The sequence below is a fragment of the Streptomyces luteoverticillatus genome (genome assembly GCF_003970715.1).
Lineage (GTDB): Bacteria > Actinomycetota > Actinomycetes > Streptomycetales > Streptomycetaceae > Streptomyces > Streptomyces abikoensis.
Map to the genome: position 1 here is coordinate 4363183 of NZ_CP034587.1, position 56291 is coordinate 4419473.

Here is a 56291-nt window from a genome sequence, read left to right on the forward strand (position 1 = left end):
GCTTGTGGGCGGCGAGCGCGCTTTCCTCGCGCCGGATCTCCGCGAGCCGCGCCTCCGCCGTCGTCCGCACCCGCTGGACGTCCAGCAGCTCCCGGCGGACCCGGGAGATCGCGGCGGCCTGCCCCTGGCCCGCGCGGTCGGCGAGCGAGGCGTTCTCCAGGAAGCGCTCCGGGCGGGTGGACAGCAGCAGCCGCATGCTGGTGGGCATCGACCCGCCCCGGTACTGGGCGGCGGCGAAGGAGCCGAGGGCGTTGCGGGCGGCGTTGAGGCGCTCGGTCTTGCGGGCGGCCTCGTCCTGGAGCCCGGCGAGCACCGAGCGGGCGCTGTCCGAGCGCTCCTTCACCCCGTTGTACTGCTCGGTGGCGACCTCGGCCTGCTGGTAGTAGCGGGCCACCTGGGCCCTGGCCTGCGCGGGGGTGGGCGCGGGGGCGGCGTGGCCGGTGCCCTCGAGCGCGGTGGCGGTGGCCGCGCCCGCCAGGGCGAGCGTGGCCGCGGTACGGGCGGTGCCGCCGGCGAGAGGGTGCTGCTTGGGCTTTCGGTGCGTGGCCACGGCGGCCGTCACTTCCTTCCGTCCGGCGGGGGGACGGGCGGCGGCCCGCACGAGGGGGGGTGAGGGCGGGCCACCGCCGTCTGGAGCAGGACGCTAAACCTCGGGATCACCGCGAAACGGCCATGACCGCTATTGCCCTGAATCGGCTGTTTGGCGATCGCACCTGGCGGGCCGCCCCTGCCGACTCGGAAGGACGGTGCCGTGGAGTGACCGAGGTGGTGTCCCTGCCCCACCTGGGCGCGGAGTGGTGCTATGGCCCCGGTTAGGGTCGGTGCCCATGGACGTTCTCATTCACGCCGTCGTCGGCCTCCACATCATCGGCATCGCCTCCCTGCTCGGCGGGTTCCTCACCCAGATGAAGGCCATGGGCAAGGGCGAGGCCCGCATGGTGCCGGCGATGCTGCACGGCGCGCTGACGATGCTGGTCACGGGTGTCGCGCTGGTCGGCATCCACCAGAGCCAGGGCGACACGATCAACACCGTGAAGATCGGCGTGAAGCTCGCCCTGCTCGTCGTGATCCTGGGCCTGGTCTATGTGAAGCGGGACGAGGAGAACGTACCGGCGCCCATGTTCGGCACCGTGGGCGCGTTGACGGCGACCAACGTCTTCATCGCGGTGCTGTGGGTCTGAGCCGTACCGACCCGGGCCCCGGAACTGTGGGCCCGGCCACTGTCGGGCGGATCCCGGCTCGGCTGTCGGTGGGGCGGCCTAAACTCGGGAGGCGATGAGCAGCCTCTTTGACGACAGCTTCCTGGCGGACCTGGCCCCTGCCGAGGAGGAGCCCCCTCCGCCTCCGGAGGACACGGTTCCCGAGCCCCTGCCGGACGACCTCTTCGGGGGTGCCTTCGACGCGCCCGTACCCAGGGAGGCGTTCTACCGCGACGGCGCCGCCCGCCCCGTCGTGGACCCCGCCGCGCTGCTGGAGGGCATGAACGACCAGCAGCGCGAGGCCGTCGTGCACACGGGCTCCCCGCTGCTGATCGTCGCGGGCGCCGGCTCCGGCAAGACCCGGGTGCTCACCCACCGCATCGCGCACCTCCTGGGCGCCCGCCATGTGCACCCGGGGCAGATCCTCGCGATCACCTTCACCAACAAGGCCGCAGGCGAGATGAAGGAGCGCGTCGAGCAGCTCGTCGGCCCCCGCGCCAACGCCATGTGGGTGATGACCTTCCACAGCGCGTGCGTGCGGATCCTGCGCCGCGAGAGCAAGAAGCTCGGCTTCACGTCCTCCTTCTCGATCTACGACGCGTCCGACTCCAAGCGCCTCATGGCGCTCGTCTGCCGGGACCTCGACCTCGACCCGAAGAAGTTCCCGCCGAAGTCCTTCAGCGCGAAGATCTCCAACCTCAAGAACGAGCTCATCGACGAGGAGGCCTTCGCGGCGAAGGCCGCGGACGGCTTCGAGAAGACGCTCGCCGAGGCGTACACGATGTACCAGGCGCGGCTGCGCGAGGCCAACGCCCTGGACTTCGACGACATCATCATGACCACCGTCCACCTCCTCCAGGCGTTCCCGGACGTGGCCGAGCACTACCGCCGCCGCTTCCGGCACGTCCTGGTCGACGAGTACCAGGACACCAACCACGCCCAGTACACGCTGGTGCGCGAGCTCGTGGGCACGCCCGAGACGGCGGGCGAGGAGGGCGTCGGCGAGCTCTGCGTCGTCGGTGACGCCGACCAGTCGATCTACGCCTTCCGCGGCGCCACCATCCGCAACATCCTCCAGTTCGAGGAGGACTACCCGGACGCCACCACGATCCTGCTGGAGCAGAACTACCGCTCTACGCAGACGATCCTCAGCGCGGCCAACGCGGTCATCGAGCGCAACCAGAACCGCCGCCCCAAGAACCTGTGGACGCAGGCCGGCGCGGGCAGCACCATCACCGGCTACGTCGCCGACACCGAGCACGACGAGGCGCAGTTCGTCGCCGACGAGATCGACCGGCTGACGGACGCGGGCGACGCCAAGGCGGGCGACGTCGCCGTCTTCTACCGCACCAACGCGCAGTCCCGTGTCTTCGAAGAGATCTTCATCCGCGTCGGCCTGCCCTACAAGGTCGTCGGCGGAGTGCGCTTCTACGAGCGCAAGGAGGTCCGTGACGTCCTGGCGTACCTGCGGGTGCTGGCCAACCCCGAGGACACCGTCCCGCTGCGGCGCATCCTCAACGTGCCCAAGCGCGGCATCGGCGAGCGCGCCGAGGCCATGATCGAGGCGCTGGCGCTCCGCGAGAAGGTCAGCTTCGCGCAGGCGCTGCGGCGCGTCGACGAGGCGTACGGCATGGCCGCCCGCTCGGCGAACGCGGTCAAGCGCTTCAACGTCCTGCTGGAGGAGCTCCGCACGGTCGTCGAGTCCGGGGCGGGCCCCGCGACCGTCCTGGAGGCGGTCCTGGAGCGCACGGGCTACCTCGCCGAGCTCCAGGCGTCCACGGATCCCCAGGACGAGACCCGCGTGGAGAACCTCCAGGAGCTCGCCGCCGTCGCCCTCGAGTTCGAGCAGGAGCGCACGGAGGACGAGCCGGGCACGCTCGCCGAGTTCCTGGAGAAGGTCGCGCTCGTCGCCGACTCCGACCAGATCCCCGACGAGGACACGGAGGGCACCGGCGTCATCACGCTGATGACCCTCCACACCGCGAAGGGCCTGGAGTTCCCGGTCGTCTTCCTCACCGGCATGGAGGACGGCGTCTTCCCGCACCTGCGGGCCCTCGGCCAGGTCAAGGAGCTGGAGGAGGAGCGGCGGCTCGCCTACGTGGGCATCACGCGCGCCCGCGAGCGGCTGTACCTGACGCGGGCGAGCATGCGCAGCGCCTGGGGCCAGCCCGCGTACAACCCGCCGTCGCGGTTCCTGGAGGAGATCCCGGAGCAGCACCTGACGTGGCGCCGCACCGGGCCCGCGACGCCGTCGGCGTCCTCGCTGGGCGCGGGTTCCGGCTCCCGGACGGGTTCCGGCATCTCGTCCGGCTTCGGCTCGTCCGGCTTCGGCTCGGCGCGCGGCGGCAAGGCGGCGTCGAGCGGGTTCGCGACGCGCCGGGCCAAGGAGCGCGAGGTCGTGGCGCTGGCCATCGGTGACCGGGTCACGCACGACTCGTTCGGGCTGGGCACGGTCGTGGCGGTCAAGGGCAGCGGCGACAACGCGGAGGCGTCGATCGACTTCGGTGGGGAGAAGCCGAAGAGGCTTTTGCTCCGGTACGCACCCGTCGAGAAGCTTTAGCGTTCCGGGCGACTGCGCGCCGGTTGGGGCTGAGCGCGCCCACGCGGCGGTAGCCGCATATCGACACAGCCCCGCGCCCCTTCGGGGGCGCGGGCCCCTTACGTCGGGTCCAGGTCGTGGCTGCGGAGCCAGGGGAGGGGGTCTATGGCCGAGCCGCCGGGGTGTACCTCGAAGTGGAGGTGCGGGCCGGTGGAGTTGCCGGAGTTGCCGGAGTAGGCGATGACGTCCCCGGCCTTGACCGGTCCCGAGCGGAGCTTGTAGCTGCTGAGGTGGCAGTACCAGGTCTCGGTGCCGTCCGACGACGTCACCTTGGCCATGTTGCCGTAGGCCACGTTGTACTGGGTGCTGACCGTGCCGTCGGTGGCGGCCATGACGGGCGTGCCGTAGCCGACGGGGAAGTCGATGCCGGTGTGCACCGACATCCAGTTGACGCCCGCCTGGCCGTAGTAGGCGCTGAGCCCGTGCTGGGAGACGGGCAGGGCGAACTTGGGGCGCTCGCGCTCCTTGCGGGCGGCCTCCTCGGCCTGGCGTTTGCGGTCCTCCTCCTGGCGGACCTTGAGGTCGATCCGCTCCTGGGTGCGGCTGGCGCGGGTGGCGAAGTCGTCGGCGCCCTGGCTGAGGCCGGCGAGCTGGGTGTCCAGCTTGCTGTTGGCGGCGGAGAGCTTGACGGAGTTGTCCGGGGCGGAGGCCGCGGTGGTCTGCTGGGTGTCCTTCTGCCCGCCGCCGGTCATGACGGACGCGGCGGCGATCCCGGCCACGCCCATGACGGCGACCGAGGGGACGGCGACGGTGAGCAGGGCCTTGCGGCGGGGGCGGTAACCGGCGCGGGCGGGGGCGCCCTTGCGGCGGCTGCCCCGGGACTGCTGCGGGACCTCGGACCGGCTCCGGGCCCGGGACGGTACCGGCGCGGGGGCGTCGTCCCCGGTGCCGCCGGCGTTGCCGATGCCCTCGGTCTCCTCGGGCGGCGGGATCACCATCGCGCGGGTCTCGGCGTCGGCGACTCCACCGGCATCGGCGACACCGGCGGCCTCGGAGAGGCCGGGGATGCCGGAGACGTCGACCATGACGGTGGGGGTGTGCCCCACCTCGGGGGTCGCGTGCGCGCTCGCGTCCCAGGTCTGGGTCGCCTGGGCGCTCAGGTCCCACTGGCCGGAATCCCACTGCCCGGAGGTGTCCCAGGACTGGGCGGGCTGGGTGAAGTATTGATTCTGCCCAGTGGCCTGGCCGGTGTTCTGCCCGGTGGTGTCCCACTGGTCCCACTGGCCGGAGTGGTGCTGGCCCGTGTCATAGGTCCCGGCGGCCGAACCGGCGGCGCTCCAGGCGCCGGTGTCCCACTGCCCGGTCGAGTGGGCCGAGGGGTGGGCGGACGCGGCGGCCGTGCCGGTGAGGTCCCACTGGCCGGATCCGCCGGAGGTGTCCCACTGCTGCGCGGCGTACTGGCCCGTCTGGCCGGTGCCGTCGTGGCCGAGGTCGTAGCCGCTGAAGTCCCAGGTCTGGGTGTGGCCGCTGGTGCCCCACTGGTTGGTGGTGCCGGCGTCCCAGTGGCCGGAGGCGTGATCGCCGTATCCGGCGTAACCCTGCTGGGCGTAAGGCTGCTCGTACGCCGCGTACTGCCCGTGCCCATAGAGGGCATCGGGAGCGGGAACGGACTGACCCGGGCCCGCCGACGGGTGACGGTCGTTCACCACCACATCCATTTCGCCTTGGCAGCAGGAGAATTAGCGGCGACTGTACCCGGCGGTATGCGACGACGACAATCTTCCCCACGTTTCGGTCACCGAAGCGCTGGGCATTTAGCCGCCTTTTGGTGGACTGAGCCATGATGAGTCGACTTGACGTTCGATATGCGTTCGAAGTTTTTGCGGAACTCAGGCGACCGAGGCGGCCCCCGCCGCGCCCGCCGACGGCTCTTCCGTGGTCAGCGCCTGCCTGATCCCCGCGGCCACCTCCCCGTGCACGGGCAGGGCCAGATGGCCCACACCGCATACCCGGACGTTGCGCGCGTGGAGGTCGGGGTGATCGATACGGGCGGTTTCGACGGGAACCATGATCTGATCCAGGTCGCTCCAGAAACCGATGAATTGCGTTGTGCAATGGGGAACGGGCCCGGCGAGTTCGGTGATGACGTCCGAATCGGGCCGCATCTGCCGCACCAAAGGATGGGCCGTCATGAGGGGGGCCACCCGGGTGCCGCCGTGCGGGGTGCCGAGGGTGACGAGCGTACGGACGCGGGCGTCGCCGCCCAGCCGCTGGATGTAGTAGCGCGCGATCAGCCCGCCCAGGCTGTGCCCCACCATGTCGACGCGGTCCCGGCCCGTGCTGAGGCAGACCTCTTCCACATGTCGGCCGAGCATCGCCGCCGCCTTGCGGATGTCGCACGTCAGGAGCGAGTAGTTGAGGGACCGTACCTCGTCCCAGCCGTGCCGGCGCAGCGAGCGGCGCAGCAGGACGAACACCGAGCGGTTGTCGATGAAGCCGTGGAGGAGCAGGACGGGCGGGCGCGCCGCCACCGGGCCGGCGGGCGCGCCGGGCGGTTCGGGTGGTTCGGGCCGTTCCGCCGTGCCGGCGAGGGAGGGGCCGGCGGGGGAGGGGCCGGCGGCCGGGGGGAGGAGGGGCGGCGGGCGGCGCTCCTGGGTGATCCCGGTGGGGTAGAGCAGCACATGCGTGGTGAGGATCGCCAGCTCCAGCAGTGTGGACCGGACGAGCGCGGCCGACGGGCGCGGGCGCGCCGCGGCGAAGGAGCGTAAGAGGGTACAGAGAAAGGGCAAGGCCCCCATGGCCGACCGACCTCCCGAACAGCACACAGCGAGCGACCCTCTCCCCCGTGTGCCCTCATGGGCAGCTGTGCGCGTGGCGGGCCACCCTTCTGTGCCGTGCGGCTGTCGGCACAGAGGGGCGGCCGCCTCGTCGCGGCTCCCCTCGCGGCCGTCCCGTGGTCCGGTGTCTCGTGGCCCGGCGCGTCTCGCGGTCGAAGCGGGCGATGTGGCCCGTGAGACGGGGGTTCCGGGAACGGTGCGTAGCGAACGTGGTGTCCCACGTGTGATTTCCCCCTCGGCCTCCACCGCGAAACGGCCGGGTGCGGGATGCTGGACGCGACGTTCGTTCACGTCTCCGGGCCCTCGGGCGCCGGAGGGACCTCGCGGCCGGCCGACGGCACGTACACGCACGTACAGGGAGGCAGTGATGGGAGTGACCGGTCCGATCCGCGTGGTGGTGGCCAAGCCGGGGCTCGACGGACACGACCGCGGCGCCAAGGTCATCGCGCGGGCGCTGCGCGACGCCGGCATGGAGGTCATCTACACCGGGCTCCATCAGACGCCCGAGCAGATCGTCGACACGGCGATCCAGGAGGACGCGGACGCGATCGGCCTCTCCATCCTCTCCGGCGCGCACAACACCCTCTTCGCCAAGGTGATGGAGCTGCTGAAGGAGCGTGACGCGGAGGACATCCAGGTCTTCGGCGGCGGCATCATCCCCGAGGCCGACATCGCCCCGCTCAAGGAGTTGGGCGTCGCGGAGATCTTCACCCCGGGGGCGACGACGACCTCGATCGTGGAGTGGGTCAACGCCAACGTCCGGCGCCAGGCCGTCTGAGGGCCCCTTGAGGCCCCTTTGAGGGCTCCTTTCGCCTTTGGTCAGCTTCCGTCCGCCAGCTCCCTTCGCATGGTGGCGCGGAGGCGCAGCGTGCCGATGAGGCGCTGGTACGCCTCCGCCCAGTAGCCCGCCGCGCCATGGCCGGCGTCGCCGTCCCCCGGCCCGGCCGGGAGGACGGTGAGCGCCTCCAGCAGGTCGGCCCGGTCCGGGTCCAGACAGCGTTCGGCCATGCCCATCACCCCGCTGAAGCTCCAGGGGTAGCCGCCCGCCTCCCGCGCGGTGTCCAGCGCGTCCACCACCGCCCGGCCCAGGGGCTCCGCCCAGGGCACCGCGCACACGCCGAGCAGCCGGAACGCCTCCGACAGGCCGTGCGCGGCGATGAACTCCGCCACCCACCCGGCCCGCTCGGCGGGCGGCAGCGCGGACAGCAGCTTCGCCGGGTCCAGCCACGAGGCGCCCGTGGGCTCGGGCGGGGACGCCGCCGGGCCCAGCAGCGCCCGTGACCACTCGGCGTCCTCCTGCCGGACGGCGGCCCGGCACCAGGCCGCGTGGAGGTCGGGCCGCCAGCCGTCCGCCACCGGCAGGGCGACGGCCTCGGCGGCGCCCGTCACGCCGAGGCGCTCGCACCAGATCCCCAGCGGGGCGGCCTCCACGAGTTGGCCCAGCCACCACGAGCGTTCGCCCCGGCCCGCCGGGGGCTTGGCCACGACGCCGTCGCGGCGCATCCCGGCGTCGCACTCGTGCGGCGCCTCCACGACCACGGTGGGCCGCCCGGCGGTGCGGTCCAGGGCGACGCAGGCTTTCGCCCGTTCCGCCATCCGGGCCGCGAGCGCGGACGCGGGGAGCGCCGACAGCAGCTCGGCGGCCGTGGCCCGGACGGTGCGGCCCCGGTCCGTCAGGGCCCCTTCCAGGAACGGCTCGTCGGCGAGGGAGAGCCCGTCGCGCAGCGAGTCCAGGAACATCAGCCGGTCCTCGGCCCGCTCCCGGTCCCAGGTCGTGGCCAGCAGTTCCCGGGCGGCGGCGGGGTCACGGCGCCGCAGCGACGTCAGCAGGGCCACGCGCTCGGCGAACAGGCCCTCCTGCCAGAGCTGCTCCACGCCTTCCCCGGTATCCGCGGTATCCGTCGCGGCCGGTGCCGCGCGCGACGCGGGGGCGTCGCGCAGCGCGTATCTCCACTGCGGGTTGAGCCGCGCCAGCCACAGGGCGCGGGGGCCGCCCAGGGCCAGCGCCCCGGGCCGCAGGTCGCTGCGCGCCCGCGCGGCGTCGAGCAGCCCGGGCAGCAGGCCCGCCGGGGCGCGGTAGCCGTGGTCGTTGGCGGCCGCCAGCCACTGGGGCAGCAGCTCGGTGAGGTCCGGGCCGCCGCCGCGGCGCCCGGAGCCGCCGGGGCCCGCCGCCCGCTCGGCGAGCAGCAGCGCCAGCCGCCGCCGGGCGGCTTCCGGCAGGGGTGGCCGGACGTCCTCCGGGGCCGCCTCGGGCAGCGGTCGCGGTGCGCCCGGCAGGAGCGCGGCCCGGCGCTGCACGGTCCGCAGCGCGGCCTCGTCGAGCAGCGCGCCGGGGGAGGCGGGGCGGCGGTCCGTGCCGAGGAGGGCGGTGGTGACGAGGTCGTCCCAGGTGGTGCTCATCGACATCGCACGTCCTTCCTCCATGGGGCTGCTTTCCGTCACAGCACTGTCTTCCGTCACAGGGCCACCGGCTCCGGTGCCCAGGCCAGCAGGGGTGTGAAGCCCCGGTGCCCGCATTCGCCGAACACCCGCACCGGGCGCCCGCCCGATATCGCCGTCAGCCGCCACAGGGCCGATTCGTCGCCGCCGGGCGTCACCGGGAGGGCCGACCGGCCGTCCGCGTCCGCCAGTTGCCAGTCGCCGCCGCCCTGGCCGGGTACCGGGACCACCCCCGAGAGGACCACCGGCCAGCCCTCCAGCCACGGGTCGTCGCACAGCGCCTCGCCGTACGCCCGGAGCGCCTCCTCCGGGTCGCCGCCCGGCGGCGGGTCGGCGACCGGCGCGGGGGCCGCGTGCCGGGTGCCCAGGGCCGCGCGCAGCGGCCGGGCGGACGGGTGGAAGGCGAGCTCCGCGTCCAGGGCGAGACCGACGGGGAGTGACAGCTCGGGCGCGCGGCCCGCCGCGCCGTAGGAGAGGAGCAGGGCCATCCGGCCTGTCTCCCGGCCGCGCAGCCAGACGCGGCGCGTGACCAGCCGGCCGTCGTCGGCGTCGCGCTGGGCCAGGACGAGCCAGCGGTCGCGCACGAGCGGGGTGGAGGCCAGCAGCGTCGCCGTGTCCGGCGTGACGCCCACGCGCGCCCGCACCGTCGCCGCCAGGGGTTCCGGCAGTTCCGCCAGCCGGAGGAACCCCTGGCCGAGGGTGTGGAGGAGCGCGCACTCCTCCAGGAGCCGGGAGGTCTCCCGGGCCCCGGAGCCGGAGCCTGCCACGGACGCCAACTCCCGTACCCGCGCCGCCAGTCCCGGCGCCTGGGCGTCGACCATGCGGGCCGCCGTCTCCTCCCACCGCCCGTACGAGGCGGCGTCGGCCGACGCCAGGCCGCTCCGCAGCAGGTCGGCGAGGCGCCGCTCCAGTTCCGAGGCGCCCGCCGCGATCCGTCGCGCGCGGCGCTCCGCCCGGCGGCGCGCGGCCTCCGGGTCGGCCGGCCCCCGGGACGGGCCGGAAGCGGCCGCCGCCCCGGACCCGGCGGCCTCCCGCTCCCGCCGCTCGCCCAGCCACTGGGCCGCCCAGTCCGGCGGCGCCCCCTCCGGGACGGCCTCCGGGCCCTTCGACCACGACAACAGCAGCCCCAGCGCGTGCTTGCACGGGAACTTGCGGCTCGGGCAGGAGCAGTGGAAACCCGGCCCCGCAAGATCCACGACCGTCCGGTACGGTCTGCCGCCGCTACCCGCGCACTCCCCCCATACCGCGCCCGTGCCGGCGCCCGTGTGCGCCCCCGCGCCCGACCACGGGCCGGGCACCGCGAGCTTCGCGCCCGCCGTGCGTGATGCGGCGTCAGGTGCCAGCTCCAGCACGCGTTCCGCCGTCCAGCGTTCCCCCTGCGGATTCATGTCACCGACGGTAGGGGACCCCACTGACAATCGCCCTCGGCGCCAACGAAACCGCAGGTCAGGGCGATTGTCAGTGGGGTGGTGCAGGGTGGTTCACGCCACCCGGAACCGCACGACGAGGGGGACTTGTGACCGTGCCCGGAATCCAGACCGACGCCCTGCGCCCGCACGCCGAGGACGCTTTCGCCCACGAGCTGAAGGCCCTCGCGGCGGCCGACGACCGTCCCAGGCCCGAGCGTTGGCGGCTCTCGCCGTGGGCCGTCGCCATGTACCTGCTCGGCGGCACGCTGCCCGACGGCACCGTGATCACACCCAAGTACGTGGGCCCGCGCAGGATCGTGGAGGTCGCCGTCACCACGCTCGCCACCGACCGGGCCCTGCTGCTGCTCGGCGTGCCCGGCACCGCGAAGACCTGGGTGTCGGAGCACCTCGCCGCCGCCGTCAGCGGCGACTCCACCCTGCTCGTCCAGGGCGCCGCCGGCACCCCGGAGGAGGCCATCCGCTACGGGTGGAACTACGCCCGGCTGCTCGCCGAAGGCCCCAGCCGCGACGCGCTCGTGCCCAGCCCCGTCATGCGGGCCATGGCCGAGGGCATGACCGCGCGCGTCGAGGAGCTCACCCGCATCCCCGTCGATGTCCAGGACACCCTCATCACCGTCCTGTCCGAGAAGACGCTCCCCATCCCCGAACTGGGCCAGGAGGTCCAGGCCGTGCGCGGGTTCAACCTCATCGCCACGGCCAACGACCGCGACCGCGGCGTGAACGAGCTCTCCAGCGCGCTGCGCCGCCGGTTCAACACGGTCGTCCTGCCGCTGCCCGCCACCGCCGAGGACGAGGTCGGCATCGTCGCCCGCCGCGTCGACCAGATCGGCCGCTCCCTGGACCTGCCCGCCGCGCCCGACGGCATCGACGAGATCCGCCGCGTCGTCACCGTCTTCCGCGAGTTGCGCGACGGCGTCACGGCCGACGGCCGCACCAGACTCAAGTCGCCCTCGGGGACGCTCTCGACGGCCGAGGCGATCTCCGTCGTCACGGGCGGGCTCGCGCTCGCCGCCCACTTCGGAGACGGCGTACTGCGCGCCGGGGACGTGGCCGCCGGCATCCTCGGCGCGGTCGTCCGCGACCCCGCCGCCGACCGGGTGATCTGGCACGAATACCTGGAGACCGTCGTCCGCGAACGGGACGGCTGGAAGGACTTCTACCGCGCCTGTCGCGAGGTGGCAGCGTGACCGGGACCGCCGCCCCGGAGCCGGTGCTGCTCGGCGTCCGCCACCACGGCCCGGGCTCCGCCCGCGCCGTACGCGCGGCCCTCGACCGCTGCCGCCCCACCGCCGTCCTGATCGAGGGCCCACCCGAGGCGGACGCCCTCGTCCCCCTGGCCGCCGAACAGGACATGCGCCCGCCGGTGGCCCTCCTCGCCCACGTCGCCGGGGAACCGGGCCGCGCCGCGTTCTGGCCTTTCGCCGAATTCTCCCCGGAGTGGATCGCCCTGCGCTGGGCCCTCGCCCACGGAGTACCGGTCCGCTTCATCGACCTGCCGGCGGCGCATACGCTCGCGCTGGGCGCGGGGGTGGGGCCGGGCGCGGCCCGGAGCGCGACGCGAGCCCTGAGGGCGTGGGTCCGCGTACCGACCCGCTCGCCGTGCTCGCCGGAGCCGGCGGGTATGACGATCCCGAGGCGTGGTGGGAGGACGTCGTCGAACATCGGCGCGGCGAGGGCGACGCGCTCGCGCCGTTCGAGGTCGTCGCCGAGGCCATGGGTGAACTGCGGTCCGCACTCGGCGAAGAAGAGGACCTCGAGCACGACGCAGTCCGGGAAGCCCACATGCGGCTCAAGCTCCGGGAGGCGCGGCGGGAGTTCGGGGGCGCCGTCGCGGTCGTGTGCGGCGCCTGGCACGTGCCCGCCCTCGCCGAGCGGCGGACCGTGGCCGCCGACCGGCAGGCGCTCAAGGGCCTCCCCAAGGCCAAGGTCGAGATCGGCTGGGTCCCCTGGACCCACCGGCGCCTCTCCCGCCACAGCGGCTACGGCGCCGGCATCACCTCACCCGGCTGGTACGGGCATCTCTTCCGGGTCCCCGACCGGCCGGTCGAGCGCTGGATGACCGACGTCGCCCGGCTGCTGCGCGCCGAAGGCCACCCCGTCTCCTCCGCGCACGTCATCGAGGCCGTCCGGCTCGCCGAGACCCTCGCCGCGATGCGCGGCCGCCCGCTCGCCGGGCTCGCCGAGACCGTCGACGCGATCCGCGCCGTGATGTGCGACGGCTCCGACGTGCCGCTCGCCCTCGTCCGGGACCGGCTGGTCGTCGGCGACGTGCTGGGCGAGGTCCCCGACGCCGCGCCCGCCTCGCCCCTCCAGCGCGACCTCGACCGGCAGCGGCGCGCGCTGCGGCTCAAACCCGAAGCGGCCGCGCGCGACTGCGAGTTCGACCTGCGCAAGGACACGGACGCGGCCCGCAGCCGCCTGCTGCACCGGCTGCGGCTGCTCGGCGTCGACTGGGGCGAGCCCCTGCCCTCGCGCGGCGGTCTCGGCACCTTCCGGGAGAGCTGGCGGCTGTGCTGGGAGCCCGAACTGTCCGTACGGATCGCCGAAGCCGGCGTGTGGGGCACGACGGTGGAGGGCGCGGCGACCGCCAAGGCGGAGTCCCTGGCGCGCGACGCCACCGCCCTCGCGGAGATCACCTCCCTTGCCGAACGGTGCCTGCTCGCGGGCCTGCCCGACGCCCTCCCCGTCGTCATGCGCGCCCTCGCCGACCGCGCCGCCCTCGACTCGGACGCCGGCCACCTCGCCCAGGCCCTGCCCGCCCTCGTCCGCTCCGTGCGCTACGGCGACGTACGCCGCACGGACACGGCCGCCCTCGCCGAAGTGGCCGCCGGGCTCGCCGAGCGCGTCTTCGTCGGCCTGCCCGCCGCCTGCGCGGGCCTCGACGCGGACGCGGCGGCGGAGATGCGCGCCCATGTGGACGGCGTGCACCAAGCCGTCGCCCTGCTGGCCGGGACCGCCGACGAGCCGTCGACCGTCGCTCCCGGGCTCCGGGACCGCTGGGCCGCCGTCCTGAAGGTGCTCGCCGAGCGGGACGCCCTTCCGGGCGGGATACGCGGCCGGGCCACGCGGCTGCTGCTCGACGACGGACGCCTGCCGCACGATCGGGCGGCCCGGCTGATGGGTCTCGTCCTCTCGGCCGGCACGCCGCCCGCCGAGGCCGCCGCCTGGATCGAGGGCTTCCTCGGCACCGACGGCTCCGGCGGCATGCTGCTCGTCCACGACGAGCGCCTCCTCGCCCTAGTCGACGGCTGGCTCACCGCCGTCCCGCCGGACGCCTTCACCGGCGTACTGCCGCTGCTGCGCCGCACCTTCTCGGCGTTCGAACCAGGCGTACGGCGGACGCTCGGCGACCACATACGGCAGGGCGGCCGGGGCCCAGGTCCGGCCCAGTCCCTTCACGCCACGGCCCCGGGCTTCGGCCCGGCCCTGGATCCGCGACGCGCCGCGGCCGTCCTGCCGACGATGCGGCTGCTGCTGGGAGGAGAACCCGTATGACCACCGAAACCATCGAAACCACGGCTGACGCGGAGCGGCTGCGTCGCTGGCGGCTCGTGCTCGGCGCGGACACCGGCGGGGCCCTCGCCGGCGCCGACGCCGCCATGGACCGGACCCTGGAAGCGCTCTACGGCGGCGGGGGCGGCGCGGCCGGCGAGGCCGACGGCCCGCGCCGGGGCGGGCTCGGTGCGTCCGCGCCGCGGGTCGCCCGCTGGCTGGGGGACATCCGGACGTACTTTCCGGCGTCCGTCGTTCAGGTGATGCAGCGGGACGCCGTCGACCGCCTCGGGCTGTCCGCACTGCTGCTCGAGCCGGAGATGCTGGAGGCCGTCGAGGCCGACGTCCATCTCGTCGGCACCCTGCTCTCCCTCAACAAGGCGATGCCCGAGGCCACCAAGGAGACCGCGCGGGCCGTCGTCCGCAAGGTCGTCGCGGACCTGGAGTCCCGCCTCTCCGGCAGGACCCGCGCCACGCTCGCCGGCGCCCTCGACCGCTCCGCGCGGACCGCCCGCCCCCGCCACCGCGACATCGACTGGGACCGCACCATCCGGGCGAACCTCAAGAACTATCTGCCCGCCCACCGCACGGTCGTCCCCGAGCGCCTGATCGGCCACGGCCGGGCCGCGCAGGCGGTGAAGAAGGAGGTGATCCTCTGCATCGACCAGTCGGGGTCGATGGCCGCCTCCGTCGTCTACGCGTCCGTCTTCGGCGCGGTCCTCGCCTCCATGCGCGCCCTCGACACGCGCCTCGTCGTCTTCGACACGGCCGTCGTCGACCTCACCGACCAGCTGGCCGACCCGGTGGACGTGCTCTTCGGCACCCAGCTCGGCGGCGGCACGGACATCAACCGCGCGCTCGCCTACTGTCAGTCACGGATCACCCGCCCGGCCGAGACGGTCGTCGTCCTCATCAGTGATCTCTACGAGGGCGGCATCCGCGACGAGATGCTCAAGAGGGTCGCCGCGATGCGGGCGTCGGGCGTCCGGTTCGTCACCCTGCTGGCCCTGTCCGACGAGGGCGCCCCCGCCTACGATCGCGACCACGCGGCGGCCCTGGCCGCGCTCGGCGCGCCCGCCTTCGCCTGTACGCCGGACCTCTTCCCGGAGGTCATGGCCGCCGCCCTGGAGAAGCGCCCGCTGCCGATACCCGCCCCGGCCGTCTGAGCGGCCTGAAGGGGCCCGGCTACGCCGAACGCGGCCGAACGCGTGCGGGCGTCGTCGCGATCTGTGAGCGTAATCACGGCCGGAGTGTGATCTGCGATTTAGGGACCTCCCTCCCTCGGGGATAACCTGCGAGACGGACATGCCGCGTCAACGGTGAACGTGTGCCGCCCTCGCCCGTGCTATCCCGGGGCGCAAACCCCCGGACCTTTGCGGAGATCGCGCCCTCACGCCGCCCTGCGGCACGCCCGCGCAGACAACGAACCGCGATATCCATGGAAAAGGGACGGACGCGCGTGGACCTGTTCGAGTACCAGGCGAGGGACCTCTTCGCCAAGCACGGTGTACCGGTGCTGGCCGGTGAAGTCATCGACACGCCTGAGGCGGCGCGCGAGGCCACTGAGCGTCTGGGCGGCCGTTCGGTCGTCAAGGCTCAGGTGAAGGTCGGTGGCCGCGGCAAGGCCGGCGGTGTGAAGCTGGCCGCCACCCCGGACGAGGCCGTCGCCCGCGCGACGGACATCCTCGGCATGGACATCAAGGGCCACACGGTCCACAAGGTCATGATCGCCGAGACCGCTCCGGAGATCGCCGAGGAGTACTACGTCTCGTACCTCCTCGACCGCACCAACCGCACCTTCCTCGCCATGGCGTCGGTCGCCGGTGGCATGGACATCGAGCAGGTCGCGGCGGAGACGCCCGAGAAGCTCGCCAAGGTGCCGGTCGACGCCAACGACGGCGTCTCCATCGAGAAGGCCCGCGAGATCGTCGCCCAGGCGAAGTTCCCGGCCGAGGTCGCCGAGCAGGTCGCCGAGGTCCTCGTGACCCTGTGGAAGACCTTCGTCGCCGAGGACGCGCTCCTCGTCGAGGTCAACCCGCTCGCCAAGGTCGCCGACGGCCGCGTCATCGCGCTCGACGGCAAGGTCTCCCTGGACGCCAACGCCGAGTTCCGTCAGCCCTCGCACGAGGAGCTCGAGGACAAGGCCGCGGCCGACCCGCTCGAGGCGGCCGCCAAGGCCAAGGGCCTGAACTACGTCAAGCTCGAGGGCCAGGTCGGCATCATCGGCAACGGCGCGGGTCTCGTCATGAGCACCCTGGACGTCGTCGCCTACGCCGGTGAGAACCACGGTGGCGTCAAGCCCGCCAACTTCCTCGACATCGGTGGCGGTGCCTCCGCCGAGGTCATGGCCAACGGCCTCGAGATCATCCTGGGCGACCCGGACGTCAAGTCCGTCTTCGTCAACGTCTTCGGTGGCATCACCGCGTGTGACGCGGTCGCCAACGGCATCGTCCAGGCCCTGGCGCTCCTCGAGTCCAAGGGCGAGAAGGTCGAGAAGCCGCTGGTCGTGCGCCTCGACGGCAACAACGCCGAGCTGGGTCGCAAGATCCTGACCGACGCCAACCACCCGCTGGTGCAGCAGGTGGACACCATGGACGGCGCCGCCGAGCGCGCCGCCGAGCTGGCTGCGAAGTAAGGAACGAGGTCACTAGAACACCATGGCTATCTTCCTCACCAAGGACAGCAAGGTCATCGTCCAGGGCATGACCGGCTCCGAGGGCCAGAAGCACACCAAGCGCATGCTGGCTTCCGGCACCAACATCGTCGGTGGCGTGAACCCGCGCAAGGCCGGCACGACCGTCGACTTCGACGGCACCGAGGTCCCCGTCTTCGGCTCCGTCAAGGACGCCATGGAGAAGACCGGCGCCGACGTCACGGTCATCTTCGTCCCGGAGAAGTTCACCAAGGACGCGGTCGTCGAGGCCATCGAGGCCGAGATCGAGCTCGCCGTCGTGATCACCGAGGGCGTCGCGGTCCACGACACCGCCTCGTTCTGGGCGCTCGCCCAGGCCAAGGGCAACAAGACCCGCATCATCGGCCCCAACTGCCCGGGTCTGATCAGCCCCGGCCAGTCCAACGCGGGCATCATCCCGGCCGACATCACCAAGCCCGGCCGCATCGGTCTCGTGTCCAAGTCCGGCACGCTGACCTACCAGATGATGTACGAGCTGCGCGACCTCGGCTTCAGCTCCTGCGTCGGCATCGGTGGCGACCCGATCATCGGCACCACCCACATCGACGCCCTGAAGGCCTTCCAGGACGACCCCGAGACCGACCTGATCGTCATGATCGGCGAGATCGGCGGCGACGCGGAGGAGCGGGCGGCCGACTTCATCAAGGAGCACGTCACCAAGCCGGTCGTCGGCTACGTGGCCGGCTTCACCGCGCCCGAGGGCAAGACGATGGGCCACGCCGGCGCCATCGTGTCCGGTTCGTCCGGCACCGCCCAGGCGAAGAAGGAGGCCCTCGAGGCCGCGGGCGTGAAGGTCGGCAAGACCCCGTCCGAGACGGCTCGCCTCGCGCGCGCCGCGCTGGCCGGCTGACGCCGCCACGGTTCCACGGCGTGGGCCCGCACCCCGGCAGGGGGTGCGGGCCCACGCCCGTATGCGGGCGGGCCCTGCGCCGCGATTGCCGTACCTGGTTGGACTAAAAGGTTCATAACCGTATTCGTTGCCATACAAGCGACACGACGGTTAAATGCCAGCTACCCGCCCGAAAGGCGCGTTCTTGGCAGCATGGCCCTGTGAGTGAATACGCCGGTCACGGCCCGTCGCCGACGACGGAGCACCGGCCCGCCGAGGCGGGCCCCGTGCTCTGGGCACCGGCGCTCCCCGGATCGGCGAGCACGGCGTTCATCGGCGGGGTGCTCGCCGCCGGGCTGGGCCTCGGCACCTTCGCCATGGCCGTCCTGGCGATGTGGATCACCTCCCCGTACCCCGACAGCGGCCCCGCCGGCGCGCTGCGCGTCGCCGCCGACCTGTGGCTGCTCGCGCACGGCGCCGGCCTCGTACGGACCGAGACGCTGGCCGGGCCGCCCGCGCCCATCGCGCTGACCCCGCTGCTGTGCGCGCTCGTGCCCTGCACCCTGCTCTACCGCGCCGCCTGCCACGCCCTCGAGCCCCCCGAGGACGCGCCCCCGGACACCCCCGGCCCCGCGCCCCGCCCCGCGTTCACCGCCATGCTCGGCGGCTACCTCCTGGTGGCCCTGGCGGCCGTCGTCTACGCCTGGTCCAGCCCGGTGCGGCCCGCGCCGCTGAGCACGCTGCTCCAGCTGCCGCTCGTCGCCGCGGCGTTCATCGCCGCCGGGGTGTGGACGGCGGACGGGCGGCCGGGCTTCCCGGCGCCGCCCTTCGTCCGGCGGGTGCTGCCCACGCGGCTGCGGAGGTGGTTCACCCGGGACCGGCTGAACGCGATCGTCCGCACCGGGGCGACGGCGGTGGCCGTCCTCCTCGGCGGCGGCCTGCTGCTGGTGGGCGTCTCACTCGCCATCCACGCCGGGACGGCCCAGGACGCCGCCATTCAGCTCGCACCGCGCTGGTCCGGCCGGGTGGCGCTGGCGCTGCTGAGCGTGGCACTGCTGCCCAACGCGATGGTCTGGGCGGTGGCGTACGGGCTCGGGCCCGGCTTCACGGTGGGCGCGGGCAGCCTGGTCGCCCCGCTGAGCGCCGCGCCGGACCGCCCCGTCCTCCCGCGCTTCCCGCTGCTCGCGGCGCTGCCCGAGCCCGGCGCGGCGAGCCCGCTCGTCCTGGCGGGCGCGGCGGCGCTCGCGGCCGGCGCGGGCATCGCGATCGCGCACACCGCCGTGCCGAGGCGGCGCCCCCCGGGCGTGGGCTATGGGGAGGCCGCCGCGACAGCGGTACTGGGCGCGCTGCTGTGCGGAGTGTTGATGACGGTGCTGGCTTACGCGTCGTCGGGCGCGATCGGCAACGAGGCGCTCGCCGGCTTCGGCCCGCCGTGCTGGCGCACCGGGGGCGCGGCGGCGGCCTGGACGGCGGCCATCGGCCTGCCGGGGGCGCTGGTGGTGCGGTGGCGGCGGGGGGTTGTACGGGCTGCGCCGGGGGCGCGGGACGGGCGGGCGGAGGGCGGGGAGGCAGTGCTGACGGGGTGGCGGCGGGTCGGGTATGCGTTGGGGTTGGCGGTGGCGGTGGAGGCGGCTCCTGAGGCCGCTGCGCCGGTTGCCGAACCGGAGGCGGGGCCGGAGCCGGTGCCGGAAGCGGCGTCCGGTCCCGAGCCGGACCTCGGGCCGGGCCTCGACCCCGAGCCCAAGGTCTCGCGGTCGTTGTGGGCGGCGATGGTGGGGTGGTTCGGCTTCCGGGTGCCCGGGAGCGCGCGGCCCGCGCCCGAGCCGGAGGCGATCGTGTACGAGCCGGAGACGTTGCCGCTGACGCCGACGCGGCATCTGCGGGACGACGACGCCGAGGCGGAGGAGCCGCGTGAGCGTGAGCGGGGGCGGCACCGGCCGCCGAAGAAGCGGGGGAGGCGGCGTGGGGGTGCCGCGTCCGACTGGCACGAGCCGTCGGCCCGTCGGCACCGGTGGGCGGCGTTGAAGGATTCGGGGGGTGGGCTGATGCCGGACTTCGACCCGCGGGAGGGGGAGTAGGCCCCAGCCCCGCCCTTTCACCGTTTCCCGGGGGGCTCCGCCCCCGGACCCCCGCTCCTCAAACGCCGGAGGGGCTGCGTATGCAGCCTGTCAGTCCTGCGACCCCAGCAGCGGTCGGAACTGCTTCGGGAGATGGTTCTCGCACGCCGCCCGCGACGTCTGCGTGAGCGCGTCGTCGACGCACGTGTAGTAGTCGCGGTAGACGATGTGGAAGGCGAACGTCGCCGCCACGATGGCCAGCGCGAGCCCGCCTGTGACCAGGCCGCTGACCGCCGCCGTCGTCTGGGGGCGGAAGCCGCCGGGGGTGGGCGGCGGGGCCGGGGTGTCCGGGTCGCGCGGCTTGGGCTTGGCGCGCAGGGAGCTGATGCCCCAGTAGACGGAGAGGGCGCCGAGCAGCAGGGCCACCTGCGGAATGCTGAAGAGGGCGAAGAAGAAGCCCCACATGCCCGCGAGCAGCGCGTAGCGGGCGCGCCGCTGGGCCGGGTCCGTGGGGTCCCAGCGGAGGCCGCCCGGGCCGCCACCGGGGCCCTGACCGCCGCCGAAGCCGCCGCCCTGCCGTCCCGGCTGCCGGCTGCTCCACTGGCTGCCCCACGCCGGACGTTCCTCGCCCGAGTCCGAACCGGAATCCGAGTCCGAGTCCCGGCCGTCTTCACGGTCGCCCGAACCGCCCGGGTTGCCCGTCGCCGGCGTGCGCGGCTGCCAAGGGCGGTCCGGGCTGCCCTCGGGCGGCGCGGCGAAGGGGTTGTCCCGCTCCTCCCCGGCGGGGGACGGCTGCGGCTGGCTCTCGCGCAGCGCGAAGCGCGGGAGGCGGTGAACCGCGTGGCGGCGTCGGTCCGGCATGTGGAGTGTGTCTTCCCCTGGTGTGGTCGTCCTGCACCTTCGAGCCTACGGTGACACGCTCTTTTTCCCGTGCCGTTTCCCGCGCCGCCGTCCGGTCCGGTCCCGACGCTACCTTCCGTGCCCGCCCCCGTCCCGTGGGGGCGGTTCGGTGTGCCGGTATCGTTGCTGGCGGTCGGCGGCTTCGTAGAGTCCCCCGTAATCGGCGACCCCTCCGACTCGTACGACCATACAAACCGCGTCAACGCATCACCCGCGCATCACCCGCGCATCACCCACGCATCACCCGCGAGAAAGGGCCCCACCGTGGCCGCCCCCGCCCGCCCCGCCCGTGTCGTCGTGCTCGTCTCCGGTTCCGGTACGAACCTTCAGGCCCTGCTGGACGCCATCGCCGCCGATCCCGGCGGCTACGGCGTCCGCGTCGTGGCCGTGGGCGCCGACCGGGACGGCATCGCGGGCCTGGAGCGCGCCGAGCGCGCCGGGCTGCCGACGTACGTGTGCCGGGTGAAGGACCACGCCGACCGCGATGCGTGGGACGAGGCGCTGACGGAGGCGACGGCCGGGTACGAGCCGGACCTCGTCGTCACCGCCGGCTTTATGAAGATCGTGGGGAGGGCGTTCCTCGCCCGGTTCGGCGGGCGGATCGTCAATACCCACCCCGCCCTCCTCCCCAGCTTTCCCGGTGCCCACGGGGTGCGCGACGCGCTCGCGTACGGCGTGAAGGTCACCGGGTGCACCGTCCACCTCGTCGACGAAGGCGTCGACACCGGCCCGATCATCGCCCAGGGCGTGGTGGAGATCAGGGACGAGGACGACGAGTCCGCGCTGCACGAGCGGATCAAGGAAGTCGAGCGTTCGCTGCTCGTCGATGTCGTGGGACGTCTGGCCCGCGACGGCTACCGCATAGAGGGACGAAAGGTAAGGATCCCGTGACCGCCGAGAGCATGAAGCGGCCCATCCGCCGGGCACTGGTCAGCGTCTACGACAAGACGGGGCTGGAGGAGCTGGCCCGGGGGCTGCACGACGCGGGCGTCGAGCTGGTCTCCACCGGTTCCACGGCCGGCCGGATCGCCGCCGCCGGTGTCCCCGTCACCAAGGTCGAGGAGCTCACCGGCTTCCCCGAGTGCCTGGACGGCCGGGTGAAGACCCTCCACCCCCGCGTCCACGCCGGCATCCTCGCCGACCAGCGCCTGGAGGCGCACCGCGCGCAGCTCGACGAGCTGGGCGTCAGCCCCTTCGAGCTGGTGATCGTCAACCTCTACCCGTTCCGGGAGACCGTCGCCTCGGGCGCCTCGCCCGACGAGTGCGTCGAGCAGATCGACATCGGCGGCCCGTCGATGGTCCGCGCGGCGGCCAAGAACCACCCCTCCGTCGCCGTGATCGTCAACCCCGGGCGCTACGACGACGTGCTCAAGGCCGTCGCCGACGGCGGCTTCGACCTCGCCGCCCGCAAGCGGCTGGCCGCCGAGGCGTTCCAGCACACGGCCGCGTACGACGTGGCCGTGGCGAACTGGTTCGCGGAGGGCTACGGCGCGGACGAGGGCCCCTGGCCCGACTTCATCGGCATCTCCTACGCCCGCAAGCAGGTGCTGCGCTACGGCGAGAACCCGCACCAGCCCGCCGCGCTCTACCTCGACCCCACGGGCACGGGGCTCGCGAACGCGGAGCAGCTGCACGGCAAGGAGATGTCGTACAACAACTACGTCGACACCGACGCCGCGCGCCGGGCGGCGTACGACCACGACGAGCCCTGCGTCGCGATCATCAAGCACGCCAACCCCTGCGGCATCGCGGTCGGCGCGGACGTCGGCGAGGCCCACCGCAAGGCGCACGCCTGCGACCCCCTGTCGGCCTTCGGCGGCGTCATCGCCGTCAACCGGCCGGTGACGCTGGAGATGGCCGAGCAGGTCGCGGAGATCTTCACCGAGGTCATCGTGGCGCCGTACTACGAGGCCGGCGCGGTCGAGGTGCTGTCCCGGAAGAAGAACATCCGCGTGCTGCGCTGCCCCGACGCGCCCGCCGCGCACGGCGAGTCCCGGCCCATCGAGGGCGGTCTGCTGGTCCAGGCCAAGGACCGGCTCCAGGCCGAGGGCGACGACCCGGCCAACTGGACGCTCGCCACGGGCGAGGCGCTGTCCGCCGAGGAGCTGGCCGAGCTCGCCTTCGCGTGGAAGGCCTGCCGCGCGGTGAAGTCCAACGCCATCCTGCTGGCCAAGGACGGCGGGACCGTCGGCGTCGGCATGGGCCAGGTCAACCGTGTGGACTCCGCGAAGCTGGCCGTCCAGCGGGCGGGCGAGGAGCGCGCCCAGGGCTCGTACGCCGCGTCCGACGCGTTCTTCCCCTTCCCGGACGGGCTGGAGGTGCTGACCGCCGCCGGGATCAAGGCGGTGGCCCAGCCGGGCGGTTCGGTCCGGGACGAGCAGGTGGTGGAGGCCGCGAAGGCGGCGGGCGTGACGATGTACTTCACGGGTACGCGCCACTTCTTCCACTGATCCGAGAGAACGGAAGGCCGCGCTCCTGAAACAGCGCGGCCTTCCAGGGGCGCCGGACGCCGGACGCCTCAGCGGACCCGTACGACGACCGTGCCGACGATCTTGTCGGCGAAGGTCTGCTTCTTCTCGTCCCACAGCGGCCAGAGATAGCCGAGGTACAAGAAACCGTCGACGATGTGGCACAGATTCCGGACGAACGCCATGCCGAAGCCGGTGGGCATGCCGTCGCGCTCGCGCAGCACGCTGATGCCCACGGCCTTCTTGCCCGGCGTCTGGCCCGTCTTTCCCTGGCGGTAGAGGGCCCAGAAGCCGAGGAAGACGCTGAGGAGGAAGGCGAGCCCCATCACGACCAGGCCGCCGGTCACCAGGCCGGTCGACTGCTCGCAGTAGCCCTGGCTCGCCGAGTACGTGGAGCAGTCCTCGTACCCGGTGAGCCACATGCCGGCGCCGGCCGCGATCAGGAGCAGCGTGGGAATCCCCAGGATCAGGCTGTCCAGCAGCGTCGCGCCCACGCGGGCCCACCAGCCCGCCAGCGGCGGGCGCTGCTGCACGGCGTACGGGTCCTGCGGGTAGCCGCCGTGGCCGTAGGCCCCGTACGCCCCATATGCCCCGGGCTGCTGGGGGAACGGCGGGTACTGCGGATACGGCTGCCCCGGCTGCTGCGGCGGGCCGTAGCCCGGCGGGGGCGGCGGGTAGGGCGGGTTCGGGTGGGTCACCTGGACGTGTCCTTCGAGCGGTGGCTGGGTTTGTACGGGACGGCCGTGGCCCGGGCCACGGCGGCGCAATCGTAGACATACGGTCGTACCGCGCAGCGTCGCGCGGGCGACTCCGACCTGAGTGGAACCAACCCCACCCGATCCGCGAGGATGTGCACCATGACCGCCCAGATTCTCGATGGCAAGGCCACCGCGGCCGCGATCAAGTCAGAACTCTCCACCCGTGTGCAGGCGCTGAAGGCCCGGGGCATCACCCCCGGCCTGGGCACGATCCTGGTCGGGGAGGACCCGGGCAGCCAGAAGTACGTGGCCGGCAAGCACCGCGACTGCGCCGAGGTCGGCATCGCCTCCATCCAGCGCGAGCTGCCCGCGACCGCCACCCAGGAGGAGATCGAGGCGGTCGTCCGGGAGCTCAACGAGGACCCGGCCTGCACCGGCTACATCGTCCAGCTGCCGCTGCCCAGGGGCATCGACGAGAACCGCGTCCTCGGCCTGATGGACCCGGCCAAGGACGCCGACGGGCTCCACCCGACCAACCTCGGCCACCTGGTCCTGAACGAGCCCGCCCCGCTGCCCTGCACCCCCAACGGCATCATCACCCTGCTGCGCCGGCACGGCGTGGAGATCAACGGCGCCGAGGTGGTCGTCGTCGGGCGCGGCGTGACCATCGGCCGTCCGATGCCGCTGCTGCTGACCCGCCGCTCCGAGAACGCCACGGTCACGCAGTGCCACACCGGCACCCGGGACCTGTCGGCCCATCTGAAGCGGGCCGACATCATCGTGGCCGCGGCGGGCGTGCCGCACCTGATCAAGCCCGAGGACGTCAAGCCGGGCGCGGCCGTCCTCGACGTCGGCGTCAGCCGTGACGAGAACGGCAAGATCGTCGGCGATGTCCACCCGGGCGTGCGCGAGGTCGCGGCCTGGATCTCCCCGAACCCCGGCGGCGTCGGCCCGATGACCCGCGCCCTGCTGCTGCTCAACGTGGTGGAGGCCGCCGAGCGGGACGCCGAGGCCGCCGGAGGCGGCGATGGGGCCTGAGGCCACCGGTCCGGACGCGAACGGCTCGGACCCGGACCGTTCGGGCCCGAAGGGCTCGGGCTCGAAGAGCTCGGGCGTGAACGGTTCGAGCGTGAACGGTTCGGCCAACGGAGCCGGCGGACCGGCCGGCTCCGGTCGGCCGTCAGGCTCCGGCGGGTCGGCGAAGGCCGCCGGCCCGGGCAAGGCGTCCGATGAAGCCGCCGGCAGGGCGACCCGCCGTCCCCCGCAGGTCACCCGGGACACCGCGCGCCCCGAGGGCGGCGGTCGCGCCGCGCCCGGGCGCGCCCCGGCGCCCGCGCGGCAGTGGCCGCTGCTGGCGGTCCTGGGGGCCACGGGCCTGGGTCTGCTGATCGTGGCCCTCGACGCCTTCCGGGTCGGGGCGCTGATCATCGGGCTCGCGCTGATCGGCGGCGCGGTGCTGCGCTGGACGCTGCCGTCCGTGGGCATGCTGGCCGTCCGCTCGCGGTTCACCGACCTCTTCCTGTACGGCGGGCTGGGCCTGGCGATCGTGCTGCTCGCCCTGATGGCCCAGCCGCACGCGTGGCTGAAGATCCCGTTCCTGGAGGACGTGCTGCACTTCACCGTGCAGTAGTGCGCGTAGTGCGCAGTGAGTAGTGCGCGGTGCGCGCACTACCGCACGGCAAGGTGCGTGGACGTGGGGCTGCCCGGTGCGTCGGCCCCACGAACGTTGCGTGAGAAGGGGTGTTCCGGCTCATGACCAAGATCAAGGTCGCCAACCCCGTCGTCGAGCTCGACGGCGACGAGATGACCCGCATCATCTGGCGGTTCATCAAGGAAAAACTGATCCTGCCCTACCTCGACATCGAGCTGAAGTACTACGACCTGGGCATCGAGAACCGCGACGCCACGGGTGACCAGGTGACGGTCGACGCCGCCCACGCCATCAAGGAGTACGGCGTCGGGGTGAAGTGCGCGACCATCACCCCGGACGAGGCCCGCGTCGAGGAGTTCAACCTCAAGGCGATGTACCGCTCGCCCAACGGCACCATCCGCAACATCCTCGGCGGAGTGATCTTCCGCGAGCCGATCATCATGGGCAATGTGCCGCGGCTGGTGCCCGGCTGGACCAAGCCCATCGTCGTCGGCCGCCACGCCTTCGGCGACCAGTACCGCGCCACGGACCTCAAGGTCCCCGGCGAGGGCACGCTCACCATGACCTTCACCCCGAAGGACGGCTCCGAGCCGATCGAGCTGGAGGTCTACGAGTTCCCGGGCGCCGGCGTCGCGCTGTCCATGTACAACCTGGACGACTCGATCCGCGACTTCGCCCGCGCCTCGTTCCGCTACGGCCTCGATCGCGGCTACCCGGTGTACATGTCCACCAAGAACACGATCCTCAAGAAGTACGACGGCCGCTTCAAGGACCTCTTCCAGGCGGTCTTCGACGCCGAGTTCCGGGAGGGCTTCGAGGCGGCGGGCCTGACGTACGAGCACCGGCTGATCGACGACATGGTCGCCGCCGCCCTCAAGTGGGACGGCGGCTACGTCTGGGCGTGCAAGAACTACGACGGCGACGTCCAGTCGGACGTCGTCGCGCAGGGCTTCGGCTCGCTGGGCCTGATGACCTCGGTGCTGATGTCCCCCGACGGCCGCACGGTCGAGGCGGAGGCCGCGCACGGCACGGTCACCCGCCACTACCGGCAGCACCAGGCCGGCAAGGCCACCTCCACCAACCCCATCGCCTCGATCTTCGCCTGGACCCGGGCCCTGGCCCACCGCGGCCGCCTGGACGGCACGCCCGAGGTCGTCCGGTTCGCGGAGACGCTGGAGAAGGTCTGCGTCGAGACGGTGGAGGGCGGCCAGATGACCAAGGACCTGGCCCAGCTGATCGGCCCCGGTCAGCCGTGGCTGACGACCGAACAGTTCCTGGCGGCCCTGGACGAGAACCTGCGGAAGCGGACCGGAGCGGCGGCGTAGCCGCCGGGCGGGCATGACGGTGGTCCGTCCTCTCCCCCGTGGGAGGACGGACCACCGCGTTCTCACTCGGGCCTGCCCGACGGAACGCCGGGCGACCGGGTCAGCTGTGCCCCATGTACACCTTCACGTGACGGGCGTAGTTGTGGCTCGGGGGCGATGTGAAGCGCTTGACGTCGTTCTTGGGGCAGGCACTCGGCGAGCGCCACCGCGACAGCTCGCGCCAGTTGCCGTCGTAGTAGCGGGTCTCGGTGAAGACGCACTTGCCGTCGGCCTTCTCGTCCTTGACCCAGCCCGAGTTCGTCCCCGGAGCACACGCGGTGCCCGCCGACGAGCCGTAGCTCTGATCGTGTGCCCAGTCCCAGCAGCCCTTCACATTCGTGTCGAACGAGGCGACTTCGGTGAGGGCGCCGGCAGGCGCCGTGGAGCCGGCATGCGCCGAAGCGGCCGGGAGGACGGCCAGTCCGCCGCTGAGGACCGCGGCGGCCGCGACGGCGGCGAAGCGCTTGCGTACGTTCATGATCCGGGTTCCTCCCCGTCGGTGAGCGGTGGGGGACGGCACGGGGTGGACCGTGCCGCCCCCGGCTTGCAGGACTGACTGTGATGCGCCACATCCCCTCCTGCCAAAGGATCGCCGGGAATTGGGCCACCGTGGGACGTCCCACGCCCCCACCTGCGAGGACGCCGGGTCCCACGAGGTGGTGGTGGGACGGGGGAGGGACGGCCGGGCTGGCCGGAAACGACGGCTCCCGGCCCCGGACGCGGGAATCGGCGCGTTTACCTCGCCATGATGTGCGGCACGAGGCGACTTTCCGCCTCGAGGGACTCTTGTGACGCGTATGGGGTGGAACATGTCGCGTTGGAGGGAATTACCCGCCTCGCTGGACCAGCGGGTGCGGCAGCTCGTCGTACAGCTCAGAAGACTCAAGGACCGCAGCGGGCTGAGCCTGGCCGCGCTGGCGGCCAAGACCTCGTACAGCAGTTCCTCCTGGGAGCGCTATCTCAACGGCAGGCAACTCCCGCCGCGCGACGCCGTCGAGGAACTGGCCCGGGTGTGCGGCGCGGACGCGACGCGGCTGCTGGTGCTCCACGAGGTCGCGGCGGAGGCGTGGACGGACGAGGCGGCGGAGACGGACGAGGCGGAGGAGGCGGCAGGGGCGGCACCCGGCGCGCCCACGGCACCGCCCCCTGCCGGGGGCGGGCGCCGTACGACGACCGTCGTGCTCGCCGCGGCCGTCGTCGCCCTGGCGGTGGCCCTGGCCGCCGTCCTGCTGGCCACCCGCCCGTGGCAGGACGACCGGACGACCGCGGACCCGGGCCACGCCCACGCCGCCGTCGGCGACACCCCGGCCCCCTTCGTCTTCGTCCAGGGCCGCTCGCGCCCCTGCGACGTCCAGCGGCACGACGGCGACCTGAAGGCCGGCTACAGCGCGACCCGCACCACGCTCATGGACCTCAAGAGCACCGGCTGGGAGGTCCTGGAGGCCCAGTGCCTGCTGCGGTACCACGGCTTCGACCCCGGGATCGCCGACGGCTCCTACGGGGAGAAGAGCAAGGACGCCGCCAAGGCCTTCCAGAAGGCGCGCGGCCTGGTCGTCGACGGGATCGTCGGCCCGGACACCTGGAAGGAGCTGCGCCGGTGAGCGGGGGCGGGGAACGGCTCGTTCCCGCCGAGTGCGGGCGGCTGGCCGCCGGGCTGCGGGAGCTGAAGGACCGTACGGGCCTGAGCCTGGCCGCGCTCGGCGAGCGGACCCCGTACAGCAAGTCGTCCTGGGAGCGCTATCTCAACGGCAAGAAGCTGCCGCCCCGGCAGGCCGTCGACGCGCTGTGCCGGCTGGCGGGCGAGCCGGCGGACCGGCTGCTGGCGCTGTGGGAGCTGGCCGAGCAGTCGTGGAGCGGACGGGCCGCCGCCGGGGAGCCCTCGCCGCAGCCGCCCCCACCCGTGGTGCCCCCACCCGTGGTGGCGGAGCCGGAGCGGCGGCCGTTCCTCGTGCGCCGGGTGCTGCTGTCGGCCGCTGTCGCCGTCCTTGTCGTGGCGGGCGTGGTGGCCGCGCTGGTCCTGGCGAGCGGCGGGTCCGGGGCCGGTGGCCGGGACCACGACCCCGCGAACCCCATCGCGGCGGCCTCCTACCCGCAGTCCTACGAACCCGGCTGCCGGGGCGCGGAGTGCGAGGGCGCGGACCCCACGCAGATGGGCTGCGGCGCCCAGGGCATGCTCGTCACCCTGCTCCAGCGCCGGGCGGCCGGTGGCCAGCGGGTCGAGATCCGCTACAGCGAGAAGTGCGGGGCCGTGTGGGTGCGGTCCATGAACCTGCGCCTGGGCGACCATGTCGTGCTCACGCTGCCCGGCGCCGACGCCAAGGAGCTCAAGGCCGCGAGCCAGCGGGACACGGAGCTCTATCTGTCGACCGCCATGACCGCCACCAAGGACCCGGAGAAGGCGCGGGTCTGTGTCCTGCCCGCCGGCGGCAGCCCGGAGTGCTTTGTTCCGCAGTCACCGGCCCCGCGTGTGTGACGCCGTGTGTGACGCCGCGTGTGAGGGGCGACATGTGGGTAGAAGACGGGTGGAGGAGAGCCGGCGGCCGGTCCTCCACCCCCGTGGGAGGACCGCCCGCCGCTCACCCAAGAAGGATCATGACCTCGACAAGCCGGATCAAGGTCCGTCGGGCCGCTGTGGCATGGGCGTGACCGTTCCGGTACCGGGTCCTCTTTCCGTACCAAAGTGCCCGGTCATGTCACCGTATGGTCACCGTGCACGGCGGGGGTCGCCGGTCGCGCCCCAGGGGCGTGCGCCCCATGGCCTTGATCAACCCCAAGTGCCTCCGTGCGCCGCCCCTTTGGGAACTGACATGCTGGTTTCGGGCATCCCCGTGGGTAGTCGTGAGCGGGGACCGGGGGACAGGGGAGGGCAATGCCTCGTTGGAGGGCGCTACCGGAGGAACTCGACCCACAAGTACGCGAGTTCGCCGAACAATTGCGCAGACTCGTGGAGCGCAGCGGGCTCGGCATCGCCGCCGTGGCCGACCGCACCGGCTACAGCAAGACGTCCTGGGAGCGCTATCTCAACGGCCGGCTGCTGCCCCCGCGCGGGGCGGCCGAGGCGCTGGCCGAGGTCACGGGCACGGATGTAGGCCATCTGGGCACGCTGTGGGAGCTGGCCGAACGGGCGTGGAGCCGCTCCGAGCTGCGGCACGACGTGACGATGGAGGCGATCCGCGTCGCGGAGGCGAAGGCGGCGCTGGGGGAGTTCGGGCCGCCGCCGGAGAAGGCCGAGCGTACGAGGAAGCCCGCGAGGGCGGGTGCGGTCGCCGCGCCGTCATCGGCGCCCACGGCCCTGCGCGACGACGAGGCCGAGCCGCCTCCGTCGCCTCCGATGCCGGATTCCGGGCTGCCGCGCGATCCGGGGGCGCGGGACGTGCGGGAGAAGGCCATCCCGGTCCGGAAGCCGAAGGCGCCCAAGGACCCGAAGGCGCCCAAGAGCCCCAAGGCCCCCGCTTCCGCGCGCCGCAACACGGTCCTGTTCGCCGTCGGCGCGGTGGGGGCGCTCCTCGTCGTGGCGGCGGGCGTGCTGCTGCTCGGTACGGGCCCGGACGACGGGCAGGTGGCCCCCGGCGCGATCGCCACGCCGAGCGCGGGCAGCCCGTCGAGCATGCCCGACGGGGTGAAGTGCACGGGCGCCGCCTGCGCGGGCAAGGACCCCGAGACGATGGGCTGCGGCGGGGCGCACGCCACGACAGCGGGTTCCGCGACGGTGGGGGCGTCGTACCTCGAGGTCCGGTACAGCAAGGCGTGCGGTACCGCGTGGGCCCGGATCACCCAGGCGGCGCCGGGCGACACCCTCCGCATAAGCGGCACCGGCAGCCGGGCCGTCACCGAGAGCGGCCGCGTCGACAAGGGCGCCGACGGGCACACCCGCATGATCCCCGTCGCCGACTCCCGCCAGGCCTCCGCCTGCGCCGCCCTCGTCTCAGGCCGCAAGGGCTGCACGACCCCGCGCCCACCGCAGGAACGAACCCCGGAGGGGTGAGCGGTTTGTGGGGCAGGCGTTCCGCCCTGAGGGACGATTCACCGCAAACGGCGACGGTGAGGCGTCCCACACCGGGGGTGGGGACCGTGGCCGGTCCCGTCGGATAGCCTGGCGCCGGATCTCTTGATACCGAGAGAGATCCGCACACCTTGGGCAGGGACACCCACCAAAGCTCGCGCAGGAGATCGCCATGACCCGCACTCCCGTCAATGTCACCATCACCGGCGCCGCCGGTCAGATCGGCTACGCGCTGCTCTTCCGCATCGCCTCCGGTCACCTCCTCGGCGCGGACGTGCCGGTCAAGCTGCGCCTGCTGGAGATCCCGCAGGGCCTGAAGGCCGCCGAGGGCACCGCCATGGAGCTCGACGACTGCGCCTTCCCGCTGCTGCGCGGCATCGAGATCACCGACGACCCGAACGTCGCGTTCGACGGCGCCAACGTCGCGCTGCTCGTCGGCGCCCGCCCCCGCACCAAGGGCATGGAGCGCGGCGACCTGCTCGAGGCCAACGGCGGCATCTTCAAGCCGCAGGGCAAGGCCATCAACGACCACGCCGCGGACGACATCAAGGTCCTCGTCGTCGGCAACCCGGCCAACACCAACGCCCTGATCGCCCAGGCCGCCGCCCCGGACGTGCCGGCCGAGCGCTTCACCGCGATGACCCGTCTGGACCACAACCGCGCCATCTCCCAGCTGGCGAAGAAGACCGGTGTCGCGGTCTCCGAGATCAAGAAGCTGACGATCTGGGGCAACCACTCCGCCACCCAGTACCCGGACATCTTCCACGCCGAGATCGCCGGCAAGAACGCCGCCGAGGTCGTGAACGACGAGCAGTGGCTGGCCGACACCTTCATCCCGACCGTCGCCAAGCGCGGCGCCGCGATCATCGAGGCCCGTGGCGCGTCCTCGGCCGCCTCGGCCGCCAACGCCGCCATCGACCACGTCCACACCTGGGTCAACGGCACCGCCGAGGGCGACTGGGCCTCCATGGGCATCCCGTCGGACGGCTCCTACGGTGTCCCCGAGGGCCTCATCTCCTCCTTCCCGGTCACCGTGAAGGACGGCAAGTACGAGATCGTCCAGGGCCTGGAGATCAACGACTTCTCCCGCTCCCGCATCGACGCCTCCGTCCAGGAGCTCGCGGAGGAGCGCGACGCCGTGCGCGCCCTCGGCCTGATCTGAGCCGGTACATAAGCACCGTCGCCGCACGGGTGTGCTGACGTACACCCGTGCCCGACGATTTCGGGCCCGTCATCCACTCCCAAGGGGGGTCGGTGGCGGGCCCGTTGGCTTATTCTGGGTTCTTCCGAAAATACGTCAACTCGGCTAGTTCGAAGGCGAGTTCGACGGATCGGGGGACCGAAATGAGCCATTCCGTCCAAGGATCCCCGTCAGAGGCCACCCGGTTACTCTGCGCGGGGACCTACCTCGACATCGAGTTCCGCCGCCGTGTCATCGAAGAGCTGGTGGAACATGAGGAAAGACCCATCGCCCCGTCCCTGGGGGTCGATGTGGTGCCGGTGCTCACCCACGCACTGCGCGCCCGCGGTCAGGACACCCTGACCGCCCTGCTCCTGCTCGCCCTCTGGGTGGGCTTCATCGCCGCCGACGCCGCCTCCGTCCCCGAGGGCGCGGAGAGCCTGCCGTTCGTCGGCCTCTGGTCCTTCCTCTACGCCGCGGTCTGTCTGCTCCACTGGGGCGCGCACGCCGCCGCCGGGCGCGGCTCGGCGGCGTACGTGGTCGACCGGCGCACTCTCCGCGAGGCTCTCCAGGGCAGCGGCGCACAGCGCGCCCTGCGCGCCCTGCTGCCGGGCCTGCCGCTCATCACCCTCGCCTACTGGCTGTTCGCCCTCTGGGCGCTCGCCCAAGGCGCGGGCAACTGGGCGGGCATCATCTTCCCGCTGCTGCTCGTCCTGCCGGTGTGGATGCACCGGGCGCGCGTGGCGGCCGTGATGCGCGACGAGCTGAGCCGGAAGAACTTCGCCAAGGCCTTCGCCGAGGGGGACCGGCCCTTGCCCGACTCGGCGTACCACCGCCGCATCGCCCGGTCCATCGACCGGGAGCAGTACGCGGGCCTGACGATCTACGACCCCTCCCGGCCGTTCATCGGCATGGGCGTCCCCTACGAGCCCTGGTCCTTCGCCCTGGAGCTCAAGCGCGACAAGAAGTCCCCGTCGGCGTCGAACGGCACCGCCAATGGCACCGCCAATGGCACGACCAATGGCGCGACCAATGGCACGACCGGAGGGACCGGCGGCGCGGCCGGTGCCCCCTTCACCGGCCGTACGGTCGTCGAGCTCATCCGCCCCCGGCTGGAGGCCCTGCGGCAGGCGGCCGCCGCGACGAGCCGGGACCGGCTGAAGGACCTGGAGATCGACGAGTTCGTCTACCTCCCGGTCGGGCCGCAGCGCTCCGTGGTGTCCTACGACGAGCGCACGGTGCGGATGCACCTGGCCGAGGCCGTCAACGAGGGCGGCGAGGCACGCCGCTACTTCCTGCGCGTGCGCGTCGGCGCGTGGGACGAGCAGATCGTGGTCTCGGTGCTGGTCCGGGTGCACACCCAGGGCGGGATGCTGGTCCTGGAGGTCGTCCCGCACGTCCTGACACCGATCCGCGCGGAGTTCCGCGCGGTCGACGTGATCGCGGGCCGGGGCGAGGAGGACATGCTGCGTGACGGGCTGCGCGCGCTGCTGACCGCTCCCGCGGCCGGCTTCGCGGCGGCGGTCTCCACGGTCCGCTCCGGCGTGTCGGGCTTCCGCACCTGGCTCGCCGACCCCCGGCGCTCGGCGCCGGACGGCCCGGCCCACTCGGTGCGGGAGCTGGCGGCGGCGAAGGAGATCTCGCTGTTCCAGGAGATGGACGTCAGCCGCTATGTGAAGACGGTCCAGGACCGCATCGCCAGCGGCGTCCGGGAGGCGCTGCGCTCCCAGGGCTATGAGACGGACCGTTTCGAGCAGCAGATCGTGCAGCTCAGCGAGGGCGCGATCTACATCGGCCAGATGAGCGGCGGCGCCGTGGCCCAGGGCGCGGGCGCCGAGGCCAAACACCTCACGGGAAGCGGGGGACGATGACGGACGACCGACACGACAGCGATCAGCGCGGAAACGACAGGCACGAGGACGACGAACACCGCCGCGAGAGCACCCGGAGCCCGAGCGGCGGCGGCATCTCCATCGGCTCGCTCAGCGGCGGCGCCGTGGCCCAGGGCGACGGCGCCCAGGCCGAGGACCGCTCGGAGCGCGTGGGCGAGCGCCCCGCCACGGCGGCCGCGACGCCCCCGCCGCCGGCCCCGGGCCGGGGCGGCATGGCCGTCGGCTCGATGTCGGGCGGCGCGCTGGCCCAGGGCAGGGACGCACGAGCGGTCGACGCCTCACGGCAGTTGCTGACCGTGACGCCCGAACTCCTCGCGGCGGTCAGGGAGATGCGGAGGGAGCTGTCCCACCGCGTCCGCACCCCGGGCGACGGGCTGGACGAGGTCGACGGGGAGCTCGCGGAGCTCCAGGCGGAGGCCGGGCTGACCGGCCAGGCCCGGCGCACCCGGCTGACGCGCCTGCGGACGCTGCTGACCAGCGGCGCCACGGCCGTCGGCGGGCTGGCGTCGCTGGCCGCCGTCGTCGACGCGATCAGCCGGTTAGTGGCGTGAGGCGGCGATTCGCATGAGCTACTGGGACGCGGACGCGCAGAAGTGGGTGGACGAACCGCCGCCCGGATGGCGGCCGCCGGAGCCGCCACGCGCCGGGGCCGGCGAAACGGATCCGGACGAGGAGCCGCCCACGGGCCCCTCCCACGCCTCCATCCTCGCGGGCGTCGTGGCCGGGGTGGTGCTGGCGAGCGGAATCGGTGTCGGCGTCTGGGCGCTCGTCCGGGATGACGACGGCGGAGGAGGCGTCGACGGTCCCGTGCCGACCGCCACCGCCTGGCCGTCCCCCGGCCCGACGGACACGTACGGATCGACGTACGGCTCGTCGTCCGGCACGACCTCCGGCCTCTCCGGGGGCTACACCCCGTACAACCCTTACACCTACAACCCCAACCCGTACCCCACGGCCACCACTTACGGCGGCTACCCCAGCTACGGCACCTACAGCGCCACGGGCGCCGCGTCCGGCTTCGTGCGGACCACGGACCCGGCCGGCTTCCGGCTGGACGTGCCGGCGGGCTGGTCGCGCAGCACGGACCGTGGCAGCGTGTTCTACCGGACGGCGGACGGCACGAGCCTGATCCAGGTGTTCACGCTGAACCCGCCGGGGGCGACGCCGTACGACTCGCTGCTGGAGACCGAGAAGTACGTCTCCGCGTACAAGAACTACCGGAAGACCAGGCTCGCCACGGTCGCCGGGGCGGGCAACCCGGCGGAGTACGAGTACACGTACACGTTGAGTGACGGCACCAGGCGGCATGTGGTGATCCATGCCTACACCGCTCCGGACGGCAAGCAGTACGCGCTGCTGGTGGGCGGTCCCGTGGGCGGTGAGGCCGCGCAGGGCCTGGTCATGCGGTCATTGGTGGGCTCGTTCTGCCCGACGGGCTACTGCGCCGGATGACACCGTCCGATCAACACCCCGATCCACGAAACGACGCGACGCTGAGTGACTCGCGTCACTCTTTGTGAAAGGAGAGGCATAGGTTCACCCCTTCTGGTTAGGCGCGACCCGTTGCCGGCCCTGGGCCTCGTCCGGACAGGGCCGGTGCGCACGTGATCGTTCGTCACCGGAAGGCAGAGAAGACATGGCGTCAGCCGAGACCATCCACGTCGACGGGGAGTGGCGTGCCGCCGCGTCCGGCGCTCAGCGAGAGGTGCTCGACCCGGCCGACGCCACCGTTCTCGCGGTCGTGGCCGAGGGCGGCGCGGCGGACGCCGACGCGGCCGTGGCCGCCGCGCGCCGCGCCTTCCGCGGTGGCGAGGGCGACTGGCCGCGCACGCCGGTCGCCGAACGGGCCGCGCTGCTGCGGCGCGTGGCCGATCTGCTCCAGCGCGACCGCGAGACCATCGCGCTCACCGAGAGCCGTGACACCGGGAAGACGCTGGAGGAGGGGCGGGTCGACGTCGACGATGTCACCGCCGCCTTCCGCTACTTCGCGGATCTCGTCGTCAACGAGGGCGGCGGCCGCGTCGTCGACGCGGGCTCGGACGACGTCCACAGCGTCGTCGTCCACGAGCCGGTCGGCGTCTGCGCGCTGATCACGCCCTGGAACTACCCGCTTCTCCAGGCCAGTTGGAAGATCGCCCCGGCGCTCGCGGCGGGCAACACCTTCGTCATCAAGCCCAGCGAGGTCACCCCGCTGTCGACCGTGCACCTGGTGCGGCTGCTGGCCGAGGCCGGGCTGCCCGCCGGCGTCGCCAACCTCGTCACCGGCACCGGCGACCCGGTCGGCGCCCGGCTCGCCGAACACCCGCACGTGGACCTCGTCTCCTTCACCGGTGGCCTGGCCAGCGGCGCCAAGGTGGCCCGCGCCGCCGCGCCCGCCGTCAAGAAGGTGGCCCTCGAACTCGGCGGCAAGAACCCCAACGTCGTCTTCGCCGACGCCTGCGCCACCGACGAGGACTTCGACACCGCCGTCGACCAGGCCCTCAACGCGGCGTTCATCCACAGCGGCCAGGTCTGCTCGGCGGGCTCCCGGCTCATCATCGAGGAGTCGGTGCGCGACCGCTTCGTCGCCGAACTCGCCCGCCGCGCCGAGCGGATCAAGCTCGGCCGGGGCACCGAGAAGGGCGTCGAGTGCGGCCCGCTCGTCTCCGCGCAGCAGCTCGCCAAGGTCGAGGCGTACGTCGCCTCCGCGCTCGCCGAGGGCGCGGCCCTGCGCTGCGGCGGCAAGCGCCCCGAGCCCTCGGAGACCCGCCCGGCGGACGGCTACTTCTACGCCCCCACCGTCCTGGACCTCTGCCACGGCGACATGACGGTCGTCCGGGAGGAGACCTTCGGGCCGATCCTCACCGTCGAGACCTTCCACACCGAGGACGAGGCCGTGGCGCTCGCCAACGACACCGAGTACGGCCTCGCGGGCGCCGTCTGGACCAAGGACGCGGGCCGGGCCCGCCGGGTGGCCGGCCGGCTGCGGCACGGCACGGTCTGGATCAACGACTACCACCCCTACCTGCCGCAGGCGGAGTGGGGCGGCTTCGGCAAGTCCGGCACCGGCCGGGAACTGGGCCCCGCGGGGCTCGCCGAGTACCGCGAGAGCAAGCACGTCTACCAGAACCTGGCGCCGAAGCCGGTGCGCTGGTTCGCGGGCTGAGTCTCGCCCTCCGCGCTCAAACCGTCCTGCCGCAGAAGGAGTCCACCCCCACCATGCCCGTCTACGACTACGTCGTCATCGGCGGCGGAACCGCCGGCTCCGTCATCGCCTCCCGTCTCACCGAGGACCCCGACGTCACCGTCGCCGTCATCGAGGGCGGCCCCACCGACGTCGACCGCGAGGACGTCCTGACCCTCCGCCGCTGGCTCGGCCTGCTCGGCGGGGACCTGGACTACGACTACCCGACGACCGAACAGCCGCGCGGCAACTCCCACATCCGCCACAGCCGCGCCCGCGTCCTGGGCGGCTGCTCCTCCCACAACACCCTGATCTCCTTCAAGCCGCTGCCCGGCGACTGGGACGAGTGGGCCGAGGCCGGCGCCGAGGGCTGGGACGCCGAGTCCATGGACCCGTACTTCGCCCGGCTCCGCAACAACATCGTCGCGGTGGACGAGAAGGACCGGAACGCCATCGCCCGCGACTTCGTCGAGGCGGCGCGGCGGGCCACGGACGTCCCGCGCGTCGAGGGCTTCAACAAGAAGCCCTTCCACGAGGGCGTCGGCTTCTTCGACCTCGCCTACCACCCCGAGAACAACAAGCGCTCCAGCGCCTCGGTCGCCTACCTCCACCCCTTCCTCGACCGCCCCAACCTCCACCTGATGCTGGAGACCTGGGCGTACCGCCTGGAGATCGAGGCCGGCCGGGCGCGCGGCGTGCACGTCCGCACCAAGGACGGCGAGGAGCTGTTCGTGGAGGCGGGCCGCGAGGTGCTCGTCTGCGCGGGCGCCGTGGACACGCCCCGGCTGCTGCTTCACTCCGGCATCGGCCCCAAGGCCGACCTGGAGAAGCTCGGCATCCCCGTCGTCCACGACCTGCCGGGCGTCGGCGAGAACCTCCTCGACCACCCCGAGTCGGTGATCGTCTGGGAGACGGACGGGCCCATACCCGAGAACTCCGCGATGGACTCCGACGCGGGCCTGTTCGTCCGCCGGGACCCGGCCTCGAACGGCCCGGACCTGATGTTCCACTTCTACCAGATCCCCTTCACCGACAACCCCGAGCGCCTGGGCTACGAGAAGCCCGAGCACGGCGTGTCGATGACCCCCAACATCCCCAAGCCGCGCAGCCGCGGCCGCCTCTACCTCACCAGCGCCGACCCGTCCGTGAAGCCCGCCCTGGACTTCCGCTACTTCACGGACGAGGACGACTACGACGCGCGTACGCTCGTCGACGGCATCCGCATCGCCCGCGAGATAGCGAAGACCGAGCCGCTGGCGGGCTGGCTCAAGCGCGAGGTCTGCCCGGGCCCGGAGATCACCTCCGACGAGGAGCTCAGCGAGTACGCGCGCAAGGTCGCGCACACCGTCTACCACCCGGCGGGCACCTGCCGCATGGGCGCGCGCGGCGACGAACAGGCCGTGGTAGACCCGGAGTTGCGTGTCCGTGGCCTGGAGGGCATCCGTATCGCGGACGCGTCGGTCTTCCCGACGATGACGGCCGTCAACCCGATGATCGGAGTGCTGATGGTGGGGGAGAAGTGTTCGGAACTGCTGGTAGAGGCCGCGACCCGAGGAGGTGGAGCCTGATGTCCGCCGATGGCAATGGCAATAGCGACAACGGCCGCGGCATAGGGAAGACCGCCGACGAGACGGTCGCTCCCGTCTTCTCCGTCCGCAACCTGTGGAAGGTCTTCGGCCCGAAGGCCGACCGCGTGCCGGGCAGTGACGAACTGGCCGCGCTGACCCCCGAGGAACTGCGCGAACGCACCGGCTGCACGGTAGCCGTCCGGGACGTCTCCTTCGACGTGCGCCCGGGCGAGTGCTTCGTGGTCATGGGCCTGTCCGGCTCGGGCAAGTCCACGCTCGTCCGCTGCCTCACCCGCCTCATCGAACCCACCGCCGGCACCATCGCCATCGACGGCGAGGACGTGGGCGGCATGGACAAGGGCGCCCTGCGCGACCTGCGCCGGCACCGGGCCGCCATGGTCTTCCAGCACTTCGGCCTGCTCCCGCACCGCACGGTCCTCGACAACGTCGCCTACGGCCTGGAGATCCAGGGCATGGGCAAGGCCGAACGCCGCGCCAAGGCCGGCGAGATGGTGGCCAAGGTCGGCCTCGCGGGCATGGAGGGCCGCCGCCCCGGCCAGCTCTCCGGCGGCCAGCAGCAGCGCGTCGGCCTGGCCCGCGCCCTCGCCGCCGACCCCGAAGTGCTGCTGTTCGACGAGCCGTTCAGCGCCCTGGACCCGCTGATCCGCCGCGACATGCAGGAAGAGGTCGTCCGCCTCAACCGCGACGAGGGCCGCACGATGGTCTTCATCACCCACGACCTCAGCGAGGCGCTGCGCGTCGGCGACCGCATCGCGCTGATGCGCGGCGGCCGCGTCGTCCAGTGCGGCACGCCCGAGGAGATCGTCGGCTCCCCGGCCGACGACTACGTCCGCGACTTCGTCCGGGACGTGCCGCGCGAGCAGGTCCTCACCGTCCGCCGCGCCATGCGCCCCGCCCACGACGCGGGCGAGGCCGCGACCGGACCGGCGCTGTCCCCGGCGACGACCGTCGCCGACGCCATCGAGGCGGTGGCGCGTACGGGCTGCTCGGCCCGGGTCGTCGACGCGGGCCGGTGCCTGGGCGTCGTCGACTCCACGAGCCTGCTGGGGGTCGTGGCGGGCCTGGAAAGGACGCCTTCTATGGGGGGTTTCGAGGAGAAGACCGCGGCATGAGCACGGCCGGCACGACCGTCACCCCCCACATCACGCCGCTCCGGGCGCTATGGAGAGCCCCCTCCGCCCGCAAACTGCTCCTCCTCGCGGCCGTCACGGCGGCCGTGGCGCCGTTCGCCGCCGCCCGCTGGGGCAGCGGCGCCTGGCCGCACGCGCTGACCGTCGACCTGACCGGCCCGCTCGGCCGGGCCAACGACTGGATCATCGACAACCGTGACAGCCACTGGCTGTTCCTGTACTTCTTCGGCCACATCAGCAACGCGATCGTCGTCTCGGTACGGGCTGTGTACGTGGTCCTGCTCGCCCTCGGCTGGGCGGGCGTGACGGCGGGCGCGGCACTGCTGTCGTGGCGCCTGGCGGGTGTCCGGGCGGGCGTCACGGCCCTGGCCTCGTTCGCGGTGTGCGGACTGCTGGGGATGTGGGTGCCCACGATGCGCACGCTCGCCCTGATGATCGTGGCCGTCGCGGCGTCCGTCGCCGTCGGCGCGCTGCTGGGCCTGGCGGCCGGCCTCTCGGACCGCACGTTCCGGGCCCTGCGCCCGGTCCTGGACACGATGCAGGCCCTCCCGGCCTTCGCGTACCTCCTCCCCGTCGTGCTCGTCTTCGGCATCGGCGTGGCCCCGGCCGTCCTGGCCACCGTCGTCTACGCGGCGCCCCCGATGGCCCGCCTCACGGCACTGGGCCTGCGCGGCACGGACAAGGGCGTCCTGGAGGCCGTCGACTCCCTCGGCGCCACGGCCCGCCAGCGCCTCCTGACGGCCCGCCTGCCGCTGGCCCGCCGGGAACTGCTCCTCGGCGTCAACCAGAGCATCATGATGGCCCTGTCGATGGCCGTCATAGCCTCGGTGATCGGCGCGGACGGCCTGGGCGACCGCGTCTACCAGGCCCTGTCGACGGTGGACGTGGGCACGGCCCTGACAGCGGGCATCCCGATCGTGCTGCTGGCGATCTTCCTCGACCGCTCTGTGGGCAGTCGTTCCGCAGGGCGGAACGGGTGGGCACAGAGCCACCCACCGGGCCGCACCCGAACGCTCACCACGTGGGTGGTCGCCGCAGCGGCGGTGATCACGCTCGGCCGCCTCGCCGGCACGGCCTGGCCGTCCACCTGGACGCTCCAGATCGCCGCCCCGGTGAACCGGGCGAAGGACTGGATGGTCGACCACCTCTACAGCGGAATCCCAGGAGTCGGCGGCACCGCCGACGCCGCCGCCCACTACACCGCCTGGGTCCTGGACCCCCTCCGGTCCGGCCTCCAGTCCCTCCCCTGGTGGGGAGCCCTGACCCTCGTCGCGGCCCTGGCGTGGCTGATCGGCACGTGGCGAACCGCCCTCACGGCCACGATCTCCCTCGCCGCGATCGGCGTACTGGGCCGCTGGGAGCCCGCCATGGACACCCTCTCCCAGGTGCTCGCGGCAGTCGCCGTCACCCTGCTCCTGGGCGTGCTCGTCGCCGTCGCGGCCGCGCGCAGCGACCGCGTCGAGCGCCTGCTCCGCCCCGTCCTGGACGTCTTCCAGACCATGCCGCAGTTCGTCTACCTCATCCCGGTCGTCGCCCTGTTCGGCGTGGGCCGCGCCCCGGCCGCCGCCGCGGCGATCGTCTACGCGCTGCCCGCCGTCGTCCGCATCGTCGGCCAGGGGCTGCGGCAGGTGGACCCGGCGGCCATGGAGTCCGCGCGCTCGCTGGGCGCGACGGGCGGGCAGCAGCTCCGGCAGGTGCAGTTCCCGCTGGCGAGGCCGCAGCTGCTGCTGGCCGTGAACCAGGCGGTCGTCCTCGTCCTGTCCGTCGTCATCATCGGCGGCCTGGTGGGCGGTGGCGCGCTCGGCTACGAGGTCGTCTTCGGCCTCGCGCAGGGCGACCTGGCGACCGGGCTGATGGCCGGCACGGCCATCGCGTGCCTGGGACTGATGCTCGACCGGGTGACCCAGCCGGTGAAGGCGAACGCGAAGGAGGCGAACTGACATGAAGCGCAAGGCACTGATCGCCCTCCCGGCGGTGGCCCTGCTGACCGCCGCCGCCACCGGTTGCGGCGCGGCGGACATGACGAAGCAGGCGTCCCCGTACGCCAACGCGGCGGGCGCGAAGACCGTGACCCTCTCCGTGCAGTCGTGGGTCGGCGCCCGCGCCGACGCGGCGGTGGCGCAGTACCTGCTGGAGCACGAGCTGGGCTACCGCGTGGACACCGTGCAGGTGGACGAGGTCCCGGCCTGGGACGCTCTCAGCCAGGGCCGCGTGGACGCGATCCTGGAGGACTGGGGCCACCCGGACCAGGAGAAGCGCTACGTCCACGACAAGAAGACGATCACGGACGGCGGTGACCTCGGGGTCACCGGCCACATCGGCTGGTGGGTCCCGAAGTACTTCGCCGACGCCCACCCCGACGTTCTCGACTGGCGGAATCTCAACAAATACGCCGCGCAGCTGAAGACTTCGGAGAGCGGAGGGAAGGGCCAGCTCCTCGACGGCTCCCCGTCGTACGTCACCAACGACAAGGCGCTGGTGAAGAACCTGAAGCTGGACTACCAGGTCGTCTTCGCGGGCTCCGAGGCCGCGCAGATCACGCAGATCAAGCAGTTCGCGAAGGAGAAGAAGCCCTTCCTGACCTACTGGTACGAGCCCCAGTGGCTCTTCAACGAGGTCCCGATGGTCGAGGTGAAGCTCCCGGAGTACACCGACGCGTGCGCGGAGAAGGGCGCGAAGGACCCGTCGACGATCGACTGCGCGTACCCGACGACGTCCCTGAAGAAGTACCTCAACGCGGACTTCGCGAAGAAGGGCGGCAAGGCCGCCCGCTTCCTGAAGGACTTCCGCTGGACGAAGGCCGATCAGAACGAGGTCGCCCAGATGATCGCCGAGGACAAGCTCGCGCCCGAGGCGGCGGCGAAGAAGTGGGTGGACCGCCACCCGGGCACGTGGAAGAAGTGGGTGGGCTGAGCCGGTCCCGACCGGTTATCCCTGCCGCAGCTCCGCCGCGATCTCCTCCACCGCCGCCATGGCGCGCCGGTGGAGCCCGCCGCCGAACGTGACGCGCGCGGCGCCGAGCGCGCCGAGTTCGGCGGGGGAGGGCCCACCGGGCATGGCGAGGGCGTTGACCGGCAGCCCGACGCGCTCGGCGATCGGGGCGAGGAGTTCGGCCGGGGCGAGGATCGGGTAGACGCAGTCGGCACCGGCGGCGGCGTACAGCAGCCCGCGCTCGACGGCGGGCGCGGCGCTGTCGACGTCGTCCTTCAGGAACGTGTCGATACGGGCGTTGACGACGAGCCGTCCGTCCGCCTCGGCCACGACGGCGGCCAGCCAGTCGGCGTGCGCGCGCGGCTCCTTGAGCTGCCCGGTCGTGCGGTCGGTGTCCTCAAGATTGCAGCCGACCACGCCGCTTTCCAGGAGCCGTTCGACGAGCTCACGGGGCGGCAGCCCGTAGCCGTCCTCCACGTCGGCGGTGACGACGACCCCTTCGGCAGCGACGGCCCGCACGATCCGGCCCACCGCCGTGAACATCTCCGCTGCCGGAGCTTCCCCGTCCGCGTAGCCCAGTGACGCCGAGACCCCCGCGCTCGGCGTCGCCAGGGCCCGGAACCCGGCGTCGGCGAAGGCCCGTGCGCTGGCGGCGTCCCAGGGGCCGGGCAGCACGAGGGGGCCGTCGGTGGCACTGCTGTGGTGGCGGGCCCGGAAGGCGTCCGCGTTCGTTCTCATACGGACGACCGTAGGCCCGGAAGAGGCGGGCGGAGTGGTCCACTTCCCTGCGGGGAACGTGGGCCACTCCGCCTGTTCGCCTATTCGGCTATGGGATCAGCCGCCGTACGGGCGGGTGATGATCTCCATGTAGTGGCCGTAGGGGTCCGGGAAGTACACGCCCCGGCCGCCGTCGTTGTGGTTGATCTCCATCGGCTTCTGCTGACGCGGATCGGCCCAGTAGGTGAGCCCGGCTTCCTTGATCCGCGCGAACGCCGCGTCGAACTCCTCCTCGGAGATGAGGAAGGCGTAGTGCTGCGGCGCGAAGGGCGCCCCGGGCGGGACGTTGGCGAAGTCGAGGGTGACGCCATTGGCGAGGACGACGGGGATGAACGGACCCCACCCCTCGCCGACTTCCAGTCCGAAGAGATGGGCGAAGAACTCCGCCGACTCCCGGTTGTTCTTCGCTGCGACGATGGTGTGATTGAGCTGAACTGACAAGGCTGCTATGCCTCCGAGGGCATCCGGCACCTCCACGCCTCACCCAGCCGGTGACCGACGCGCGATGCTGTGGCCAAGCCTACTCGCTCTTGATCACGGCTGGTAGGAGCCCGGCTGGACGCGGGTCGAGACGCTGATGCGGTTCCAGGAGTTGATCACGATGATCGCGGCGATGAGGTGGGCCAGCTCCTCCTCGGAGAAGTGGCGCGCGGCGCGCTCGTAGACCTCGTCCGGAACGAAGCCGTCCGTGAGGACCGTGATGGCCTCGGTGAGGGCGAGGGCCGCCTGCTCCTTCTCGGTGTAGTAGCCGGTGGCCTCCTCCCACGCGTTGAGGAGGTAGATGCGCGCCTCCGACTCGCCCGCCTTACGGGCGTCCTTGACGTGCATGTCGATGCAGAACGCGCAGTGGTTGAGCTGCGAGGCCCGGATCTTCACCAGCTCGCCGATGACCGGGTCCACACCGTCGTTCGCGGCCTTCGAGAGGGCGAACATCGCCTTCCGGACCTCGGGGGCGTGCTTGTAGAAGTCCATGCGGGGGCCGTGCTGGTGGGTGTTCGTCTCGGTTGTCGTCGTCGATGTCGTCGTCATGGCACCGACGCTACGCCGTCGATAGCCCAGGGGTATGGTCCATTCCCATGGAGAAAACGTGGGCCATTTCTGGAGTGGACCTCCACCTGGACCTCCCTGGGGCAGGCACGGGAGCGGCGGCCGTCGGCGCGGGTGAGCGCGGCGTGCGCGCCGCGCTCACCGACGCGCTGCGCGAAGCCGTCCGCTCCGGGCGCCTGGCCCCCGGCACCCGGCTGCCCTCCTCCCGCACCCTCGCCGTCGACCTCGGTCTCGCCCGCAACACCGTCGCCGAGGCATACGGCGAGCTCGTCGCGGAGGGCTGGCTCACCGCCCGGCAGGGCTCCGGCACCCGGGTGGCCTCCCGGACCGCGCCGCCCCGCCCGGCCCCCGCCCACCGCCGCGCCACCCCGCCCCGCACCCCGCCGCCGCCCGTCCACGACCTGCGCTGCGGCCCCTGCGACGTCTCCTCCTTCCCCCGCGCCGCCTGGCTCTCCGCCGCCCGCCGCGCCATCACCGCCGTCCCCCACGAGGCCTTCGGCTACGGCGACGGCCGGGGCCGCCCCGAGCTGCGCGAAGCCCTCGCCGGCTATCTGGCGCGGGCGCGCGGCGTCCGTACGACGCCCGAGCGCGTCGTGCTGTGCGCGGGCTTCAGTCAGGGGCTCGCCCTGCTGGGGCGAGTGCTGCGGCAGCGCGGCGTGAAGACGATGGGCGTCGAGTCGTACGGACTCTGGGTCCACCGCGGCATCGCCGAACGCGCCGGGCTCCGGACGGACCCGCTGACCGTGGACGGCCACGGCGCGCGGGTGGCGGAGCTGGACGACGAGGCGCGGCGGAGCGTCCGTTCCGTCCTCCTCACCCCCGCTCACCAGTTCCCCACGGGCGTCCCCCTCCATCCCGACCGCCGCGCCGCCGTCGCCGACTGGGCCGCGCGCACGGGCGGGCTGATCGTCGAGGACGACTACGACGGCGAGTTCCGCTACGACCGCCAGCCCGTCGGCGCCCTCCAGGGCCTGGCCCCCGAACACGTCGTCTACTGCGGCACTGCCAGCAAGTCCCTCGCCCCCGGCCTGCGCCTCGCCTGGCTCGTCCTCCCCGAACACCTCGTCGCCGACGTCCTGGACCTGCGACGCTCCGGTGAATGGGGCATGGGCGTCCTCGACCAGCTCACCCTCGCCGAGTTCATCAACTCCGGCGGTTACGACCGTCACGTCCGTGCCATGCGCCTCCACTACCGCCGCCGTCGCGACGAACTCGTCTCCGCCCTCGCCCGGCAGGCCCCCCACATCCGCGTCACCGGCATCGCCGCCGGCCTCCACGCCGTCCTCGAGCTCCCCCCGGGCACCGAGCAGGCCACGATCCAGGCCGCCGCCTGGCGGGGCCTCGCGATCGAGGGCCTGAGCCGCTTCCGCCACGACGCCGCCGGCCCGTCCGTCCCCTCCCCGGTGCCGGACGGCCGCGACGGTCTGCTCGTGGCCTACGGGACGCCCGCGAAGCACGCCTTCGCGGGGGCGCTGGAGACCCTCATCGACGTCCTGCCACCGGCGCCGGCGCCCACGCCGTGACAGCGGAATTCACCGTGCTCAGCAGCACTGCATGGTGAACATCGCTTGATCGAAGCGGCCGGCGGCCAGGTCCTCGGGGCGTATGAGCCAGTAGAGGGCGCCGCAGTCGCCCCACATCATGTCGGCGGCGTCGTCGGTGTCTATCTGGGCGAGGAGCGTCCAGCGCCGCGCCTCCTCCTCGACACGCGGGTCGCTCCAGGTGATGTCGCCACCGTCGCGGTTGAGGAAGCCGTGGGCGATCTCGTACTCCACGGCGTTCTGGACGGGGTTGGCGTGGCCGCCGATGAGATGGTCGGCCTCCCGCTCCAGGTCCCACAGGGCGTCGACGAACGCCTTGGCCTCCGCCGGGTGGTGGTTGGACTCTTCTTCCCCGCCCTCCCCGCCCTCGCCCTCGCCGTCACGGCGGAGCGCCGCGACGAAGTCCGGGTGCCAGGAGTCGGGCGCGGTCCACTCCACACGGGCCGTCAGCGGGACCTCGGGGTACGCCTCGAACTCGACGTCCTCGTCGTCCACGACGGGCAGCGCGCGCTCGGCCACCGCGACCCCGGCCGGGACGTGGACGACCCGCGCGCCCGCCCACGACTTCGGATCGTCGGGCCAGACCAGGGCGTCGCCGTCGTCGATCTGCCCGTCGAAGTAGAAGAACGACAGCGTCCCGTCGGCGGGCAGCGTTATGTCCAGCGAGCCCGTCGGCAACGCCGCGCAGTCGACGGACGCGATGAACGACAGCGGCCCGTGCCCCTCCCACATCGGCCACGCCATGCCCTCCGGCAGCTCGGGCAGCCCGCCCAGCCGCCCGACCACCACGTCCTCCGGCCCGGGCTCCGGCGTCGCCACCAGCCGCGCGGCCGGGCGGAGGAGCGAAATCCAGCGCTCGGCGAGGTCGGCGGGCAGGAGCGTCCGGGCGAGGTCGTGCAGCGTGCTCTCAGTCATGCCGACGATGATGCACCCCACCACTGACAATCACGTCTGAGCTGCGAGGATGTCCCGGATCGCGGCCATGCCGCGTCTGGTGGCGGCGATGGCGCCGGAGGCGTCGTCAGCGGCCCGCTCGGTACGGCAATCGCGGCAGGTCGCCTCGTCGGTGACGGGCCGGAATACCCGCCCGCAGCCGCCCGCGCAGGAGCTGAGCGGGACGGGCGGCGGCGTCGGCTCCGGCGCCGGGTCCGGCATCTTCCGCGTGAGCCGGTCGCGGGCCAGCCCGACGGGGGACCGGACGGCGTCGGGAAGCCCGGAGGTCAGCGCGTCGCGCAACTCGGCGAGGGTGGCTCCTCGGCTGAACCACTCCGCCGCGAGCGGCGCGAGCGCCTTGACGTCCCGCGCGGAGAGCCGCAGCCGCCGTTCGGAGCGGGAGACGGCGGTGAGGGCGGCGGTGGCGCGGGGGTTGGGGGTGTTCTCCCCGGTGTTTTCCTGGGGACGTCCGACGGCGTGGCCGGTCGGCCGACCGGGGGCCGGAGGAGCGTCCGTCGGCGGCGTCACGTTGTCGCGTCCGTCGCGTCCGTCGCGCAGGGCCAGCGCCTCGGCGTCCGTCAGCGGGACATTCGATACGAGCTGTGTCGTGGACCAGCGTCCTCGGGGCCCGGGGAGGCGCCACTCGTGGACGTAACCCTCCGCGATGAGTTCGCGCTTGGCGTGGCCGAACGCGGTCTTCTTGATCCCGGCTCGCCGGGCGGACTCGGAGAGCGGCTCGTCGACGCCGGGCGGGAGCGAAAGCTGCCAGAGGAGAAGGCACTTGGCGTCGGAGGAGAGGCGGGGATGGCGGATGATCTCGTTGGACACGGGGGTGTAGAAGCGGGTGGGCGCGATAGCATGCCGGAACATCTGCGGGGAAAGTCCTCTTCCCTAGTGGGTGGAGACCCCCGGATCGGTGTTAGTGCACCGCCGGGGGTCGATTCGTCTGCGCCGAAACGTACTCCTCGGAGGCGTGCCGAAGGGCACGTTCCGGCGCCCCAACACCCGTACGGTTACGAATAGATCAGCCGTGCGATACGCGCTGATGGACTCCCATGGCGGTGGCGACCTTCATGGCCATCTCGCGGTTCCCGTCGCGCACGGCTTTGGCGCGGTCGCGCTTGATGGCCTGGCACTCGTCGCAGCGCGGCGGGGGAGCGGTGTATGCGGCGAGTGCGGCGGTGAGAAGCTGGGCTTCGTAGCCGGTGAGCGCGTCGTCGATGAAGAGGAACATCTGTCCGTCGACGGGTCCTTGGGGTACGACCTGGACCGTACAGCCGTGAGCTTTGAATGCGTCGGAGAGCTCGCGTGCCGTGCGTGCGGCGGCGTGACGGACGTTGTCGTGTGGCATGGGTGGGCTACCTCGGTCGTGGTCTGTTACTCCGGTTCCGGTTCTCAGCATCAGGGTGTGGAGCTACGCTCACCAGGGGTAACGGCTTTCGGCGCGACAAGACGAAAACGGGTGGTTGCCTCCATGCCTGCGCCCAAGGAACTCGACCCGAGCAGTTCTCTACCAGCCTTGTACGGAACGAAGTTGCGCAAACTGCGTGAGCGGGCCGGGTGGACGCAGAAGGAGTTGGCGGAGAAGGTCTTCCTCTCCCACAGCCGTATCGCTCAGTTCGAGCTGGGCAAGGAGATTCCGGCAGCGGAAGTGTCGGAGATGCTCGATGAGGTCCTGGGAGCGGGCGGCGATTTGCATGACCTTTGGGCGCACTTGCGGCGACTGCCGCCGTCGGACGCGTTCCGTAAGTACAAGGAGTACGAGGTCAGGGCCAGCGCGATTCACCAGTACCAGGCCCATTGCGTACCGGGGCTGCTCCAGACAGAGGCGTACGCGCGCCAGATCATGAGCCACGCCGGGCCGTGGTGCTCCGAGGAGGAGATCGGCGTGATGGTGGCCGCCCGAATCGCCAGGAGCGGCTTGCTCAGGAGGGAAGTTCCGCCTCTGCTGTGGGTCGTGCTGGACGAGGCGGTGATTCGTCGGCCGGTCGGAGGCCCGTCTGTCATGGGTGCGCAGATGGCTCATCTGCTGGAGATGTCCAGGAAGCCGCGAATCGAGATCCAGGTTCTGCCGTACGCGGCCGGCGCACACGCGACCATGGGCGGATCGTTGACGGTCTTGTCCTTCGACAACGCTCCGGACGTGGTTTACCTCGAAGGCGGGTTCGGCCTGACCGACATGGTCAGGGATCGCAGGGCGGTGGCGCGGCATCGCCACCGATACGACTTGGTGCATGCCATGGCGCTTCCACCAGCCGAGTCCAGAAGGTGGATCGAGAAGGCAATGGAGGAATTCGGTACATGGGACTCGAACTGATCGGCGCGGCCTGGCGCAAGTCGACGTACAGCACGGCGAACGATGACTGCTTAGAGGTCGCCGACCTCATACCCGGCGACCTCATACCTGTCCGCGACAGTAAATCCCCCACAGGGCCTGCCCTGTTCCTCCCCGCGGGGGCCTGGAGCACCTTCGTTCGTGCCATCAAGGCAAACGCGTCAGGCCGCGTGCGGCACGAACGAAACGTGGGTGTCCTCGATGTCGATCGAGACATCCAGCTTCGCGTCGAGCGCGGCAGCGAGAACGCGGAGGAGCGGGAGTGTGGGGGCGGTGCCGCCGCCTTCGATGCGTTCGATGTCCGCGAGGGACATCCCGGTCCGCTCGGCGAGGGTGCCCTGGTCGATCTCCAGGGCCATCCGGCGGTCGTAGACCGCCTGGCCCAGAGCGATGGCGGCGCCCGCCTCGACGTACGCCGGGTCGGCCCGGTGCTCTTCCGGGATCTTCCACGATGCGTGGTGCCCCGTGCTCACAGCGACTCCTCGAATGTCCGGTGGTAGGTGACCACTGCCCGGGGATGCGATTCCTCGCACTCCTTCTGAGCCCACAAGGCCCTCTGGACCTCCCGTTCCTCCCGCATCCGGGTCTTTCGGAAGACGGTCAAGAACACGATACGGCGCTCGGGAGCCAGCCAGTAGGTGACGCGTATGGCGTTGTCACCGAGGTGGAATCGAAGTTCCCGCACCGATCCACTGAGGTGGCGCGAGTAGGGTTCGCCGAGCGTCGTGGGGGCGTCGGCCAGCCGGTCCGCGTGGCGTTCCACGACGCGGTACTGGTCCGGCGGTAAGGCGCTGAGCCACGCTTCGACTTCGGGTTCGATCTCGATCTCGTAGAGCTGCTCCACCGGCGGGACGCTAGGGGCAGGGCCCACACCCGTTGGCGAAACCTGGCGGCAATCGCCTGATCGGGTGATCCGGACTGGCGTGCGCGCAAACAGCGCCCGCAGCTTTTGAGCGGGGCGGTCAGAGGGTCGGCTCGCCGGGCCGCGACGAAGCGTGTGGTTGGGGTATGACGCCCGTCGGGCAACGCGGCCCAGATCGGTGCCCGAGCTTCCCGGGACCCGATTCGCAAGCGCGACCGAGCAGTCCGCGCCGTAATCGCCTTGGCGATATCCCGCCCTAGTCGGCGCCCGGACGCGCCGCGAAGGTGGAGGGCGTCTCACCGGCGGCGGCCCGCCGTCGGTGGAAGCGGACCGTGAGAGAGGACGCCTCGCCCATGCCTCCGATCCCGATCAAGCCTGGTATCTACAAGATCCACGCTCACATCATCGGCCCGTCCTCCCTGGTGACGGCCACGGAGTATGCCGTGAAGCACGGCGCGCCCGTGATCGTCGACCGGTTCAACCCGCTCCCGATCGAGCAGGAGTGGATCATCGAGCCCGCCGAGCCGGTTCCCGGCTCGCCGTATGTGATCCGGCTGGCCAGTCACGACGCCGCCGGTCTGGTGATCGCCGACGACAAGGTCTTCGTCAACGCCGTCCAGCGCTCCGAGCTGGCGAAGTTCACGTTCGAAGGCGTCCTGGGCGGCGTGAAGATCCTCAACGAGAAGGGCCTCGCCCTCCGGGCGGGCCACCGTGGTGCCCAGATCGAGATCGTGCCGCCGAAGCCGGAGTTCCAGGAGACGTGGACCCTGGAGTTCGTGCGTCCGGTCGACGTGGAGTAGTCACACGCGCGCGGCGCGGGGCGATCGGCGGCCATTCGGCCGACCGGTCGCCCCGCTGTCGTTGCCGACGACATAACAGCGCGTACCCCACTCCATCCGGCCCCACACCTGCTGAATCCGTCCGACACAACAACCCCCGTCACTCCTCCGCCGGCGCCTCCCCGAACCGCGCCAGCGCCAGCGCCCCGAGCACGGCCAGCGCGAAGCCCGTCACCGCGAGCGGCATCAGCCCCTCCCTCGTGCGGTCGCCGAGCCAGGAGACGCCCACCCAGGCCGGGCCGATGGTCTCGCCGATGACCATGCCCGCCGTGGCGGCCGTGACCGAGCCGCGCTGCAAGGCCGACGTCAGGAGCAGGAACGCCGCTCCGCCGCCGATCAGCAAGGCATAAGCGGCGGGGTTGGTCAGCACAGCCATGGGCGCGAAGTCGTCGATCAGACGTACCGAGACCTCCACCACCCCGAAGCCGAACCCCGCGCCCAGGCCCAGCGCCGCCGCCCGGGCCCGTCCCCGCAGTCGCCCCGCCACCGCGCCGAAGGCGAGGACGCCCACCGCCGTGACCAGGACACCGACCTTCAGCGCGGTGTCGCCCTTGCCCGTGCCCTCCGCGCCGGAGGACAGGCCCAGCATCGCCAGCCCGCCGCACACCACCAGCACCGCCGCCCACTCCACGCCGCTGAGCCGCACGCCCAGCACGCGGGAGGCGGTGACGGCCGTGACGGCCAGGCTCGCGGCGAGGGCGGCGCTCACCGCGTAGATGGGCAGGCTGAGGAGGGCGACGAGCTCCAGCAGGAAGCCCACGCCGTCCAGGGCGAGCCCGGCGAGGTAGCGCCACTGGCGCAACGCCCGCATCAGGAGCATGGGGTCCACGCCGGAGCCCGTGCCGGGCGCGGTGGCCCGGGTGGCGGCGGCCTGGAGGACGGAGGCGGTGCCGAAGCAGACCGCCGTGCCGAGTGCGCAGAGCATGCCGAGGAACACGCCTCCGACTCTAGGGCGGCGGAGCCGCCGGGACCCTAGAGTCGACTCGTGCTTTCCGTAGTCGTGGCGCCCTGGCGGCGCGCTCCCGTCGTCGCGCGGAACCCGGACGTGCCGCACGACGCGGCGAGCACGATGAAGGTCGCCGTGCTCGCGGCGCTGCACCGCAGCGGAACGGATCTCGACCGGCGGATTCCGGTCGTCAATCGTTTCGTCTCTGTGACGGGGACCGACACTTTCGCCAACGAGCGGTCCTACGACAGCGACGACGAGCCATGGGAACTCCTCGGCGGCACCGCGTCGTTGCGCTGGCTCGCCGAGCGGATGGTGACGCACTCCTCGAACCTGGCCACCAACCTCTGCCTCGCCGAGGCCGGCCGTGAGGCCGTGGCCGGGGTGTGGAAGCGGGCGGGGGCGCACGGGAGCGACACCCCGCGCGGCATCGAGGACGCGCCGGGGCGCGCGGCGGGTGTGCGCAACCTGATCACAGCGAGGGACCTGGTCCGGCTGCTGGAGTCGCTGGAGCCGGAGCTGCTGGCCCTGCTGGAGGGCAACGTCCACCGCGTGGACCTGGCGGCGGGGCTGCCGCCGGGGACCCGGCTGGCGGGGAAGAACGGCTGGTTCCCCGGGGTGCGGCACAGCGCCGCCGTCGTTCACCCGCCCGACGCCGGGCCGTACACGATCGCCGTCTGCTACACGGGGCCCCTCGCCAACGGGGAGGACGTGGACGATCCCGCCGCCCGCCTTCTGGCGCGGATCTCGGCACAGGCCTGGGAGGCCCGGCACACCCTCGCGCCCACCCTCGCCGAGTGATCGTCCGCACCCCGGTTTAGGGTGGTCGAACTTTCGAACAACGTGAGAACTTTTGAACGCGACGGGGGCGTCAGCGAATGGAGAAGAAGGCGCGACGGCGTCTGCGGTCCAGCACGGTCATATTGGGCGGAATGGGCGTGCTCGCCGCCGCTCTCACCTCCTGCGGATCCGAGCCGGACAAACGCTGTGTCGACCGCAACAGCTATGAGGCGGGAAAGGGCTACAAGGTCCTCGACTCGAAGGCCTGCAAGAAGAGCGGCAGCGGCGGCGGTCACGCCGCCGGCACCGGCACCTGGTACTACAACTCGGGCGATTCCGGCAGCCGTGCCAAGGCCGGTACGTTCGACAAGAGCAAGGCCGTTTCCCGGGGCGGTTTCGGCTGTTCCTCCTCCAAGAGCCATTCCGGTTCGAGCGGCGGCTGATCCCCGGACATGCGCCGCCACCGCACCACCCCTCGCCCCGGCTGGCAGAACACCGTCGAGGAACAGGGCCTGATCTATCCGCTCACCCGGGAACCGGACGGCTCCCTGCGGCCCTACTGGGACGAGAGCGCGTACTACTCCTTCACGCTGCCCGAGGTCGAGGCGCTGGAGGACGTCGTCGAGGAGCTCCACACGATGTGCCTGGCCGCGGCCGCGCACATCGTGGAGCACGAGCGTTTCGCGGACCTGGGGCTGACCGACTCCCGGCTGACGGCCCTGATCAGCGAGTCCTGGCACCGGCGCGAGGAAATCCCCTCCCTCTACGGCCGCTTCGACCTCCACTACGACGGGCGCGGCGGCCCCGCGAAGATGCTGGAGTACAACGCCGACACCCCGACATCCCTCGTGGAAGCGGCCGGTCCGCAGTGGTTCTGGATGGAGGAACGCTTCGCCGGCGTGCCCGACGCCGACCAGTGGAATTCCCTCCACGAACGGCTCGTCGACGCCTGGCGCCGCCAGGCGGACCTGCTGCCGCCCGGCGCGCCCGTGCATTTCGCGCATTCCATCGGCGACGAACTGGGCGAGGACCTGATGACCGTCGCCTATCTCCGCGAGACGGCGGAACAGGCGGGCATCGCCACGGACGTCATCGCGATGGAGGACATCGGCTGGGACGGCCTCTCCGGCCGATTCGTCGACAAGAAACTCCGTTTCATCCGGGCCTGTTTCAAGCTCTACCCCTGGGAATGGCTGGCCGAGGACGACTTCGGCCCGCACGTTCTCGACACGCTCGACAACGGCGGCGGTACCGGGTCCACGCTGTGGATCGAACCGGCGTGGAAGATGCTGCTCTCCAACAAGGCGCTGCTGGCCGTGCTCTGGGAACTCTTTCCCGGTCACCCGAACCTGCTGCCCGCCTATCTGGACGGCCCCCGCGAGCTCGCCCGCGAAACCGGTTGGGCGGCCAAGCCGCTCTTCGGGCGCGAGGGCGCGGGCGTCACCCTCCACCCGGCCGGGAGTGAACCAGCCGGAAGCGAATCCGCGGTGCGGGACGAGCCCTGCTGCTACCAGGAGCTCGCCCCGCTCCCCGAATTCGACGGCAACCACGTGGTGCTGGGCGCCTGGGTGGTCGACGGCGAGCCGGCGGGGCTGGGCATCCGGGAGTCGGCGAACCTGGTCACGGACGGGTACGCCCGCTTCGTCCCCCACGTGATCCTCCCGGAGGGCTGACGAGCTACCGCGTCGCCTCCACCGCCCACCCCGACATCTCACGCCCGCCCGGCAGCAACCGCCCCAGCTCCTCGCCCACCTCGGCGAACGACCGCACCTCGGCCCGCCACCCGAGCCCCGCGAGCAGCGCCCCCGGCTCGTCCGTGCCGAACCGCCACGGCGCGCCCCACTCCGCCATCACCCGCAGCAGCGGACGGGCCTCGGGCGCGGCGAGGAACGCGGCGGTCACGAAGTCGGTGAGGAGCCGGCTGCCCGGCGCGGACAGGTCCGAGATCCGGTCGAGGAGCGCGAGCACGTCCGGCTCCGCCAGGTACTGGTTCAGCCCTTCCACCAGCCAGCACGTCGGCCCGTCGGCCGCCCGGAACCCCGCGTCGGCCAGGGCCTCGCCCCAGTCGGCCGTCGCCAGGTCGACGCCCACCCCGACACGGCGGCACGTCGGCGCGGCGGTGCCGTCCAGCAGCCGCTCCTTGTGGTCCAGGACCTCCGGCCGGTCCAGTTCGTAGACCGTCACGTCGCCGGGCAGCCCCAGCCGGTACGCGCGGGTGTCCATCCCCGCCGCGACGATCACGAGCCGATGGAGACCCCCGTGCCCCATCGCGCGCCCGATCGCCTCGTCGAAGAACCGCGTGCGGACCGAGATCAACGGTGTGTCGCCGAAGTCCGCCAGCAGGGCCGCGCCCGGCGGACCGGCCAGGGGCGCGGCGAGGGGATCGTGGAAGAGGGGATCCGCCCTCGCCGATTCGCGGGCCCGCTGGGCGGCGGTGAGCAGCCCGGTCCGCGCGACGGGATCGAGTTCGAGGTCGAGTTCGAGGTCGAGTTCTTTGTGTTGCGTCATGCCGACGACCCTCGCCGCCCGTGGCGGGCCACGTCCCTGTCCGGCCTTCCTCTGACGCGATCCGACATCCGATACCGTCTCCCGGTGGATTCCGTCATACGTGATCTCGCCATACGCGATCTCGACCTGCTCGACCGGCAGTTGGCCCACGCCCTCCAGCTCGACGGACGCGTCCCCTTCAGCCGCGTCGCCGCCGTCCTCGGCACCTCGGACCGTACGGTCGCCCGCCGTTACCACCGTCTGCGCGTGGACGGCACGCTGCGCGTCGTCGGGCTGCCGGAGGCCCGGAGCCTGGGCCTCGTCGACTGGGGCGTACGGATCCAGTGCGCGCCCGACGCCTCGGCGGCGATCGCCACCGCGCTGGCCGAACGGGCCGACACCTCATGGGTGGGGCTCGCCTCCGGCGGCACCGAGGTCACCTGCGTCACCCGGGCCCGGGGCGGTTCGGGCCCGGGAAGCCTGCTGCTGTCCAAGCTGCCCAGGACACCGAGGATCACCGGCGTGACGGCCCACTGCATGCTGCGCCCGGTCGCCGGTACGGCCGGCTGGCCGGGGCGTACCGACGCGCTCGACGCGCGACAGGTCGCGGAGCTGTCCCGGCCGGCGCCCACGGGCGGCGCCCGGCTGGAACCCACTGCGGCCGATCAGCGGTTGCTGGACGTCCTCGCCAAGGACGGCCGCGCCGCCGTCCCCGAACTGGCGGCCGTCACGGGCTGGTCGCAGTCCACCGTGCGGCGCCGGATCGAGGAGCTCCGGGCCACCGGGGTGCTGTACTTCGACGTCGACATCGATCCGGCGCTCTACGGCTTCGACTGCGAGGCCGTGCTGTGGCTGAGCGTCGCCCCCACCGCGCTCGGCGCCGTCGCCGAGGCCCTCGCCGGGCACGCCGAGGTGGCGTATGCCGCCGCCGTCACCGGGCCGAGCAACATGATGGCGATCGTCGTGGTCCGGGACGCCGACGCGCTCTACGACTACCTCGCGCTGCGCGTCGGCGCCTTGCCCGGTGTGCTGGGCGCCGAGACAGCGTTGGTCACCCGGCACGTCAAGCGCGCGGGGCGCTGCTGTCGCCGCGCCGGGCGCTCAGCCGGCCGTCAGGACCTCCCGCAGCCGGTCCAGCCCCCAGTCCAGGTCCTCCTTGCTGATGACCAGCGGCGGGGCGATGCGGATCGTCGCGCCGTGGGTGTCCTTGACCAGCACCCCGCGTGCCATCAGCCGCTCCGAGACCTCGCGGCCCGTGCCG

At 72.5% G+C, this 56291-nt stretch carries 51 protein-coding genes and 4 pseudogenes (2 of these 55 only partly in view); 35 read left to right on the forward strand and 20 right to left on the reverse strand.

Features of this window, described 5'->3' with window-relative positions; all coding sequences use genetic code 11:
* Window positions 1–550 carry the 5' portion of a C40 family peptidase gene (locus tag EKH77_RS19400; RefSeq protein ID WP_126915602.1) on the reverse strand. Its footprint begins 527 nt before the window's first position, so 550 of the gene's 1077 nt are visible here — the first part of the coding sequence; its start codon is at window positions 548–550; the stop codon falls past the left edge of the window.
* A gap of 277 nt (window positions 551–827) precedes the next feature.
* Here EKH77_RS19400 and EKH77_RS19405 point away from each other — a divergent pair, with 277 nt between their 5' ends.
* Both EKH77_RS19405 and pcrA read left to right on the forward strand, forming a co-directional pair.
* Entirely contained in the window at window positions 828–1181 is a 354-nt protein-coding gene (locus EKH77_RS19405; protein WP_126915603.1) for a hypothetical protein, read from the forward strand.
* 94 nt (window positions 1182–1275) lie between these two features.
* Complete coding sequence (gene pcrA, locus EKH77_RS19410) at window positions 1276–3759, forward strand: DNA helicase PcrA (RefSeq protein ID WP_126915604.1); 2484 nt, start codon at window positions 1276–1278, stop codon at window positions 3757–3759.
* 98 nt (window positions 3760–3857) lie between these two features.
* Here pcrA and EKH77_RS19415 read toward each other — a convergent pair whose 3' ends face one another.
* Complete coding sequence (locus tag EKH77_RS19415; RefSeq protein ID WP_126915605.1) at window positions 3858–5444, reverse strand: peptidoglycan DD-metalloendopeptidase family protein; 1587 nt, start codon at window positions 5442–5444, stop codon at window positions 3858–3860.
* Between the two features lie 183 nt (window positions 5445–5627).
* Entirely contained in the window at window positions 5628–6536 is a 909-nt protein-coding gene (locus EKH77_RS19420) for an esterase/lipase family protein (protein WP_126915606.1), read from the reverse strand.
* A gap of 406 nt (window positions 6537–6942) precedes the next feature.
* On the opposite strand from EKH77_RS19420, the gene EKH77_RS19425 reads away from it, so the two are divergent.
* Complete coding sequence (locus tag EKH77_RS19425; RefSeq protein WP_126915607.1) at window positions 6943–7353, forward strand: cobalamin B12-binding domain-containing protein; 411 nt, start codon at window positions 6943–6945, stop codon at window positions 7351–7353.
* A 41-nt stretch (window positions 7354–7394) separates the two neighbouring features.
* Here the strand turns inward: EKH77_RS19425 and EKH77_RS19430 are convergent, their stop codons facing one another.
* Both EKH77_RS19430 and EKH77_RS19435 read right to left on the reverse strand, forming a co-directional pair.
* On the reverse strand, window positions 7395–8981 hold the full coding sequence (locus tag EKH77_RS19430; protein ID WP_240667425.1) for a DUF5691 domain-containing protein: 1587 nt from the start codon (window positions 8979–8981) through the stop codon (window positions 7395–7397).
* A 50-nt stretch (window positions 8982–9031) separates the two neighbouring features.
* Window positions 9032–10402, reverse strand: coding sequence for an SWIM zinc finger family protein (locus EKH77_RS19435; protein ID WP_126915609.1), 1371 nt, complete (start codon window positions 10400–10402; stop codon window positions 9032–9034).
* Between the two features lie 128 nt (window positions 10403–10530).
* Here EKH77_RS19435 and EKH77_RS19440 point away from each other — a divergent pair, with 128 nt between their 5' ends.
* From EKH77_RS19440 to EKH77_RS19465, 6 genes and pseudogenes are all read left to right on the forward strand, one after another.
* Window positions 10531–11631 (forward strand): ATP-binding protein, encoded by a 1101-nt coding sequence (locus EKH77_RS19440; protein ID WP_126915610.1) that lies wholly within the window; start codon window positions 10531–10533, stop codon window positions 11629–11631.
* A pseudogene (locus tag EKH77_RS19445) lies at window positions 11628–13939 on the forward strand (DUF5682 family protein). The gene EKH77_RS19440 and the pseudogene EKH77_RS19445 overlap by 4 nt, the downstream one beginning before the upstream one ends.
* Entirely contained in the window at window positions 13936–15102 is a 1167-nt protein-coding gene (locus tag EKH77_RS19450; RefSeq protein WP_126915611.1) for a VWA domain-containing protein, read from the forward strand. Before EKH77_RS19445 ends, EKH77_RS19450 begins: the two are co-directional and overlap by 4 nt.
* 293 nt (window positions 15103–15395) lie before the next feature.
* Window positions 15396–16571 carry an ADP-forming succinate--CoA ligase subunit beta gene (sucC, locus tag EKH77_RS19455; RefSeq protein WP_126915612.1) on the forward strand — a complete coding sequence of 392 codons (1176 nt, stop codon included), beginning with the start codon at window positions 15396–15398 and terminating at the stop codon, window positions 16569–16571.
* A gap of 22 nt (window positions 16572–16593) precedes the next feature.
* Window positions 16594–17478 carry a succinate--CoA ligase subunit alpha gene (sucD, locus tag EKH77_RS19460; RefSeq protein ID WP_126915613.1) on the forward strand — a complete coding sequence of 295 codons (885 nt, stop codon included), beginning with the start codon at window positions 16594–16596 and terminating at the stop codon, window positions 17476–17478.
* 200 nt (window positions 17479–17678) lie between these two features.
* A complete protein-coding gene (locus EKH77_RS19465) occupies window positions 17679–19535 on the forward strand; it encodes a cell division protein PerM (RefSeq protein ID WP_126915614.1) in 1857 nt (618 codons plus the stop codon).
* Window positions 19536–19625: 90 nt separating this feature from the next.
* On the opposite strand, the gene EKH77_RS19470 is transcribed toward EKH77_RS19465, so the two are convergent.
* Window positions 19626–20375: a hypothetical protein gene (locus EKH77_RS19470; protein ID WP_240667426.1), complete on the reverse strand. Its 750-nt coding sequence runs from the start codon at window positions 20373–20375 to the stop codon at window positions 19626–19628.
* A gap of 303 nt (window positions 20376–20678) precedes the next feature.
* Between EKH77_RS19470 and purN the strand changes: the two genes are divergently transcribed.
* Window positions 20679–21305 (forward strand): phosphoribosylglycinamide formyltransferase, encoded by a 627-nt coding sequence (purN, locus tag EKH77_RS19475; RefSeq protein WP_240667427.1) that lies wholly within the window; start codon window positions 20679–20681, stop codon window positions 21303–21305.
* An 11-nt stretch (window positions 21306–21316) separates the two neighbouring features.
* Window positions 21317–22864: a bifunctional phosphoribosylaminoimidazolecarboxamide formyltransferase/IMP cyclohydrolase gene (purH, locus tag EKH77_RS19480; protein WP_126918167.1), complete on the forward strand. Its 1548-nt coding sequence runs from the start codon at window positions 21317–21319 to the stop codon at window positions 22862–22864.
* Between the two features lie 68 nt (window positions 22865–22932).
* Here the strand turns inward: purH and EKH77_RS19485 are convergent, their stop codons facing one another.
* Window positions 22933–23580, reverse strand: coding sequence for an RDD family protein (locus EKH77_RS19485; protein WP_126915615.1), 648 nt, complete (start codon window positions 23578–23580; stop codon window positions 22933–22935).
* Between the two features lie 159 nt (window positions 23581–23739).
* On the opposite strand from EKH77_RS19485, the gene EKH77_RS19490 reads away from it, so the two are divergent.
* The 3 genes from EKH77_RS19490 to EKH77_RS19500 all read left to right on the forward strand — a co-directional run bounded on the left by EKH77_RS19490 (window position 23740) and on the right by EKH77_RS19500 (window position 26556).
* On the forward strand, window positions 23740–24618 hold the full coding sequence (locus EKH77_RS19490; RefSeq protein ID WP_126915616.1) for a bifunctional methylenetetrahydrofolate dehydrogenase/methenyltetrahydrofolate cyclohydrolase: 879 nt from the start codon (window positions 23740–23742) through the stop codon (window positions 24616–24618).
* Window positions 24619–24694: 76 nt separating this feature from the next.
* Window positions 24695–25210 carry a DUF3017 domain-containing protein gene (locus EKH77_RS19495; RefSeq protein WP_240667428.1) on the forward strand — a complete coding sequence of 172 codons (516 nt, stop codon included), beginning with the start codon at window positions 24695–24697 and terminating at the stop codon, window positions 25208–25210.
* Window positions 25211–25332: 122 nt separating this feature from the next.
* Complete coding sequence (locus EKH77_RS19500; RefSeq protein WP_126915618.1) at window positions 25333–26556, forward strand: NADP-dependent isocitrate dehydrogenase; 1224 nt, start codon at window positions 25333–25335, stop codon at window positions 26554–26556.
* Between the two features lie 100 nt (window positions 26557–26656).
* Here the strand turns inward: EKH77_RS19500 and EKH77_RS19505 are convergent, their stop codons facing one another.
* Window positions 26657–27073 carry a hypothetical protein gene (locus tag EKH77_RS19505; RefSeq protein WP_126915619.1) on the reverse strand — a complete coding sequence of 139 codons (417 nt, stop codon included), beginning with the start codon at window positions 27071–27073 and terminating at the stop codon, window positions 26657–26659.
* Between the two features lie 331 nt (window positions 27074–27404).
* Between EKH77_RS19505 and EKH77_RS19510 the strand changes: the two genes are divergently transcribed.
* From EKH77_RS19510 to EKH77_RS19565, 12 genes are all read left to right on the forward strand, one after another.
* Window positions 27405–28196, forward strand: coding sequence for a helix-turn-helix domain-containing protein (locus tag EKH77_RS19510; protein WP_126915620.1), 792 nt, complete (start codon window positions 27405–27407; stop codon window positions 28194–28196).
* Complete coding sequence (locus EKH77_RS19515) at window positions 28193–29068, forward strand: helix-turn-helix domain-containing protein (RefSeq protein ID WP_126915621.1); 876 nt, start codon at window positions 28193–28195, stop codon at window positions 29066–29068. The genes EKH77_RS19510 and EKH77_RS19515 overlap by 4 nt, the downstream gene beginning before the upstream one ends.
* 396 nt (window positions 29069–29464) lie before the next feature.
* The gene (locus EKH77_RS19520) at window positions 29465–30580 is read left to right on the forward strand and encodes a helix-turn-helix domain-containing protein (protein WP_126915622.1); all 1116 of its coding nucleotides are present in this window, start codon (window positions 29465–29467) and stop codon (window positions 30578–30580) included.
* A 190-nt stretch (window positions 30581–30770) separates the two neighbouring features.
* Window positions 30771–31760, forward strand: coding sequence for a malate dehydrogenase (locus EKH77_RS19525; protein ID WP_126915623.1), 990 nt, complete (start codon window positions 30771–30773; stop codon window positions 31758–31760).
* A gap of 182 nt (window positions 31761–31942) precedes the next feature.
* Complete coding sequence (locus EKH77_RS19530; protein ID WP_126915624.1) at window positions 31943–33649, forward strand: hypothetical protein; 1707 nt, start codon at window positions 31943–31945, stop codon at window positions 33647–33649.
* On the forward strand, window positions 33646–34221 hold the full coding sequence (locus EKH77_RS19535) for a hypothetical protein (RefSeq protein WP_126915625.1): 576 nt from the start codon (window positions 33646–33648) through the stop codon (window positions 34219–34221). Before EKH77_RS19530 ends, EKH77_RS19535 begins: the two co-directional genes overlap by 4 nt.
* Window positions 34222–34234: 13 nt before the next feature.
* Window positions 34235–35122, forward strand: coding sequence for a hypothetical protein (locus tag EKH77_RS19540; protein ID WP_126915626.1), 888 nt, complete (start codon window positions 34235–34237; stop codon window positions 35120–35122).
* Between the two features lie 184 nt (window positions 35123–35306).
* A complete protein-coding gene (locus EKH77_RS19545; RefSeq protein WP_126915627.1) occupies window positions 35307–36815 on the forward strand; it encodes an aldehyde dehydrogenase family protein in 1509 nt (502 codons plus the stop codon).
* Window positions 36816–36868: 53 nt separating this feature from the next.
* Window positions 36869–38401, forward strand: coding sequence for a GMC family oxidoreductase (locus tag EKH77_RS19550; RefSeq protein WP_126915628.1), 1533 nt, complete (start codon window positions 36869–36871; stop codon window positions 38399–38401).
* Window positions 38401–39534 (forward strand): quaternary amine ABC transporter ATP-binding protein, encoded by a 1134-nt coding sequence (locus EKH77_RS19555; RefSeq protein WP_126915629.1) that lies wholly within the window; start codon window positions 38401–38403, stop codon window positions 39532–39534. Before EKH77_RS19550 ends, EKH77_RS19555 begins: the two co-directional genes overlap by 1 nt.
* Window positions 39531–41492, forward strand: a complete 1962-nt coding sequence (locus EKH77_RS19560; protein WP_126915630.1) for an ABC transporter permease — start codon at window positions 39531–39533, stop codon at window positions 41490–41492. The genes EKH77_RS19555 and EKH77_RS19560 overlap by 4 nt, the downstream gene beginning before the upstream one ends.
* A 1-nt stretch (window position 41493) precedes the next feature.
* The gene (locus EKH77_RS19565; protein ID WP_126915631.1) at window positions 41494–42465 is read left to right on the forward strand and encodes an ABC transporter substrate-binding protein; all 972 of its coding nucleotides are present in this window, start codon (window positions 41494–41496) and stop codon (window positions 42463–42465) included.
* 15 nt (window positions 42466–42480) lie between these two features.
* Here EKH77_RS19565 and EKH77_RS19570 read toward each other — a convergent pair whose 3' ends face one another.
* The 3 genes from EKH77_RS19570 to EKH77_RS19580 form a co-directional block, all read right to left on the reverse strand.
* Window positions 42481–43221: an isocitrate lyase/PEP mutase family protein gene (locus tag EKH77_RS19570; RefSeq protein ID WP_126915632.1), complete on the reverse strand. Its 741-nt coding sequence runs from the start codon at window positions 43219–43221 to the stop codon at window positions 42481–42483.
* 96 nt (window positions 43222–43317) lie between these two features.
* Entirely contained in the window at window positions 43318–43701 is a 384-nt protein-coding gene (locus tag EKH77_RS19575; RefSeq protein WP_126915633.1) for a VOC family protein, read from the reverse strand.
* 93 nt (window positions 43702–43794) lie between these two features.
* Window positions 43795–44289: a carboxymuconolactone decarboxylase family protein gene (locus EKH77_RS19580; protein ID WP_126915634.1), complete on the reverse strand. Its 495-nt coding sequence runs from the start codon at window positions 44287–44289 to the stop codon at window positions 43795–43797.
* Window positions 44290–44336: 47 nt separating this feature from the next.
* Here EKH77_RS19580 and EKH77_RS19585 point away from each other — a divergent pair, with 47 nt between their 5' ends.
* Window positions 44337–45830, forward strand: a complete 1494-nt coding sequence (locus EKH77_RS19585; RefSeq protein WP_126915635.1) for a PLP-dependent aminotransferase family protein — start codon at window positions 44337–44339, stop codon at window positions 45828–45830.
* Window positions 45831–45848: 18 nt separating this feature from the next.
* On the opposite strand, the gene EKH77_RS19590 is transcribed toward EKH77_RS19585, so the two are convergent.
* The 3 genes from EKH77_RS19590 to EKH77_RS19600 all read right to left on the reverse strand — a co-directional run bounded on the left by EKH77_RS19590 (window position 45849) and on the right by EKH77_RS19600 (window position 48132).
* Entirely contained in the window at window positions 45849–46763 is a 915-nt protein-coding gene (locus tag EKH77_RS19590) for a YwqG family protein (protein WP_126915636.1), read from the reverse strand.
* Between the two features lie 30 nt (window positions 46764–46793).
* Complete coding sequence (locus tag EKH77_RS19595; RefSeq protein WP_126915637.1) at window positions 46794–47651, reverse strand: hypothetical protein; 858 nt, start codon at window positions 47649–47651, stop codon at window positions 46794–46796.
* Window positions 47652–47805: 154 nt separating this feature from the next.
* Entirely contained in the window at window positions 47806–48132 is a 327-nt protein-coding gene (locus EKH77_RS19600) for a hypothetical protein (RefSeq protein WP_126915638.1), read from the reverse strand.
* 123 nt (window positions 48133–48255) lie between these two features.
* On the opposite strand from EKH77_RS19600, the gene EKH77_RS19605 reads away from it, so the two are divergent.
* Both EKH77_RS19605 and EKH77_RS19610 read left to right on the forward strand, forming a co-directional pair.
* Window positions 48256–49098, forward strand: a complete 843-nt coding sequence (locus EKH77_RS19605) for a helix-turn-helix domain-containing protein (RefSeq protein ID WP_126915639.1) — start codon at window positions 48256–48258, stop codon at window positions 49096–49098.
* Window positions 49083–49256: pseudogene (locus EKH77_RS19610) on the forward strand (DUF397 domain-containing protein); the annotation flags it as partial. The gene EKH77_RS19605 and the pseudogene EKH77_RS19610, both read left to right, overlap by 16 nt.
* Before the next feature lie 21 nt (window positions 49257–49277).
* Here the strand turns inward: EKH77_RS19610 and EKH77_RS19615 are convergent.
* Window positions 49278–49589 (reverse strand): helix-turn-helix domain-containing protein, encoded by a 312-nt coding sequence (locus tag EKH77_RS19615; protein WP_126915640.1) that lies wholly within the window; start codon window positions 49587–49589, stop codon window positions 49278–49280.
* The gene (locus EKH77_RS19620; RefSeq protein WP_126915641.1) at window positions 49586–49960 is read right to left on the reverse strand and encodes a type II toxin-antitoxin system RelE/ParE family toxin; all 375 of its coding nucleotides are present in this window, start codon (window positions 49958–49960) and stop codon (window positions 49586–49588) included. Before EKH77_RS19620 ends, EKH77_RS19615 begins: the two co-directional genes overlap by 4 nt.
* A 371-nt stretch (window positions 49961–50331) precedes the next feature.
* Here EKH77_RS19620 and EKH77_RS19625 point away from each other — a divergent pair, with 371 nt between their 5' ends.
* Window positions 50332–50778, forward strand: a complete 447-nt coding sequence (locus EKH77_RS19625; RefSeq protein WP_126915642.1) for a hypothetical protein — start codon at window positions 50332–50334, stop codon at window positions 50776–50778.
* Window positions 50779–50917: 139 nt separating this feature from the next.
* On the opposite strand, the gene EKH77_RS19630 is transcribed toward EKH77_RS19625, so the two are convergent.
* Window positions 50918–51742 (reverse strand): hypothetical protein, encoded by an 825-nt coding sequence (locus EKH77_RS19630; protein ID WP_126918168.1) that lies wholly within the window; start codon window positions 51740–51742, stop codon window positions 50918–50920.
* A 60-nt stretch (window positions 51743–51802) separates the two neighbouring features.
* Between EKH77_RS19630 and EKH77_RS19635 the strand changes: the two genes are divergently transcribed.
* From EKH77_RS19635 to EKH77_RS19645, 3 genes are all read left to right on the forward strand, one after another.
* Window positions 51803–52564: a serine hydrolase gene (locus tag EKH77_RS19635; protein WP_126915643.1), complete on the forward strand. Its 762-nt coding sequence runs from the start codon at window positions 51803–51805 to the stop codon at window positions 52562–52564.
* A gap of 77 nt (window positions 52565–52641) precedes the next feature.
* Entirely contained in the window at window positions 52642–52986 is a 345-nt protein-coding gene (locus EKH77_RS19640; RefSeq protein ID WP_126915644.1) for a hypothetical protein, read from the forward strand.
* A gap of 9 nt (window positions 52987–52995) precedes the next feature.
* Complete coding sequence (locus EKH77_RS19645) at window positions 52996–54216, forward strand: glutathionylspermidine synthase family protein (RefSeq protein ID WP_126915645.1); 1221 nt, start codon at window positions 52996–52998, stop codon at window positions 54214–54216.
* A 4-nt stretch (window positions 54217–54220) separates the two neighbouring features.
* Here the strand turns inward: EKH77_RS19645 and EKH77_RS19650 are convergent, their stop codons facing one another.
* Entirely contained in the window at window positions 54221–55051 is an 831-nt protein-coding gene (locus EKH77_RS19650) for a class I SAM-dependent methyltransferase (protein ID WP_126915646.1), read from the reverse strand.
* 84 nt (window positions 55052–55135) lie between these two features.
* Between EKH77_RS19650 and EKH77_RS33845 the strand changes: the two are divergent.
* Window positions 55136–55237 (forward strand): annotated as a pseudogene (locus EKH77_RS33845) (hypothetical protein); the annotation flags it as partial.
* A gap of 44 nt (window positions 55238–55281) precedes the next feature.
* Here the strand turns inward: EKH77_RS33845 and EKH77_RS33850 are convergent.
* The gene (locus tag EKH77_RS33850; RefSeq protein WP_240667429.1) at window positions 55282–55569 is read right to left on the reverse strand and encodes a hypothetical protein; all 288 of its coding nucleotides are present in this window, start codon (window positions 55567–55569) and stop codon (window positions 55282–55284) included.
* A gap of 136 nt (window positions 55570–55705) precedes the next feature.
* Here EKH77_RS33850 and EKH77_RS34565 point away from each other — a divergent pair.
* Window positions 55706–56029 (forward strand): annotated as a pseudogene (locus EKH77_RS34565) (Lrp/AsnC family transcriptional regulator); the annotation flags it as partial.
* Between the two features lie 102 nt (window positions 56030–56131).
* Here the strand turns inward: EKH77_RS34565 and rocD are convergent.
* Window positions 56132–56291: the 3' end of an ornithine--oxo-acid transaminase gene (gene rocD / locus EKH77_RS19660; protein ID WP_126915647.1), read on the reverse strand. The gene runs 1049 nt beyond the window's last position; 160 of the gene's 1209 nt are visible here — the last part of the coding sequence; the start codon falls outside the window, past its right edge; the stop codon is at window positions 56132–56134.

Bases quoted from the DNA above. Each gene is read 5' to 3' on its own strand.
- EKH77_RS19405 (WP_126915603.1), top strand. From the start codon at position 828: ATGGACGTTCTCATTCACGCCGTCGTCGGCCTCCACATCATCGGCATC.
- pcrA (WP_126915604.1), top strand. From the start codon at position 1,276: ATGAGCAGCCTCTTTGACGACAGCTTCCTGGCGGACCTGGCCCCTGCC.
- EKH77_RS19420 (WP_126915606.1), bottom strand. From the start codon at position 6,536: ATGGGGGCCTTGCCCTTTCTCTGTACCCTCTTACGCTCCTTCGCCGCG.
- EKH77_RS19425 (WP_126915607.1), top strand. From the start codon at position 6,943: ATGGGAGTGACCGGTCCGATCCGCGTGGTGGTGGCCAAGCCGGGGCTC.
- EKH77_RS19430 (WP_240667425.1), bottom strand. From the start codon at position 8,981: ATGTCGATGAGCACCACCTGGGACGACCTCGTCACCACCGCCCTCCTC.
- EKH77_RS19435 (WP_126915609.1), bottom strand. From the start codon at position 10,402: ATGAATCCGCAGGGGGAACGCTGGACGGCGGAACGCGTGCTGGAGCTG.
- EKH77_RS19450 (WP_126915611.1), top strand. From the start codon at position 13,936: ATGACCACCGAAACCATCGAAACCACGGCTGACGCGGAGCGGCTGCGT.
- sucD (WP_126915613.1), top strand. From the start codon at position 16,594: ATGGCTATCTTCCTCACCAAGGACAGCAAGGTCATCGTCCAGGGCATG.
- EKH77_RS19470 (WP_240667426.1), bottom strand. From the start codon at position 20,375: ATGCCGGACCGACGCCGCCACGCGGTTCACCGCCTCCCGCGCTTCGCG.
- purH (WP_126918167.1), top strand. From the start codon at position 21,317: ATGAAGCGGCCCATCCGCCGGGCACTGGTCAGCGTCTACGACAAGACG.
- EKH77_RS19490 (WP_126915616.1), top strand. From the start codon at position 23,740: ATGACCGCCCAGATTCTCGATGGCAAGGCCACCGCGGCCGCGATCAAG.
- EKH77_RS19500 (WP_126915618.1), top strand. From the start codon at position 25,333: ATGACCAAGATCAAGGTCGCCAACCCCGTCGTCGAGCTCGACGGCGAC.
- EKH77_RS19505 (WP_126915619.1), bottom strand. From the start codon at position 27,073: ATGAACGTACGCAAGCGCTTCGCCGCCGTCGCGGCCGCCGCGGTCCTC.
- EKH77_RS19510 (WP_126915620.1), top strand. From the start codon at position 27,405: ATGTCGCGTTGGAGGGAATTACCCGCCTCGCTGGACCAGCGGGTGCGG.
- EKH77_RS19520 (WP_126915622.1), top strand. From the start codon at position 29,465: ATGCCTCGTTGGAGGGCGCTACCGGAGGAACTCGACCCACAAGTACGC.
- EKH77_RS19525 (WP_126915623.1), top strand. From the start codon at position 30,771: ATGACCCGCACTCCCGTCAATGTCACCATCACCGGCGCCGCCGGTCAG.
- EKH77_RS19530 (WP_126915624.1), top strand. From the start codon at position 31,943: ATGAGCCATTCCGTCCAAGGATCCCCGTCAGAGGCCACCCGGTTACTC.
- EKH77_RS19535 (WP_126915625.1), top strand. From the start codon at position 33,646: ATGACGGACGACCGACACGACAGCGATCAGCGCGGAAACGACAGGCAC.
- EKH77_RS19540 (WP_126915626.1), top strand. From the start codon at position 34,235: ATGAGCTACTGGGACGCGGACGCGCAGAAGTGGGTGGACGAACCGCCG.
- EKH77_RS19545 (WP_126915627.1), top strand. From the start codon at position 35,307: ATGGCGTCAGCCGAGACCATCCACGTCGACGGGGAGTGGCGTGCCGCC.
- EKH77_RS19550 (WP_126915628.1), top strand. From the start codon at position 36,869: ATGCCCGTCTACGACTACGTCGTCATCGGCGGCGGAACCGCCGGCTCC.
- EKH77_RS19555 (WP_126915629.1), top strand. From the start codon at position 38,401: ATGTCCGCCGATGGCAATGGCAATAGCGACAACGGCCGCGGCATAGGG.
- EKH77_RS19560 (WP_126915630.1), top strand. From the start codon at position 39,531: ATGAGCACGGCCGGCACGACCGTCACCCCCCACATCACGCCGCTCCGG.
- EKH77_RS19565 (WP_126915631.1), top strand. From the start codon at position 41,494: ATGAAGCGCAAGGCACTGATCGCCCTCCCGGCGGTGGCCCTGCTGACC.
- EKH77_RS19570 (WP_126915632.1), bottom strand. From the start codon at position 43,221: ATGAGAACGAACGCGGACGCCTTCCGGGCCCGCCACCACAGCAGTGCC.
- EKH77_RS19580 (WP_126915634.1), bottom strand. From the start codon at position 44,289: ATGACGACGACATCGACGACGACAACCGAGACGAACACCCACCAGCAC.
- EKH77_RS19585 (WP_126915635.1), top strand. From the start codon at position 44,337: ATGGAGAAAACGTGGGCCATTTCTGGAGTGGACCTCCACCTGGACCTC.
- EKH77_RS19590 (WP_126915636.1), bottom strand. From the start codon at position 46,763: ATGACTGAGAGCACGCTGCACGACCTCGCCCGGACGCTCCTGCCCGCC.
- EKH77_RS19595 (WP_126915637.1), bottom strand. From the start codon at position 47,651: ATGTTCCGGCATGCTATCGCGCCCACCCGCTTCTACACCCCCGTGTCC.
- EKH77_RS19600 (WP_126915638.1), bottom strand. From the start codon at position 48,132: ATGCCACACGACAACGTCCGTCACGCCGCCGCACGCACGGCACGCGAG.
- EKH77_RS19605 (WP_126915639.1), top strand. From the start codon at position 48,256: ATGCCTGCGCCCAAGGAACTCGACCCGAGCAGTTCTCTACCAGCCTTG.
- EKH77_RS19625 (WP_126915642.1), top strand. From the start codon at position 50,332: ATGCCTCCGATCCCGATCAAGCCTGGTATCTACAAGATCCACGCTCAC.
- EKH77_RS19630 (WP_126918168.1), bottom strand. From the start codon at position 51,742: ATGCTCTGCGCACTCGGCACGGCGGTCTGCTTCGGCACCGCCTCCGTC.
- EKH77_RS19640 (WP_126915644.1), top strand. From the start codon at position 52,642: ATGGAGAAGAAGGCGCGACGGCGTCTGCGGTCCAGCACGGTCATATTG.
- EKH77_RS19645 (WP_126915645.1), top strand. From the start codon at position 52,996: ATGCGCCGCCACCGCACCACCCCTCGCCCCGGCTGGCAGAACACCGTC.
- EKH77_RS19650 (WP_126915646.1), bottom strand. From the start codon at position 55,051: ATGACGCAACACAAAGAACTCGACCTCGAACTCGACCTCGAACTCGAT.
- EKH77_RS33850 (WP_240667429.1), bottom strand. From the start codon at position 55,569: ATGCAGTGGGCCGTCACGCCGGTGATCCTCGGTGTCCTGGGCAGCTTG.